Origin of the sequence: Micromonospora sp. CPCC 206171, from assembly GCF_036906755.1 — a bacterium.
In the GTDB taxonomy this organism is placed as follows: Bacteria; Actinomycetota; Actinomycetes; order Mycobacteriales; family Micromonosporaceae; genus Micromonospora; species Micromonospora purpureochromogenes.
In genome coordinates, this window is the sequence record NZ_JBAKHT010000017.1 from 111,708 (window position 1) to 152,574 (window position 40,867).

A 40,867-nucleotide genomic window follows, 5' to 3' on the forward strand; every position below is an offset into this window, starting at 1 on the left:
GGCGTCGAGCCGCACCGCTGGCGGGTGCCGGTGGCCGCGGTCGCCTCGGCCCGGGCCCGGTTCGCCGGGGACGGCCCGCTGGTCACCTTCGCCGGCCGGCTGGTCTACGAGAAGGGCGTGCAGCACCTGCTCGCCGGGCTGCCCCGGCTGCGCGAGCGGCACCCCGGGCTGCGCGCGGTGATCGTCGGCGACGGCCCGTACAAGGCCGCACTGGAGGCCGAGGTGCACCGGCTCGGGCTGGCCGGCGCGGTGAGCATGCCGGGCTTCCTCGGCGGCACCGACCTGCCGGCCGTGATGGCCGCCTCGGACTGCTTCGCGGTGCCGAGCATCTACGAGCCGTTCGGCATGGTGGCCCTGGAGGGCGCCGCGGCCGGCGCGCCCCTCGCGGTCGCCCGTACCGGCGGGCTCGCCGAGATCGTGGAGCCGGGCGTCACCGGGATGACCTTCGCCCCGCAGGACCCGGACGGGCTGACCGAGGCCGTCGACGCCCTGCTCTCCGACCGCGAGCGGGCCCAGCTGCTGGCCCGCCGGGCTCGCGCCATGGTCCACGAGCAGTACGGCTGGTCGGCGATCGCGCAGCGGACCGCGACCGCGTACGCCACCGCGATCGGCGGGGACGCGGCGTTCACCACCGAGCGCGCCCAGCTGCGGATGACGCTGGGTCGGGTGTCCGCGCCGACCCCGGAAGGGAACCTGCTGGTCGCCGCCGGCCTGCGCTGAGCCGTACCCGGACCGGGCCGTCGCCCCCGCGCGGGGCCGGCGGCCCTCGTCGTGCCCCCGGCCGCGCTCCCCGAGCACGGCGAAGGCCGCCGACCCGCAGGGGGTCGGCGGCCTTCGTGGTACGGGTGGTTCAGCGCTCGGCGATCGCGGTGTAGTCCCGCTCCGGGGAACCGGTGTAGATCTGCCGCGGCCGGCCGATCTTGGTCTCCGGGTCGTTGATCATCTCGCGCCACTGGGCGATCCAGCCGGGCAGCCGGCCCAGCGCGAAGAGCACCGTGAACATCTTGGTCGGGAAGCCCATGGCCTTGTAGATCAGGCCGGTGTAGAAGTCCACGTTCGGGTAGAGCTTGCGGGTGACGAAGAAGTCATCGGCGAGGGCGATCTCCTCCAGCTCCACCGCGATGTCGAGCATCGGGTCCGGCTTGGCCATCCGGCCGAGCACGTCCTGGGCGGCCTTCTTCACGATGGCGGCGCGCGGGTCGTAGTTCTTGTAGACCCGGTGGCCGAAGCCCATCAGCTTCACGCCGTCCTGCTTGTCCTTGACCTTGCGGACGAAGGAGCGGACGTCACCGCCGTCGGCCTTGATCTTCTCCAGCATCTCCAGCACGGCCTGGTTGGCGCCGCCGTGCAGCGGGCCGAACAGGGCGTTGACGCCGGCCGAGACCGAGGCGAAGAGGTTGGCGTTGCTGGAGCCGACCAGCCGCACCGTGGAGGTCGAGCAGTTCTGCTCGTGGTCGGCGTGCAGCACGAAGAGCATGTCCAGCACGCGGGCCACCACCGGGTCGACCTCGTACGGCTCCGCCGGCACGCCGAAGGTCATCCGCAGGAAGTTCTCCACGTAGCCCAGCGAGTTGTCCGGGTACAGCAGCGGCTGACCGATGGACTTCTTGTACGCGTACGAGGCGATGGTGGGGACCTTCGCCATCAGCCGGATCGTGGACATCTCCACGTGCTCGGCGTCGAACGGGTCCAGGCTGTCCTGGTAGAAGGTCGAAATCGCGCTGACGGCCGAGGAGAGCACGGCCATCGGGTGCGCGTCGCGCGGGAAGCCGTCGAAGAACCGACGCATCTCCTCGTGCAGCAGCGAGTGCCGCCGGATCCGGTCGCTGAACTCGGTGAGCTGCTGCTGGGTGGGCAGCTCGCCGTAGATCAGCAGGTAGGAGACCTCCAGGAAGGAGGACTTCTCGGCCAGCTGCTCGATCGGGTACCCGCGGTAGCGCAGGATGCCGGCGTCGCCGTCGATGTAGGTGATCGCGGACGAACAGGACGCGGTGTTGACGAAACCAGGATCGTAGGTGGTCATCCCGGTTTCCTTCAGCAGCTTGGCCACCCCGATGCCCGCGGGGCCTTCGACCGCGGCCTGCACCGGCATCGAAAGCTGCCCACCGGGGTGATCGAGCTTGACTTCCGTCATTGGTTCCTCGCTTCGCCGGCGAATCTTCGTTGAATTGCCTTCGCTTTTACCGTAATCACGGTCCCCGAGGTACCGCCCGCCGTGGTTCGGTGGTGAGGTATGCGTCACCCGATTCCCGGCCCGACGGCTGGGAAACCCTGGTGAGCGCGGGTGACCCCGACGATGACGGACGCCGGGGGACGAAGGTTCTACGACAGGGTGAGCCGGCGCAGGTCGCCGTCGGCCCCGACCCGGTAGAGGTCGAGCCGGTTGGTCCCGGCGCGGTACAGGTGGTCGTCGGAGAGCAGGGCGGCGAAGCGACGTCCCCCCTTGTCCCGGGGCACCACCGGCACGACCGCGCCGACGCGGCCGTTGACCGCCACCGCGAGCAGCGTGCCGTCGGGCACCTCCCGGGGCACGGTCCCCCAGACCAGCGCCGGCAGCTCGCCGGCAGCCGGGTCGACGTGGTCGAACGCCGCCCGGTTCGCCACGGTGGCCGTCCCGCCGGTCGGCCGGTCGCCGACCAGGGTGCCGAGCAGCGGGTGCGGCGCCGGGTCCGAGGGCCGGGCGGGCACCCCGCCGCGCAGGGTCAGCGGCTGGCCCGGCCGGTCGTAGAAGTGCTTCTCGGCGCTCTGCCGCGGCCCCTGGCGGACGGAGCGCCCGTCGACCCGCCAGGGGATCCGGACGTGCGCCGCGTCGGCGATGGTGGGCAGCAGGTCGACGTGCTCCCAGTTGCGGTCGTCGACCCGGCCGGCGCGCTGCCCGGGGGTCCGGACGAACATCGGCACCCAGGCCACCTCGCCGGCCGCGTGGTCGATCGCGTCCAGCCCCCGCCCCTGCCAGTCCCGGGTGAAGCTCACCCCGTGGTCGGCGGTGAGCAGGATCAGCGCCTTGTCCCACAGGCCGGAGGCGCGCAGCGTACGCAGGGTCTCGCCGACCAGCCGGTCGGTGTAGCGCAGCTGGGCCAGGTGCCGGGCCCGGGCCAGCTCGACCCAGCCGGCGCCGTCGTTGGGCAGGTCCTCGGGGGCGGCGTAGCGCGCCCCGGAGGGCAGGAACGTCCAGGGCGCGTGGGGCATCAGCAGGTGCAGGAAGTGCAGCGTGGGCCGGGACGACGGGCGCAGGCCGGCCAGGAAGCTGGTGAACCGGGCCGGCTGGTTGTCGTCCAGGTTGTCGAAGCGGAACCTCGGGTCGGCCGGAACCGGCTCGGCGGCGTCCACGCCGGCCTCGGCGCGGGTCCGCTCCCGGTACGACTCCTCCGGGTCGATCCGGCTGTCCACCGGCGCGGCGATCTGCCGCAGCAGCTTGCCGCTCTCCCGGACCAGCACGCCGAGCCCCTGCTCCGGGGTGGCCGGCTGGTCGCAGCGGCTGGGCGGGCAGAGCCGGGTGATGCTCTCCTGGGCGCGGACGTCGTACAGGCCGCCGAGGGCGGTGAACAGGTTGTCCGGGTACTGCGAGTAGTGCGGGGCGAGCGGCTGCGCCGGGTAACGGCCGGTCAGCATCGCCGGCAACGCGTACGGTGTCCAGCCGCTGACCCCGGTGGCGTTGCGGTACCACGTCGACCCGGCGGCCAGCTCGGCGAAGTGCGGGTAGCTGGCGGCGTCGATTGTGCCGTCCGGTCCGAGCAGGGAGACCAGCGGCAGCTCGTCGAGGACGATCATGACCACCGGCGGGTGCTCCCCCGGCCCGACCACCCCCGCCGCGCCGCCGTGCGCCCGGGGCAGCACGACCGCCGAGGCGGGCGAGGCGAAGAGGAAGAGCGCGACGAAGACCGGCGGCCCGATCGCGGCGACCCGCAGCACCCGCCCCAACCCGCCCCACCGGGCGTACGCCGCCGCGGTGGCGGCGCCGAGCAGCACGGCGGCGAGCAGCAGCGGTACGCCCCGCAGCGGCGTGCCCAGCCGGCCCACCTGCACCCCGAGCGCGGCCAGCAGCAGCCCGACGATCGCGAGGTGCGCGCCCCGCCGGACCCGCCCGCCGGCCAGCCCGGTGGCCAGCCCGAGCAGGGCGACGGGGAGCGTGGGCAGCACCGCGATCAGCGCCACCAGCAGCAGCACGTCGCGCGGGGCGGCGCGGTGGAACAGGAAGAAGTCGGGGCTGCGCCCGAGCACGTCGAGCAGGGGCTGGGTGACCACCAGGCCGAGCAGGGCCACCACCTCCAGCAGCCGGCCCAGCTCGGCACGCCACCGGCCAACGGTCGCCGGGGTGGACGCGGGTGGCGGACCCGGGTCACGCCGGTCGGCCGGCGGCGCGAGGACCGGGTCAGCCACCCACCACCGCCTGGTAGAGCGTGCGGGTGCCGCAGGGCAGTTCCCGCTGCCGCTCGACCCGACAGCGCGCCGCCAGCAGCCGCTCGAACTCGTCACGCCGGTAGTCGGGGAAGATCCCGTCCGGCTTGTTGGCCAGCAGCCGGCGGGCCATCGGGTCTTCGGGATGGACGAACTCGACCACCAGCCGGCCGCCGGGCCGGGCGTATGCGACGAGCTGGTCGAGCACCTCGGGCAGCGGCACGTTGCAGCCGATGGCCAGGTGGTGCGCGACGGCCAGGGCGAGCACCACGTCGGCCCGGGCCCGGTCGCCGAAGGCGGCCCGCTCCACGCCCCGCCAGCCGCCTCCGGGCGAGGGGTCGGCCAGGTCCATCACCAGCGGCAGGATCCGGTGTTCACCCTCGGCGCGCAGGGCCCGGTAGAGGGAGTCCACCACGGCTGGGTCCTGCTCGACGGCGACCACGTACGCGGCGTGCCGGGCGGCGATCCGGGCGTACCGGCCGTCGTTGGCGCCGAGGTCGAGCACCAGCCCGGCCGGAGCGGCGGCCACCGCCGCCTCGACGAAGCGCTCCTTCTCCTCCCGGTCCCGCACCGTGTAGCCGCAGGTGCGCTGGTAGTCGACCCAGTGGCTGCCCTCGCGGCGCCGGTCCAGGCGGCGGATCAGCCGGTCGATGCCGCGTACGGTGGCCAGGGCCAGGTCGCGGGAGTAGCCGGCGGCCTTGAGCTGGGCCCGGACATCGGTGGTGCTGGCCCGGGCGTTGCGGCCCTGCATGGCGCCGTGCAGGTGCACGTGGGTCGGCACGCCGGGCAGCAGCCGGCGGGCGCCCCGGAACAGCCGGCGCATCTGGTCCGGCTCGATGCCGTCGACGCGGGCCCGCAACCAGGGCTGGAAGTCCAGGCCGAGGTGAGCCTGGAGCAGCAGCGGATAGAGCATGGTCTGGCAGAACTGCCGGTAGCCGGCCCACGGCTCGCCCTCGGCCAACGGCGCGAAGGAGCCCACGTCGATGAAGACGGGGCTGGCGCCGCGCCACTGGAGGTTGTAGGCCGACCCGTCCTTGGTGGTGAACCCGGCGGACAGCGCCCGGCGCAGGATCTCCAGGTGCAGCAGCGCCGCGTCGCGCAGCATCGCGAACGACCATTCGTACGGGTGGGAGATGAACGGGATCCGCTCGTGCCGCAGCACCGCGGTCCAGCCCGGTAACCGCGTCGCGTCGACCGGCTCGGTGCCGCAGATCTTGCCCTCGGCGAGCAGTTCGGTGAAGAAGGCGCTGCCGGAGAGCGCCCGCCAGTCGCGGGCGCCGTCGGGGCCGATCCCACGCAGCACCTCGTCGCCGGCGTGGAAGACCCGGTTGGCCGGGTCGCGGAAGGAGCCGGGCTCGACCCGGATCCCGGTGTCGGGGACCGCCATCGGGGGTGGACCCTGCTCAGCCGCGGTCGCTGGGCTGCCGGCGGAACCGGTCGACCAGCCGGCGCCAGTAGAGCTTGGCGGCGACGGCCGCCCCCGCGACCCCGCCGACCACCGCCTGCACGATCAGGCTGCCGGACCCCGCGTCCAGGTAGGCCAGGTGAATCACCGACCGCTCCCTTCCCTCGCCCTCGTGTGGGCCGGCGCTGCGGGCACGCCGAGGTGCGGCTTTTCCACCCATAAGGCCGGACTTGTTCCTTGGTCACGGTACGCCGCCAAGGGCGGTCATGCGGCCCACACCGACCACTGCGACCCGTCCGTTCCGTTCAAGACCCCGACCCCGCTGCGGGCCTAGCGTGTCGCCATGGCACTTCACCTGGATCTGGTCGGCATGGCCGTCGCCGACATGGCCCGCAGTCTCGACTTCTACCGGCGGCTGGGACTGGCCATCCCGCCCGAGGCCGACGCGGAGGACCACGTGGAGGTCACCCTCCCCGGGGGCCTGCGGCTGGCCTGGGACGCGGTGACGATGGTCCGCACCTTCCACCCGGGGTGGACGCCGCCGACCGGCAGCCCCCGGGTCAGCCTGGCCTTCCGCTGCGCCGACCCGCCCGAGGTGGACCGCAACTGGACGGAGCTGACCGGCGCCGGCTTCCACGGCGAACTGCCGCCCTGGGACGCCTTCTGGGGCCAGCGGTACGCGGTGCTGCACGACCCGGACGGCAACGGCGTCGACCTGTACGCCCCGCTGCCCGGCTGACCGTCCCCGCCTGGGGGACCGGTCCCGGCACCGCGCGACGCGCGGTTCCTGCCGGGGACCGGTCCCGGCGCAGAGTCACCCGCCATCGCCGCCGGGTCAGCCGGCGCGCGCACCGCACCAGACGACCGCACGCGGGTCAGCTGCGCAGCAGGGTCGTCGGGGGGACGCCGGCCAGCTCGCGCACGTCGCGGGTGAGGTGCGCCTGGTCGGCGTACCCGCTGCGCGCGGCCACCTCGGCCAGCCCGACGCCGGTGCGGGCCAGCGCGAGGGCGCGACGCATCCGCAGGATGCGGGCGAGGGTCTTCGGGCCGTACCCGAAGAGGGCCTGGCTGCGCCGGTGCAGAACGCGCGGGCCGAGGCCGACCTCGGCGGCGGCCGCGGTGACGGTGGCGCCGGTGGCGAGCAGGGCGGCGACCCGGGCGCCGAGCGGGTCGGGACCGCCGGCGGCGGCCAGCCGGGCGGCGGCGACCGCCTCCAGCGCGGCCCCGGTCGGCCGGTCCCCCAGCCGCTCGGCGACCTCGGTCGCCGCGCGGCCCCAGAGCGCGTCGAGCGGCACCCGACGGTCCCGCAGCTCGTCGGCCGGGACGCCGAAGACCGCGGGGCCGGTGCCCGGCGGCAGCCGCAGCCCCAGCCACCGCTCCCCCGGCGCCGCGACGCTCAGGTGGGCGGTGCGGTCCGGCCCGGCCACCAGCAGCCCGGACCGGCTGGACCAGAGCAGGTCGAGACAGCCGTCCGGCAGCACCCGGGTGGCCGCGCCCTCGCTGACGGCGGCCCACAGCACGGCGCCCCGCAGAGCCGCCCGACGTTCCCGGTACATCCCGCCCAGCCTGCCACGTCGGGGCTAACCTGCGCCTGTGCGATGGACGGTGCTGGACGCGGCGCTGGACTCCTCCGGCCTGAGCCGGGGTGAGGAGCGCGGCCCCGGCGCGCTGCGGGCCGCCGGCCTGCTGGCCGCGCTGGACGCCGACGACGGCGGAGCGGTCGACGCCCGGATCGACGACGCCACGCGGGACCCGGCGACCGGGCTGATCGGGGCGGAGCAGGTCCGCCGGGCCAGTCGGGCGATCGCCGCGCAGGTGGCGGCGGTCCGCGCCGCCGGGCGGCGCCCGCTGGTCCTGGGCGGGGACTGCACCATCCTGCTCGGCGTCTTCCTCGCCCTGCCGCCCGGCAGCGGGCTGTGGTTCCTGGACGGTCACCCGGACTTCCAGGACGGGTTCGGCTCGACCACCGGGGAGGGCGCGGACATGGAGCTGTCCGTCCTCACCGGCCACGGCCCGGACCTCTTCGACCGGGCGACGCCGCTGGTGGAGCCGGCACAGGTCCGGCTGATCGGCCACCGCCCGGCCCGCGACGAGGAGGCCCGCCGGGAGGCCGACCGGGTGGACCCGCGGATCCCGCAGCTCCCGGCACGCGAGCTACGGCAGCGGGGAGCTGCGGCGGTCGGCCGCGCACTGGCCGCCGAGGCCACCGGGCCGACCTGGTTGCACCTCGACCTCGACGTGCTCGACCCGGCGGTCCTGCCCGCCGTCACCTACCCCGAGCCCGACGGCCTCGACTGGGACGACCTGCTCGCGCTGCTCACGCCGCTGGTGCGCTCCAGACGCCTGCTCGGGATGAGCGTCGCCGACCTCGACGCCGACGGGGACCCCGCCGGGCGGCACGCGCGCCGCCTCGTCGAGGTCCTCGCCGCCGCCCTCAGCCCCTGACCCGCGGGGGTTCCGCCGCCCAGGGTACGGATTCCGGCGCTCAGCAGGGTCTCGGTTCTGTCCATGCCGGCAAGCCTGGCGAGGCCGGTTGGCCCGCCCCCGTGGCCGTGCTCATGCGTCGGCTGTGGTAGCCGGCAGCAGCACCCGGAAGACGGTGTGACCCGGCCGGCTCTCGACCTCGACGGACCCGTGGTGCGCCTCCACCACCGCCGCCACGATCGCCAGGCCGAGGCCGGTGCTGCCGTGCTCCCGGGACCGGGAGCTGTCGCCGCGGGCGAACCGTTCGAAGGCCTCGCCCTGCAACTCGGGCGGGATGCCGGGCCCGTCGTCGGCGACGCTGATCTGCACGCCGCCGGGGGTGCGGGCCAGACGGGTGGTCACCGTGGTGCCCGGCGGGGTGTGCACCCGGGCGTTGGCCAGCAGGTTCGCCACCACCTGGTGCAGCCGGGCGGCGTCACCCGGCACGTCGAGCACCTCCTCGGGCAGGTCGAGCTGCCAGCGGTGCTCCGGTCCGGCGGCGTGCGCGTCGCTGACCGCGTCGACGATCAGCGCGGTCAGGTCGACCGGCTCCGCCGCCAGCGGCCGGCCGGAGTCCAGCCGGGCCAGCAGCAGCAGGTCGTCGACGAGGCTGGTCATCCGGGTGCTGGCCGACTCCACCCGACGCAGCGCGTGCGCCACGTCCGGCGGCACCCGGTCCCGCCCGCGCCGGGCCACCTCGGCGTAGCCGCGGATCGCGGCCAGCGGCGTCCGCAGCTCGTGGCTGGCGTCGGCGACGAACTGGCGGACCCGGGTCTCACTGGCCTGCCGCGCGGCGAGCGCGGCGGCGACGTGCCCCAGCATCCGGTTCAGCGCCGCCCCCACCTGCCCGACCTCGGTACGCGGGTCGGTGTCGCTCTCGGGCACCCGCACGGACAGGGCCACCTCGCCGCGGTCCAGCGGCAGCTCGGTGACCCGGGCGGCGGTGGCGGCGACCCGGGTCAGCGGGCGCAGCGTGGCCCGCACGATCAGCGCGCCCAGGGCACCCGCGACCAGCAGGCCGGCGGCGGCGACGCCCGCCTGGGCGGCGATCATCCACCAGACGGTCTCCTGCACCCCGGCGAGCGGAATGGCGAAGACCAGCACGCCGTCGGGCGCCCGCCGGGCCACCGCCCGGTAGTCGCCCAGCCCGCCCAGGTCGACGCTGCGCGGCCGCCCGTCGGTCGGGATCCGGGTCAGTGCCGACACGTCGGCGGCCGGCAGGGCCTCCGTCGGCCCGGAGCTGCTGCGAATCCGCGCGGTCGCGACAGCACCGTCGACGACCCTCGCCGCGATCGAGTCGGGTGGGAAGCCGGGCGGCGGCTCGGGCGCCCGCTGGTCGTTCGCCCGCTGCCGCTCGGCGAACTGCCGGTACCAGGGCGGGAGTTCCTGCTGCCGGCGGTCGTCGGCGGTGAGCTGGTTGTCGAGCTGGACGATCAGGAAGTGCCGCAGCGCCACCGTGGTGAGGCCGCCGATGGCGATGCTGACCAGGGCGAGCAGCGCCACCACCGCGGCGACCAGGCGGGTCCGCAGGGATCGCCCGGCCAGCCAGGAGCGCAGCCGGCCGCCGGGGTCACTCCGCGGGCTTGAGGACATACCCCGCGCCGCGCAGCGTGTGGATCATCGGTGCCCGACCGGCGTCGATCTTCTTCCGCAGGTACGAGATGTACAGCTCCACGACGTTGGCCTGCCCGCCGAAGTCGTAATTCCAGACCCGGTCCAGGATCTGCGCCTTGCTCAGCACCCGCCGCGGGTTGCGCATCAGGTAGCGCAGCAGCTCGAACTCGGTGGCGGTCAGGGTGATCAGCTCGCCGCCCCGGCGCACCTCGTGGCTGTCCTCGTCGAGGCTGAGGTCGCCGACGGTGAGCACGGCGTCCTCGCGGGCGGCCACGGCGAAGCCGGAGCGGCGCAGCAGCGCGCGCAGCCGGGCGATGACCTCCTCCAGGCTGAACGGCTTGGTGACGTAGTCGTCGCCGCCGACGGTCAGCCCGGCGATCCGCTCCTCGACGGCGTCGCGGGCGGTCAGGAAGAGCACCGGCACGGTCGGGGTCTGCTCGCGCAGCCGGCGCAGCACCTGGAAGCCGTCCAGGTCGGGCAGCATCACGTCGAGGACCACGGCGTCCGGCTGGAACTGCCGGGCGGTGCTCAGCGCGGCCATCCCGTTGCCGGCGCTGCGCACCTGCCAGCCCTCGTAGCGCAGCGCCATCGACAGCAGGTCGGTCAGGGTCGGCTCGTCGTCGACCACCAGGACCCGGACCGGCTCGCCGTCGGGCCGACGGAGTTCGATCCGCTGCTGCGCTGCCTGCCCGTCCATCACCATGCCCCCATCGTGGGCGCCGTGCCTGGCGCGGTCCTGTGCGCATCCTGTGCGCGGGCTGTGCGCGCCGACCCGGGTCGGCTCGACGGTACCGGGCGACGTCGCGGCGGGGGAAGCGGACCGCCGGTCGGTCCGCACAGCACGGGCACAGGTCCGACCCACGTCGGGTCCAGGCTCCGACCGCAGGCTCGGGCCATGGCTGTCGAGGAGGTCCGCTGGGCGTACCGGGGGCGGGTGGCGCGGGTGGCGATGCTCGCGATCGCCGCGCTGGTGCGGGGAGCCGCCGGGACGGCCTGGTTGGCGGGTCAGGGCGTCGCGGTCTGGCCCACGCCCCGCGCACCGGTGGACCGCTCGGCGGGCCGGTGACCGGTCACTCGCTCGCCCCCACCGGATAGGTGCGCACGAACCGCATCGTCCAGACGCCGCTGCCGTCGGGCCGGTCCCGCGCGTAGAGGTGGTCCGGACCGCCGCCACCCGGCGGCGGGTCGGCGTCGGGGTGCCGCATGATCCAGCGCTCCGGCGGCTCGCCGCCCGGATCGGCGGGCACCGCCCGGACCACGTCGTGGGCCGGCCCGCCGACGAAGCGCACGGTCACCTCGGCCATCCCCGTCCCCTCCGTCCACCAGCGCACCCGGTCGGTGCCGAGGAAGCGTGCCGGCCGGTCCGCCGGACCCCCTGGCTGGCAAGCTACCGCACCGGCGGTGGCCCCGAGCCCGCTCCGGGCCGACCCGCCCACGGGTTTGCCCTGCTCAGAGCGCGGGTACCGGCTCCGAAGGAGCGCAGCCACACCGGGCAGGCGGCAGGAAAAGGCAGGAGCTGGTCGATGAGGACGCTGGCCGGGCGGTACCAGCTCGCACAGCGCATCGGCCTGGGCGGGATGTCCGAGGTGTGGCGCGCGCACGACCTGGTGCTGGACCGACCGGTCGCGGTGAAGCTGATGTCCCCCGAGCAGCAGGGCGAAGAGACCTGCGTCGAGCGGATCCGCGCCGAGGCGCGCAACGCCGCCCGGCTGGTGCACCCCAACGTGGCGAGCGTGCACGACTTCGGCACCTCGACCACGCTGCCCGGCCGCGAGGCGCCGTACATCGTGATGGAGCTGGCCGAGGGCGAGACGCTCGCCGCGCACCTGCGCGCCGGGCCGCTGGACTGGCGGATCGCGGTCCGGGTCTGCGCGGAGGTGGCGGCCGCGCTGGCCGCCGCGCACGCGCACGGGATCGTGCACCGCGACGTGAAGCCGGCCAACGTCATGCTCACCCCGTCCGGGGTGAAGGTTCTCGACTTCGGCATCGCCACCCCGGCCGGCGCGCCCGACCACAGCCCGGACGGCATGGTGGTGGGCACCCCGGCGTACCTGGCTCCGGAACAGTTCGACCGGCAGCCGGCGACCCCGGCGGCCGACATGTACGCCCTCGGCGTGCTCCTCTACTACTGCCTCACCGGCCGCCTGCCGTACGCGGCCGGGACGACCGCCACCCAGCTGGTCGGTGCCCGCCGGCGGGTGGCGGCCGAGCCGCTGCCCCCGATCGAGGGGCTGCCGCCGGAGGTGGCCGAGCTGTGCCGCCAGTGCCTCGCCGACGACCCGTCCCGCCGGCCGACCAGCCTGATGGCCGCGCTGCTGCTGGCCGAGGTGGTGGACGCCCGGGTGTACGTGCCGATGCTGGCGTCGGTGCCCCGGCCCCGCCCCGCCCCGGTCTCCGAGTGGACCGAGCGCGCCGCGACGGAGGCGACCGAGGCGGTCGCCCTCGACGACTGGTCCCGCGCCGGACCGGCCTGACCGGCGTTTCACCCGATCGAGTCCGGGAACCCGGGCCGGTGACTGACGGGAGGAACGCGATGCCGGATCCCAGTTCCTGGCTGAACGAGGCCACCGCGACCGCCTCGGGCGGCCACGTACGCACCGACGACGGCGGCTGGTCCACGGCGCTGGCGTCGCCGCTCGCGCCGCACTGCACGGGCCTGACGCCCGAGCAGCTGCTGGCCGCCGCGTTCGCGTCCTGCCTGCACCACGCGGCGGTGGAGGCGGCCGGCGAGATCACCGACGAGGCGCACACCGTGCAGGTGACCGCCGAGGCGAAGCTGGGCCGCGACGACGACGGCCGCTACCGGGCCGACGTGCACGCCTCCATCTCGTCGGTGGGCCTGACCCGCGAGCAGCTGGCCGACCTGGTCGAGTACGCCGACCGGATCTGGCCCTTCTCCAGCGGCGACGCCAGCCGCCACCGGTTGACCGTGACGCCCGCCGACGGGCGGCGCTGAGTCACCAGCGGAAGCCGGCGGTCACCGCCCGGTGGTCGGAGTCCGGTGTCCGCAGCACGTCGGCCGCGGTGGGCGTGAGGCCGCGGTAGAGAACGTGGTCGGGCCGGGTGATCGGCAGCGACGAGGGCCAGGTGAAGCCGAAGCCCTGGCCGGCGTCGGCCTGGGCGTCGCCCAGCAGGCGGGTCAGCGGGTCGAAGACCCGGTCGGTGGTGGCGGTGTTCAGGTCCCCGAGCACCAGCAGCCGGTCGGCGTGGTCGGCGCGCACCGCCCCGGCCAGGGTGCGGACGGTCTCGTCCCGGGTGGCGGTGTCGCCGGCCCGGGCCGACCCGAGGTGCACCACGTAGACCGTGAGGTCGCCCCGCGGGGTGGCGACGACCGCCCGTAGCGCGCGGGTCCAGCCCAGCCCGGTGTCCACTCCGGCGGAGTCCCGGATGGGGTAGCGGCTCCACAGGGCGACGGTGGAGACCGACGCGCGGTGCGGGTAGCGCTGCCGCAGGTCGGCGGTGAGCCGGCCGGCGTCGTCGACCTCCTGGAGCGCGAGGAGGTCGACGCCGGCCTCGGCGAGCGGGGCGACCGTGCCGGCGGGGTCGGGATTGCCGGCGCGCAGGTTCTGGCTGGCGACCCGGATGATGTCCGGACCGCTGCCGGCGGCCGGGGGCAGCCAGACGCCGGCGTACATCAGCGCCCAGACGGCCGCGGGGAGCGCGACGGCCACCAGCGCCCGCCGGGAGCGGCGCAGCAGCGCGGCCAGGGCCAGCACCGGTACGCCGAGGCCGAGCAGCGGCGTCGCGCTGTCGAGCAGGCTGCCCAGGCCGCGCACGTTCGGGACCGCGCGGTGGCCGGCCAGCACCGCCGCCAGCAGCACGGCGAGCAGCACCAGGACGAGTCCGCGCCGGTCATCCGGGCGGTGCCCGGCACCGGGGACGGGCTCGTCGATCATGCTCTCGGTCACCGTCCGAATCGTACCGAGCCGCCGCCGGGGCGGCGGCGACAACACCCCGCCCGCCGGTGACCTGGGCTTCCGCCGCGCGGTGGGCCGGCGGGTCGGCGGTACGGCCGGCGGCCGTCGCCCGAACGGAGGAGGGCCGCCGCCTGAACCCACGCGGCCGCGTCGCGCCCGATTCCGCCGGTTGTTTCCGACATCAAGGATAAGTAGGACTGGCGAGATCGGTGCCGTTCCTTGCCGACCGCCGGTAATGCCCGGTCGGATCATCGCAAATTGTGGCGCATGCCACCAATGACCCCGATGGCAAGCGGTCCTCGGCTCTCTAGCCTCGGCGGGTGCTTGCCGACGACTCCCCTCAGCAGCAGCCGCCCGCGACCCGACCGCATATCCGTACGGTCGATGCCGCATCGGGCGAACGGCGGATCGGCCGACACCGCGCTCCGGAGCCACCCCGACGCGGAGCGCGGGCCGTACTGGCCTCCACCCCGGCCCGGGTGGCCCTGGCCGGAGGCGTGACCTGCTGCCTCGGGCTGGTGGCGTTCGCCGGCGCGCACGACCCGGGCCCGCGCGGGACCCCGGTCAGCGAGGTGCTGGCGGACCGGGCCGAGGCCGCCGACCGCGCCTCCCGATCGCTGGACCGCGGCGCCGCACCGATCGCCGTCCCGGTCACCCCGATCCCCACCGCCAGCCCCAGCCCGTCGGCCACCCGGCAGCCCACGCCGAAGCCGAAGAAGCCGGTCAAGCCCCGGCGGCCCCGGCCGGTCGCCGGCCTCACCCAGGCGCAGATGGACAACGCCAAGGTGATCGTGGACGTCGGCGTGCAGCTGAAGGTGCCCCGGCGCGGCCTGGTCGTCGCCATCGCCACCGCGATGCAGGAGAGCAACCTCTACAACCTGGCCAGCGACGTGCTGCCCGAGTCGTACGACTATCCGCACCAGGGCAGCGGCTCCGACCACGACTCGGTCGGGCTGTTCCAGCAGCGCCCCAGCAGCGGGTGGGGCACGGTGGCCCAGCTGATGCGTCCCGCGTACGCGGCCCGGGCGTTCTACACGGCGCTGGCCGAGGTGCCCGGCTGGCAGGAGATGAGCGTGACCGCCGCCGCCCAGGCCGTGCAGGTCTCGGCGTTCCCCGACGCGTACGCCCCGCACGAGCAGCGGGCGACCACGGTGGTGGCGGCGCTGACCTGAGCTGGGTCGGCGCTCAGGCCACCCGGGTGCCCGGCTCGGGCCGGTGCGCCGCCACCTCGGGCGCGCCGGCGGCGGCCCGGGTCGCCGGGACACCGCCGGTGGAGGCGGCGGCGGTAGGCGTGTCGGCCGGGACCACGTCGCCCGCCATCCCGGCGAGGAGCTGGTCCACCCGGGCCTCCCGACGCCGCCGCTCGTGCAGCGCCGCCTCGAACTCGCGGCGGGCCTGCACCGCCTCGGCGTACACCCGCTCGCGGAGCTGCCGGGCCTCCTCGCGCGCGGCGTCGAGCTCGCCGCGGGCCTGCGCCAGGATGTCGGCGGCCTCCCGCTCGACCGCCGAGGCGGCGCGGCGAGCCGACGCTGCGGCGTCGTCCGTCGGCGCACCCTGGCGGTCGACCAGGCCGCGCAGCAGGGTCGCCTCCTGCCGGATCTGGTCCCACTCCCGACCCGCGCCGGCGGCGACCTCCGCCCGCGCGGCGAGTCGGGTCAACCGGACTCCCAGCTCATCAAGGCAGGAATCGACCTGCCGCTGGTCGTAGCCGGTCTCAACGACGGAGAACCTCATACTGTCGCCCCCCAGGCAGCTGGTACGTCTTTCCCCAGGTTCGATCCTCGCGGCTGCCGCTCGGCGCCGAGGAGGTTCGGGAAAAATGTTCAGCAACTGAGCGCCAGCCCCGGTGGCGGGGGCCACCGGAGCGGGTCAGGACCGCTTGGGGAGCACGACCACCCGACCGAAGAACTCGTCGATGCGGCGGACCACGTCGTTGAAGTCGTCCAGGTCGATCGGCTTGGTCACGTACGCGTTGGCCTGCAGCGTGTAGCTGCCGACGATGTCGGTGTCCGCGTTCGAGGTGGTGAGCACCACGATCGGGATGGTCCGCAGGTCCTCGTCCTGCTTGACCTCGCCGAGCACCTGCCGGCCGTCCATCCGCGGCATGTTCAGGTCGAGCAGGATCACGTCCGGGCGGCGGGCCTCGGTGTGCCGGCCCTCGCGGCGGAGGAACTCCATCGCCTCCTGGCCGTCGCTGACCACGTCGATGACCTTCTCGATCTCGGAGTCCTCCAGGGCTTCCTCGATCATCAGCACGTCACCCGGGTCGTCGTCCACGACGAGGATGCGGACGGGGTTGGCGGCGCCTTGGCCCATGGGGTACCTGTCTCATCTCGGGCGATGGGGACCGCACGGTCACCCGCTGGCGGGGAAATCTAGCCGATCAGGGGGCGTCCTGCGACGCCGGGTCCGCCATGTCCGGTTGGTACGCCAACACGTCGGCGAGCCCGGTGACCTGGAGCACCCGGTCCACCCGGCCGGTGGCCCCGGTCAGCCGCAGCCACCCGCCCTCGGCGGTGGCCCGATTGTCCCCCCGGACGAACGCGGCGATGCCGGTGGAGTCGCAGAAGGTCAGCTCCGCGAGGTCGAGCAGCAGTTGCCGGGCGCCGTCGGCGGCCAGCCGGTCGATGGTCTCGTTGAGCTGGCCGACGGTGCTCATGTCCAGCTCGCCGACCAGCCGCAGGCACACACCACCACCAACCCGCGGGCTGTGCGTGACGGTGAACGTCAACCTCGTCCCTCTCGCTCGCACCGCAGGGCCGATCCTTGCAGTGGAGCAAGTATAAGCAGGGTGCCCGGCACCGCCGCGATCAGCGCCGGGTGGGGTCGCCGGGCTCGGGGAGGACCGTCTCCCCCAGCGCCAGGAACCGTGCCGCCCGGGGAAAGTCACGCAGCTGCCGGTGATAGTGGGCCAGGGTCAGCCCGACTGCGGCGGCCGGCACCCCCCGGCTGGTCAGGATCTCCACCAGCCAGCCGACGAAGTCGGTGAAGAGCGAGCTGTCGTCGACGTACAGCGCCGCGGCCAGGAAGTCCACGATGTATCCGAGGTCGCTGATCGTGGAGTCGAGCTGGGCGGGCGTGTAGTGGTGGACCGACGGCACCCGCTCGCGCAGATCGGCCAGCGCGGAGTCGATCAGCTCGCCGCGCCGCTTCACCAGGCTGGCGTACTCGTCGTCGGCGAGGTGCGGCAGCTCGGCCGGGCCGACCCGGCGCAGCGCCCGCTCGTCGGCGACCAGGTCGGCCGCGCTCGGCGCGTCCGGCGCCCAGGCGACGCCGAGGGTGCGGGCCCAGCGGCCGTCGTCGCCGAAGCCGCGCCCGCCCACCACCACCGGTACGTCCGACCGGCGGCAGGCCTCGATCATCCGGTGCGCGTACGGCAGCCGCATCGGCAGCGCACAGGCCAGGGCGACCGCGTGCGCGTCGTGCCGGTGCAGGTACGACACCAGGTGCGCGGCGGGCACGCTCGCCCCGAGGAAGGTCACCTGCCAGCCGCGCAGCCGCAGCACCTCCGCCACCAGCCGGGGCGGCAGGGCGTGCCACTCGCCGTCCATGCAGGCCACCACCACCCGACCCCGGGTCGGGCGCGGGTTGGCTTGTGCCGCCACGGCGGCCACCACCCGCTCGCTGATGTGGGTGGCCGCGTGCTCCTGGGCGACGCTCCACTCGTTGCGCGCCCACCGCTCCCCCACCTCGGACTGCGCGGGCCCGACCAGGTCGAGCAGGACCCGCTCGGCCGGCACCCCGGCGTCGAGCAGCCGGACAGCCACGTCGATGGCGCCGTACTCGTCCGCCTCCTCCAGCGCCGCCAGGAACTCGTGGTACGCCTGCGCCGGATCGGCCTGGGTGGTGGGAGCGGTCACGATCGGGTCTCCCTCTCCTCGCCGGGCCGGCCCACCTCGGGTACGGCGTGCAGGTGCCGCCCCGGGCGCCCGCCGGGGCCGATGGCGCGCAGCGCCAGCACGGCGATGTCGTCGTGGTCGCCCTGGGCCAGCCAGTCACAGGTGACCTGCTCGACCCGCTCGGCCAGCGCGGGCGCCGGCACCCGGTGGCAGCCGGTCACCGCGGTCACCAGCCGATCCTGGCCGAACTGCTCGTCGCCGCGCCGGCCGCCGCGCGCCTCGGTCACCCCGTCGCTGTAGAGCAGGCAGGTCTCGCCCGGGGCGAGCCGGACGGTCACCTCGCCGATGCGCGGGTCCGGCACCACGCCGATGAGCATGCCGCTCAGCGGTACCGTCTCGACCTCACCGCAGGCGCGCAGCACCAGCGGCGGCAGGTGGCCGCCACCGGCCATGGTCAGGGTGAGGCCGCCGTCGCGGTGCGGGCGGACGACGCCGAGCACCATGGTGGCGAACCGCCCCTGGCCGTGCGCCAGGGTGGTCTCCAGCAGGGCGTCGTTGAGCAACTTCAGCAACCGGCCGGGGTGCGACTCGACCCGGTGCAGCGCCTGCAGGCACTGGCGGAGCTGACCGGTGAAGACGGCCGCCTCCACGCCCTTGCCGGAGACGTCGCCGAGGAAGAACACGGAGCCGCCGTCGGGGAGCCGGTGCGAGCCGTAGAAGTCACCGCCGATGCGCAGGCTGGCCTGCGCCGGCCGGTACGCCGTGCCCCACTGCACCCCGGCGACGGGCACCGGCTCGACCGGCAACAGGCTGGCCTGGAGCGTGTCGGCCACCTCGGCCTGGTCGCGGTAGAGCACCGCCGTGGTCAGCGCGGCACCGGCCCGGGCGGCGAAGGCGCGGACCAGCTCGAGGTCGTCCTCGTCGTACCAGCGGGTGGCCCGGCGGGCCACCAGCAGCACGCCGGCCGGCGCGTCCGGGCCCGGCAGCGGGATCACCCGGGCGGCGACCCCGCGGGCCTCCAGCCCTGGCAGCCAGCCGGCCTCCACCGCCTGCTCGACCAGCCAGTCGACCGCGTGCGGCTCGGCGCCGCAGAGCCCCTCGGCGATCGCCGTCGGCAGGGCGGTGGCGGACAACATGCCGCTGTCCACGGCCGCCGACTCGTCCTCGCCGCGCGTCGCCCGCCACCAGCGGGCCCGACCGGCCCGCGGCGCGAGCACCAGGACGGCCACCTCGGCCAGGGTGGGCACGGTCAGCCGCACCACGGCGGCGGCGGCCCGGTCCGGATGCAGCGGATTGCCGAGCTTCTCGCCCACGACCGCCAGGAACGCGGAGCGGGCCCGCTCGGCGAGCAGCGCGTCGGCCCGGCCGACGCTGTCGGTCACGTCCTCGACGTAGTGACAGCTGCGCGCCCCGGAGAGCGGCAGCTGGCGGACCCGCAGCCGGCGGCCGCGGTGGCCGAACTCGCCGGCGTCGCCGCTGGCGAGCGCGGCCACGCCGGCGGCGGCCAGCGCCAGGCCGGGGACCACCTCGGGCAGCAGCCGCTCGGCGACCGGACTGAGATGCCGCACCACGCCGTCGGCGTCGCAGACGATCAGACCCTCACGGAAGTGCTCGATCACCTCCGACCAGTCCGGCTCGGGGTGGCCACGGTCGGGCGCGAGCGGCGGAAGCGCCGACCCGGGTCGGCCGACGACGTCGGACGACCGCGCCGGAGCCCGGGCGGCGCTCGGCGTGGAGATCTGTCCGTCGCCCGGGTCCGAGCCCCTGACGTCGGCAGCAGTCACCAGCTGAGCCCCACTCCTCGTGTCGACACCCACGGTTCAGCGGAAACGGCGGGTATGTTCCAATCTCTGCGCCCCACCCTACGCCGGTGCGCCGGTACCGCCACTGCACGGCCGGGGCGCGACCCCGATCCGCAGTGGCGGGCGGGGCCGGACGGGTGTTGTTACGATCCGGCAGAAGCACCTGCCCGACCTGCAGCCCTTGCGGAAAGGCGTGATCGCGTGCCCCACGGGAGGAAACCCGAGGCCACCCCGCTGAGCATGGCCGTGGACCACTCCGACCCGGCAGCCCCCGTCATCTCCGTCGGCGGCGACCTCGCCTTCACCACGTCGGGGCCGTTGCGCGCCGAGGTCGACCGGGCCCTCGCCGAGCGTCCCCCGGTCCTCGTGCTGGACTTCGCCGACCTGCTCTTCATCGACAGCACCGGGCTGTCCGTGATCGTCCACGCGTGGCGCGAGGGGCAGCAGATCGGCACCGCCATCCGGCTGCGCGCCACGCCGCGTTTCCTGGACACCATCCTCGACATGACCGGCGTCACCGGTCTGCTGGCCCGGCCGCTGCCCACCGCCCGGACCGAGGCCGCCGCGACCGATCTGCCCGGCCGGGCCGCCTCCGCCTGAGCCCGGGCGTTTCCCGATCGGGCGAAGCTGGGAACATGGGTACATGCCCACTCAGCTGTTGTCCATCGAGGTGACCCGGCTCGACGCCGGGGGCGCCCGGCTACGGCTGACCGGTGACCTCGACTTCGACAGCGCGCCGGAGCTGATCGCCGCGGCCGCCCAGGCCCGCGCCGACGGCCACCGGGACCTGCTGATCGACGTCGTCGGCGTCGCCCTCTGCGACTCCTCCGGGCTCAGCGCCCTCGTGGTGATCGGCCGCGGCGGGGCCGGGCCGGTCCGGTTGACCGGCGTCAACCCGCAGCTTCAACACCTGCTGGACCGCACCGGGCTCACCGAACTCCTGGCCGTGGAGCACCCGCCCGCCGTCGGCGACGAGGTGCGCGAGGCGGGCTGAGGGAACCGTCCCGGGTCGGGGTGGCCCCCGACCCTGGGACCAGGGGTCGGGGGCCGGGAGGATGGTCTAGGTGGCCACGGCCGGTTGCAGGCGCGGCCCGTCTGCGCGCAGGTCGGTCGGCGACGGTGGTTCGGCGTCCTCCGGTGGACCGGAATCGGGCGTGTGGAACAGGTACCGGACAAAGTCCCCACCGACCTCGTTGACGTCCGATCCGGGCCACTGGCCGGCGCAGTCCATGCCCACCACCTCGCGGCCGGAACCGTCGGTCTCCTCGACCAGTGCCCACAGGCTCACCGGGTAGCAGCGGGTGGCCTCCGGGCCGACCTGCCACCGGGAGTACCAGCCGGGTCGGGCGGGGACGATCTCGACGATCCTCTTCATGACGACCTTCCCTTCCGCGTTCCTCGGAAGACCTCCGGTCCGCCCCGATCGTGCGGCCCGGGCGGGTGAGCGTCCCTCACCCCCGGCGAGTGAACCCGCCGACCGGGTTCGGCCCGTTACCTTCCGCCGGGCGGTGGGAACCCGACGGCGGACGAGGCGAACCCCGACAGGAGCGAGGTGCCACCATGCGCAAGCAGATGGAGGGCGACAACCAGCGCCGCCGGGCCCTGGCCCGCGACGCGCGCCGGCAGGGCCTACAGCCGAGCGAGACCGGCACCAGCCTGAGCGCGTCGAAGCAGATCACCAGCCTGGACCGGGGTCGCCGGTCCGGTCCCCCGCCGGCCGGCCGGCACAAGCCGGACAGCACCCGGGGCGGGCCGGCGCCCCCGCCGATGGCGGTGGCCACCGCGACCCGGCCCCTGCCCGACTCTGGGCAGGACAGCCGCGTGCAGCCGATGGGCTACCGCGAACTGGTCGATGAAGTCAGCCGGCGCGCGGGGGTGGACTTCCGTACCGCCAAGGTGGGTGCCGAGGCCACCGTGCTGGCGCTGGCCTGGGCGCTGGACCAGGCCGAGCGGGAACGGCTGCTCGAGGCGGTGCCGGTGAAGTTGCACGACGTGGTGCCGGTGGACGGCATCGAACGGCACCAGGACCTGCCGGGCTTCCTGGCCGAGGTGGGCCGGATCAGCGGGCGCACGCCGGAACAGGCCCGCTATCAGGCGGAGGCGACCCTGAGCGCGCTGGCCGACCACGACGGCGACCTGATCGAGTCGCTGGACGTGCCGGACGGGCTGCGTGACCTGCTCACGCCGCCGGAACCCGGCGGCGGCCTGGTGGGCGCGCGCAGCGCCGCCGCACCGCTGACCGAGGCGGAGCTGCGGGACGCCCTGGCGGACCTGCCCTACTGGTCCAGTGACCGCCAGTCGCTGGTGCGGACCATCGAGCTGCCCCCGGGCAACCTGGACCGGGTGCTCGACCGGCTCGACCAGCTCCGGGTGGACACCGGCCGCGGACCGCAGATCGGTCGCCCCGATTCCGACAGCGCGGTGCTGACCGTCCGCAGCCGTAACGCCGACGCGGTGACCGCCGCGGACGTGGACCTGGCCCACCAGGTCGACGACGCGATCGAGGAGGTCGGCGCGGGCATCTGGTGAGCCGACCGGAGGCCGGGCCGGTGGGCGGTGCGCCCGCCGGCCCAGCACGGGGACGCCCGGTCGGCCATGATCGGGTAGCGACAACCGACACGACACGCCGTCGCGAGTGACGGAGAACCTGACCCGATCATGGACCACCCCCGCACCACAGCTAGCGTGCCGGCATGGACAGCGAGGCGGACGACCGGCTGGAGCTGGTCGTCGACCCGGCGCGCCGGACCGGGCGCACGCTGCTCGCCGGGGGCGTCGCCCAGTCGTACGTGGACGTCGCGGACCCCCGCCACCTGCATTTCGAGTACGTCCGGCGGATGGCGACCCTGGTCGACCTGGCCGCGCCGCCGGGGCTGCCCCGCGCCGTCCTGCACCTGGGCGGCGGCGCGCTGACCCTACCCCGGTACGTGGCGGCCACCCGCCCCGGGTCGGCGCAGCGGGTCGTCGAACGCGACGCAGCGGTGGTACGGCTGGTCGCCGAGGAGCTGCCGCCGGTCCCCGAGGTGGTGGTCGAGGTCGCCGACGCGCGGCAAGCCGTCACCGCGTCCGCGGCGGACGGGTACGACCTGGTGCTGGCCGACATCTACCGGGCGGCGCGGATGCCGGGACACGTGGCCGGCGTCGAGTTCGTCGCCGAGGTCGGCCGGACGCTGCGTCCCGACGGCGTTTACCTGGTCAACGTCACCGACCTGCCGCCACTGGTCTTCACCCGGGTGCAGGTGGCCACCCTGCGCGCGGTCTTCGCCGACGTCTGCCTGGTCGCCGACCGGCGGATGCTGCGCGGCCGCCGGTACGGCAACGTGGTGCTGGCCGCCGCGCACCGCCCCGGCCGACTCCCGGCGCGCCGGCTCGCCACCCGGGTGGCCGCCGACCCGGTGCCCGGCGGGGTGCTGCACGGCCCGGACCTCGACGCGTTCGTCGGCGGTGCCCGCCCGGCCACCGACGCCACCCTCGGGTTTCCCGGCCGCCCGCCCGGGTAGCCGCGCCGGATGAGCACCGCCGACGACCGGTCCACCGCCCGCAGCGCACTGATCGTCATCGGCCTGGTGCTCGCCACCGCGCTCGGCCTGGCGCTGCTGTGGACCACCCGGCGGATCATCGTCTGGATCCTGATCGCCGCGTTCTTCGCGGTGGCCCTGGCGCCGCTGGTCGACCTGGTGCAACGCCGGCTGGTCCGGCGCCGGGCGTTGGCCACGCTGCTGGTCTTCCTCGCCGCCTTCGTCCTGCTGGCCGGGGTGGCCGCGCTGATCCTGGTGCCGCTGCTGGACGAGCTGGGCCGCTTCGTCGACCGGGCCCCGGAGCTGCTGCGCGACGCCCGCGCCGGGCGCGGCGCCCTCGGCCGGTTCCTGGAACGCGTCGGGCTGCTCGGGTACGCCCGGCAGCACTCCGACCAGATCCAGGAGTACGGCGGGCAACTGCGCCAGCCGGCGGTCGGGCTGGTCCGGGGCGTGGCGGAGACCGTCGCCGGCCTGCTGACGATCATCGTGCTGGCGTACCTGATGGTCCTGGAGGCGCCGCGGATCAGCCGCAGCGTGCTCGGCCTGGTCGGAGACGGGCGGGCGCGGCGGTTGCGTCGGATCGGGCGGGAAAGTTCCCGCACGATCACCGGATACCTCAGCGGGAACCTGCTGATCAGCCTGGTCTGCGGCGTCCTGACGTACGTCGTGCTGCTCCTCACCGGGGTGCCGTTCGCCGCGGTGATCGCGCTGCTGGTGGCGGTCGCGGATCTGATCCCGCTGGTCGGCGCGACCCTGGGCGCGATCGTCGCGGCGGGGGCCGGGTTCCTGCACTCCCCCACCGCGGGAGTGGTGGTGCTGGTCTTCTTCGTCGTCTACCAGCAGGTGGAGAACCACCTGCTGCAACCGGTCATCCTGGCCCGGGCGGTCCACCTGAACCCGCTGACCGTGCTGGTCAGCGTGCTGCTCGCCGCCGAGCTGGCCGGGCTGGTGGGCGCGCTGCTGGCCATCCCGGCGGCCGGGATCGGGCAGATCCTGCTGCGGGAGTTCGTCCCCACCGGCGGCCGCGAGCTGCCGGCTCCCACCGATCCGCAGGGCGGCCCGGCCGACCGCTGAGGCCAGCCGGGCGGGCGGGTCACCGGCGGACCGGCACCTCGGGCGACGAGCTCTCCAGCGGTACGGCGTGCGCCGGCACCAGCCCGAGCTGGGTGGCCGAACGGGGCAGCGCGGCGTCGAGCACCCAGTCCGCCCCGACCCGCGTCCGGTTGCCGGGCATCGCCAGCAGGTGGTAGCCGCGGGTGACCGCCTTGGCCGGCAGCCCGGACAGCGACACCTTCAACGGGTTCGCCGCGGCGTCCTTGCCACCCAGGTCGACCACCCAGCCCAGGTCGTAGTGCTTGTACGGCTTGCGCCTGCCGTGACCGTACGAGGCGGCGATGTTCAGCGCGGCGAGCTTGCCCTGCCGCTGCGCGTGCTGCGCGGTCATCGCGCAGATCTGCCCCGGCCGGGTCAGGTCCGGCACGGCGGCGGCGTCGCCGCAGGCGTACACCTCGGGGAACCCGGGGACGCTGAGGTACTCGTCGACCACGAGCCGGCCCCGCTCGGTGCGCAGCCCCAGCTCGGCGACGAACGGGTCGGGGCGTACCCCGACGCACCAGACCAGCGTGCAGGTCGGCACGTACTCGCCGTCGGTGAGCTTCACCCCGTCGGCGGTGGCCTCGGCGACCGAGGTGCCCATCCGCACGTCGACACCGCGCCGGCGCAGCACCCGGTCGGCGGTGTCGGACATCCGCTTGTCCAGCTCGGGCAGCACCCGGGGCGCCACGTCGAGCAGCATCCAGCGGGGCCGGACGTTGAGCCGGGGCCGCTGGCGGCGCAGCGCGTCGGTGAAGAGCTGCCCGTGGGCGGCCACCTCCGTGCCGGTGTAGCCGGCGCCGACCACCACGAACGTCGACCGGGCCCGCTGCTCGGCCGGATCCTCGGCCTGCTCGGCCAGCTCGAGCTGCCGGATCACGTGGTCGTGCAGGTAGACGGCCTCGGGCAGGCCGCGGAAGCCGTGCGCGTACTCGGTCACCCCGGGGATCGGCAGCAGCTTGTTGACGCTGCCCACGGCGAGCACCAGCCGGTCGTACGCGATCCTGCCCTGGTCGCCCTCGGGCTGGGTGAAGCCGACCCAGCGGTTCTGCAGGTCGACCCGGTCGGCCTCGCCGACGACGACCCGCACGCCGCGGAGGGTGCCGGTGAGCGGCACCGAGATCCGCCTCGGCTCCACGACCCCGGCCGCCACCTCGGGCAGCAGCGGCAGGTAGAGGAAGTAGTCGGTGGAGTTGAGCAGCACGATCTCGGCCCGGTCGCGCGCGACCCGGCTCAGCGTCTTCGCCGCGTGGTAACCGGCGAACCCGGCCCCCACGATCACCACACGAGGTTTCGTCATGCCCGCTCCCGTTCCCGTCGACCCGCCCGACAAACGTGCCGGTCGGGCCGCGACCTGCGCGGTCGCAGGGCGGCCGGGTCGCGACGACACGGCGGCCGGGGCCGCGACCCGCGCGGCGGCAGCGCGGGTCGTCAGCCGTCGCTGAGCCGCACGTGCCCGCTGCGCCCCACCGCCTCGATCTCCCAGCGGTGGCCGAAGGCGCGGATCCGCTCGCTGGCGATTCGTCCGATCTCCGGGGGGATGTCCGGGTCCACCGACAGCCGCCCGTTTACGGGCTGGAGATCCAACATCGCCCGGACCAGCGCCAGCGGGGTGCCGGACGCCCACGCCTGCGGGCTGCACGCGGTCGGGTACGGCACGGCGAAGAGCAGTCGCTCACGTTCGAACCCGCTCAGCGCCTCGGGCAGCCGGTAGCCGAACTGCTCGGCGGCCTCGAGGAGGGCCAGGCAGATCCGGTTGGCCTCCTGGCGATAGCCGTAACGCACCAGGCCGAGGGCGGCCAGCGAGTTGTCGTGCGGCCAGACCGTGCCGAGGTGGTACCCGAGCGCGTTGTAGAGCCGCTCCTGCCGGGACAGGGTGCGGATGCCCCAGCCGGAGAACATGTCGTCGGACATCAGCTGGCGGACCACCGCCTCCGCGCGGTCGGGCGGGACGATGCCACTCCACAGCAGGTGACCCATGTTCGAGGTCTTGGAGTCGATCCGGTTCTTGTCGCCGTCCAGGCCCACCGCGTAGTAGCCGCCCCGCTCCGGGATCCAGAAGTCCCGGTTGAACCGCTCGTACAGAGCGGCGGCCTCGACCCGCAGCCGACGGGCCAGGCCCGGGTCGGCCAACGGGCCGTCGGCCAGCTCCGCGAGCCGCACCTTGGCGTCGTAGGTGTAGCCCTGCACGTCGCAGGTGGCCAGCGGCAGCACCGGGATGCGCCCGTCGGCGAAGCAGACCCCGTCCGGCGAGTCCCGCCAGCACTGGTTGCCCAGCCCTTCCGGCGAGCGGGTGGCGTACTCGACGTAGCCGTCGCCGTCCCGGTCGCCGTACACGTCGATCCAGCGCAGCGCGGCCAGCGCGTTGTCGCGCAGCTGCCGGACAATCTCGTCGTCGCGCGACCACCGCCAGTACTCGGAGAGCAGGATCAACCAGAGCTGGGTGGCGTCGGCCGTGCCGTAGTAGGGCCCGTACGGCTTCGTGCCGGTGCGGGTCAGCTCGCCGCTGCGCACCTCGTGCAGGATCTTGCCGGGTTCCTCGTCGGTGAAGTCGTCGCACTCCGTTCCCTGCAGCCGGGCCAGCCCGAGCAGCGCCCCCTTGGCCAGGGTCGGGCCGGCGACCAGAGTCTGGTACGCGGTGATCAGGGTGTCCCGACCGAAGACGGTGAGGAACCACGGCAGCCCGGCGCCGGGCAGCATGATCCGCTGTCCCTTGACCTCCAGGTCGAGGCGGAGCGCCAGCACGTCGTCGCGGGAGCGCCGGACGGTCCGTTCCAACGCCGGATTGTCGCTGGTCAGCACCGCCCGCTCCACCGTCCATCGGCGCAGCGGGTCATCCGCCCGTCGGTGGATGACGTCGGCGATGTCGCCCCGGACCGGCTCCACCACGCCGAGCCCCGGCGGCAGGGGCACGTGCAGGTCGACCTTCCAGCTCCCGCGCGACTCCAGCGTGAAGTCCCACACCAGTTCGTCGCCCTCGAGCTGGTCGGCGGGCACCGAGCACTGGACGCGGGTCTGCGCGGCGAACCCGTCTCCGGTGTAGGAGAAGCACAGCTCGCCGGGCTGGTGGTCGCGGGTGATGCGCGCGGAGCGGTCCCGCACCACGGACTTCACCTCGAACAGGTCGGCGAAGTCCGCGTCGACCGCCAGCCGCAGCTGCACCCGGACCGGTTCCGGTCGGAAGGAGAACATCTCCACCCGCTCGTGGAAGCCGTCGCCGACGTAGCGCAGCCGCCGGATGCCCAGGCTGTCCGGGGGCAGGCCGGGCAGGTCGGGGTTGGTCAGCACGTACTGCGCCGAGTAGTGGTCGATGGTCTCGGCGCGCAGCACCAGCAGCCGGGCGCCGTTGACGGTGAGCACCCATCCGCTGAGCAGTCGGGTGTCCAGGTGCACCAGGCCGCCGATGCTGCCGGGCGGCACGTCGCCGCTCTGGTCGGAGTACATGAAGGTGGGCCCGCTGAGCACCGCGAGCGAGTCGGGGCCGAGCTCGGGCGGCATGGCCCGCTGGTTGCCGGCCTCCCGCGCCGTGCGCACACCGGGGGTGGGGTCGGCCGGGGTGGGTCGCACGGCAGCCATGTCACCCACCGTAGGAACGCCGTGGTGGGCCGGCATCACCCGCACCGGGTGAATCCGAACGATCCACGACGATGGATATGGACAGATCCCCCAGCCGGTGGCGAGGATGCCGTCATGGGAGCAAACGAGAGCACCGGCGACCGGCCCACGAGGTCCACCCGCCGCACCTTCCTGTCCGCCTCCGCCGTCGCGACCGCCGCCACCGTCGCCGTACCGCTGACCACCGGGCCGACCGCGGCGCAGGCCGCCCGGCCCGCCGGGCCCGGCCACCCGGCCCGACCCCAGGCCCCGGACCGCGAGCTGCGCGCCCTGCTGCGGGAGGTGGACCGCGACCGGATCGAGGCCACCGTCCGCCGGCTCGCCGCCTTCGGCACCCGGCACACCCTCTCCCGCCAGGACGACCCGGTCCGGGGCATCGGGGCCGCCCGGGACTGGATCTTCGAGCAGCTCTCCGGGTACGCCGCCGCCTCGGGCGGCCGGATGACCGTGGAACTGCAGTCCTACGTGCAGGAGCCGGCGTCACGTATCCCGGTCGCCACCCGGATCACCAACGTGGTCGCCACCCTGCGCGGCGACGTCACCCCCAACCGGGTCTACGTCGTCACCGGTCACTACGACTCGCGCGCCACCGACGTCATGGACGCGGTCAGCGACGCCCCGGGCGCGGACGACGACGCCTCCGGCGTGGCGGTGCTGATGGAGCTGGCCCGGGTGCTGGCCACCCGACGCAGCGAGGCGACCATCGTCCTGGCCGCCGTCGCCGGCGAGGAGCAGGGCCTGTACGGCTCGGCGTACCTGGCGAAGCAGCTCAAGGCCACCGGCGTCGACGTGCAGGGCATGTTCAGCAACGACATCATCGGCTCCAGCACGGCCGACGACGGCACCCGCGACCCGCGCGCCGTGCGGCTCTTCGCCGAAGGGGTGCCGACCGCGGAGACTCCGGCGGAGGCGAGCACCCGGCAGTCGGTCGGCGGGGAGAACGACTCCCCGTCGCGCCAGCTCGCCCGGTTCGTCAGCGACGTCGCCGAGAACGGCGCCACCGGGATGCGGGTGCGGGTGATCTACCGGCGGGACCGCTACCTGCGCGGCAGCGATCACATCTCGTTCCTGCGCGAGGGCTGGCCGGCCGGCCGGTTCACCGAACCCAACGAGGACTTCGCCCACCAGCACCAGGATGTCCGGCTGGTCGACGGGGTGCAGTACGGGGACCTGCCGGAGTTCTGCGACTTCGACTACATCACCCGGGTCGCCCTGGTCAACGGGGCGGTGCTCTGGTCGCTCGCCCAGGCGCCGGGCACCCCGAAGGGTGCCACGATCGTGACGACCAACCTCACCAACGACACCACACTGCGCTGGCAGCGCGGCGACGAGCCGGACCTGGCCGGGTACGAGGTGGTGTGGCGGGAGACCACCGCCGCCGGGTGGCAGCGGGTGATCCCGGTCGGCGACGTCACCGAGGTGACCGTGGACCTGTCCAAGGACAACGTCTTCTTCGGCGTGCGGGCCGTCGACCGGGACGGCCACCGCAGCCCGGTGGCGTTCCCCCGCCCGGGGAGCTGACCGCTCCCGTCGCGCTTCGCGGGGCCGGCGTTGGGCGCGCCGGTCCCGCGGGCGTCGCGTCGCCACGGTGGCAACCTCCCGACACCGGTGACGCTCCCTCACCTTCGCGGACCCTGAACGCGGCTCACCGGTGCCCGCCGCCCACGGCGGGTACCGGTCAGGCCGGGGCGGTGACCGCCCAGCGCTCGTGGTCGCGCCACGCCCCGTCGATGAAGAGGTAGTCCGGCGAGAAGCCCTCCAGCCGGAAGCCCAGCTTGCGGGCCACCCGCCGGGACGGCTCGTTGCCCGGCTGGATGTTCGCCTCGACCCGGTGCAGGCCCAACGTGTCGAAGGCGTGCGCCAGCACCAGCCCGATGCCGGCCGAGGCGTGCCCGGTCCCGCTGTAGGGCAGGAACGCCGCGTATCCCAGGAAGCCGCCGCGCAGCGGGCCCATGATGATGCCGCTGATGTTGACGTAGCCGGCGATCCCGCCGCCGGGCCGGTCGCAGATGAGGAAGCTCTGCTGGTCGCGGCGGCGCGCCTTGGCCAGGTACGCGGCGAACTTCTCGGCGGTGTCGGGGGCGGTCAGCCAGGGGTGGTGCAGGTCCCGGCTGCGGCGGGCGGCGGCGACGAACTCGGCCTCGTCGGTGGGCCGCGGGCGTCGGATGCCGACCGGGCCGGCGCTGCGCAGGTATCTCACGGGCGACCACTCTGGTCCCGGCGGCGGGCCGTGTCCAACCGGAATCCGGGGTCGCGAGCGGGATGTACCGGACCGTAGGGTGGGCCGGACCACCGACGATCGGAGGCTGATCATGGGTACGGCTGCTCTCGGCACGATGCTGGCCTCCGCTTCGTCGCGGGCGACCCGGCTCGCCTGACCCCCGGTCCGTCCCGGGGTCCCGCACCCCGCCTCGCCCGTCGCGAAGCGATGAGGTGACCCGCCGTCCGCGCGGGTCCTTCGTCCTGGCGTGACCACGCCACCACATCGCTTCCGAGGGAGTCCTCGTGTTTCCGCAGTTCCCGTGCGGGCGCCTCCGCGTACCCGCACGTCGTCACCTGCCCGGGTGGTCCTGATGACCGCCGTCAGCTCACACCGGCTCGGCCCGGACTTCGCCCGACTCTGGACCGCCAACGCCGTCTCCAACCTCGGCGACGGGATGACCATGATCGCCGGCCCGCTCCTGGTCGCCTCGATCAGCGACGACCCGGCGGCGGTCGCCGCGGCGGCGCTCGCCCCGCAGCTGCCCTGGCTGCTCCTCGCCCTGGTCAGCGGGGTGCTGGTGGACCGCCTCGACCGGCGCCGGCTGGTCGTCACGGTCAACCTGGTCCGGGCCGCGGTGCTCGCCGCGCTGGCCGTCGCGGTCCTCGCCGGGGCGGCCACCGTCCCGCTGATCTGCCTGGCCTTCTTCCTGACCGGGGTCGGTGAGACCTTGGCCGACACCGCCTCCGGGGCGCTGCTGCCGGCGCTGGTGCCGGCGGACCAACTGGAACGCGCCAACGGCCGACTCTTCGCCACCTTCGTGCTGGGCAACCAGTTCGCCGCGAAGCCGCTCGGGGCGTACCTGTTCGGTCTCGGTGCGGCGCTGCCGTTCGCGGTCGACGCCGCGAGCTTCGGCCTGGCCGCGCTGCTGGTGGCGCTGCTGCGCTGGCGACCGACGCCACCGGCCGGGCCGACGCCCGACGGCGGGGCGCGGCACTCGCTGCGCGCCGACGTCGCCGCCGGGCTGCGCGCGCTCTGGTCGGTGCCGGTGCTGCGGTCCCTCGCGCTCTGCATCGCCGTGATGAACGTGGCCTTCTGCGCCGCGTTCGCCGCCTTCGTGCTCTACGCCCGGCAGCGGCTCGGGCTGGGCGACGTCGGCTACGGCGTCCTGCTGACCGCCTCCGCCGTCGGTGGGCTGGCCGGCACCGCCCTGGCCGGGCGACTGAAGACCCGGTTCGGCGCCCCCGCTCTGCTGCGGGTGGGGCTGCTGGTGGAGGTCGGGCTCCAGCTCGTGCTCGCCACCACCCGGCAACCCTGGATCGCCGGCGCGGCGCTCGCGGTCTGGGGCGTACACGCGATGGTCTGGGGCGTGCTGGTGGTGTCGCTGCGGCAGCGGCTGGTCCCAGACCGGCTGCGCGGCCGGGTGAACAGCGTCTACGCGCTGGCCGACCTGGGCGGGGCGGCCGTCGGCACGGCGCTCGGTGGGCTGCTCGCCCAGGCCACCGGGGCGATCACCGCACCCTTCTGGACGGCGGCCGGGGCGCTGACCGGGCTCACCGTCGCCGTCTGGCGACGGCTGGCCGCCGCCGGCTGACCGCTCGGGTCCCGGCCGCCGCCGCACGGCGGCCGGGACCCGGTGTCAACCGACCGGGACGTCCTGGAACTCAGCCCGGGCGGTGGTAGGTGGGTTCCGCCGGCATCGGCACCTCGAGGAAGGTGGCGCCGCGCAGGTCCAGCCAGGCCCGGTCGGGCGCCCGGACCAGCCGCAGGATCACCTCGGAGCAGACCGGGCAGCGGCCGACCAGCCCGGGCGCGTGGGAGAAGACGTGCAGCCCGGCCAGCGGGCCGAGCGACCCGCACGACTGGCAGCGTGAGGTCGCGGGGCTCAGGTCGACGGCGAACAACTCGCGCAGCGGACCGTCGAGCATGTTGCCGTCCACGTAGGACATGTCGGTCATCGGGCCTCCTCGGGCGTTCACGCGGTGGGGCCGAACCGTTCGGTGCGGACCCGCCGGCTCTGGTGACCCAGCCCGACCAGCAGGTCCGCCACGGTCTCCACGAAGCCGGTGGGCCCGCAGACGTAGCAGAGCGGTTCGAGGTCGGGCGGCCAGCCGTGGGTGTTCACGTCGGCCAGGCCGATCCGGTGCGGCGCGCCCCGCCACCCGTCGGGCGCCTCCCGGGTGTAGACGTACGCCACGTCCAGCCCGTGGTCGTCGCGGGCGCGGGTGCGCAGCTCGTCGGCGTAGATGACGTCGGCCGGGGTGCGGACGGAGTAGATCAGCCGGAACGGCGTCCGGCTGCCGGCGGCGCGCCGGGCCCGGACCATGGCCATCAGCGGCACCACCCCGGAGCCCCCGCCGACCAGCAGCACCGGCGCGGTCTCCTCGGGGCGCCAGACGAAGTACCCGCCGAGCGGGCCGCGCACCTCGATCGGGTCGCCCTCGGCGTACGTGTCGAGCAGGTACGGGGACACCTCGCCGTCGTCCACCCGCTGCACGGTCAGCGCGATCCGGTCGCCGTCGGCCGGCGCCGCCAGCGAGTACGACCGGGCGGCCTGGTAGCCGTCCTCGGCGGTCAGCCGGATGTCGACGTGCTGCCCGGCCACGTGCGCGGGCCAGCCCGGCGCCTCCAGGACCAGGGTGTGCGCGGACGGCGTCTCGACCCGGCGCTCCACCAGCCGGGCCACCCGCCAGGTCAGCGGGGCGCTCAATCGCCGGCGTAGCGCTGCTCGCGCCACGGGTCGCCGTAGTCGTGGTACCCGGCGGTCTCCCAGAAGCCGGGTTGGTCATCGACCAGCAGGCGGATGCCGCGCACCCACTTCGCCGACTTCCAGAGATACAGGTGCGGCACGAGCAGCCGGGCCGGGCCGCCGTGCTCGGCCGGCAGCGGCCCGTCCTCGTACGTGTGCACCACCCAGGCCCGCCCGCCGCGCAGATCGTCCAGCGGCAGGTTGGTGGTGTAGCCGCCGTAGGAGTGGGCCAGCGCGTACCGGGCGGTGGTGTCGACGCCCTCGAGCAGCGTGTCCAGCGAGACGCCCTGCCAGCTGGTGCCGAGCTTGGACCAGTGGGTGACGCAGTGGAGGTCGACGGTCGGCGTCTCCTGCGGCAGCCCGGCCATCTCGTCCCAGGTCCAGCGGAACTCCGTGCCGGTCTCGGTGCTGAGCACGAACTCCCAGGTGTCCAACGGCACCCGCGGCGTCGGACCCGCCGACAGCACCGGGAAGTCCTCCGTCAGGTACTGCCCGGGCGGCAGGGCCGGCCCGCTCGAGCGGCGCCGACCCTGAAAGCCCGGTGACACGATTCCCACCCGTCAGTCGTACCACCAGCGGCTCCCCCGGCGGGGGCGTTCGGCCGTACCCCCGCCCCGGCAGCGGGGGTCAGTGCCGCTCGGTGACGACCTCCGGCTCGCCGGGGACCTGGTCGCGGGTGGCGCGCAGACTGGTGACGGTGACGACGATCAGCACGCCGATGATCACGCCGAGGGAGGCCAGCGTCGGGATCTCCGGTACGCCGGACCAGATGCCGTGCGCCCAGTGCAGGCCGAGCTTCACGCCGATGAAGGCGAGGATGATCGCCAGGCCGTAGCTGAGGTGCACCAGCCGGCTCAGCGCGGCGTGCAGGACGAAGTAGAGCGCGCGCAGGCCGAGCAGGGCGAAGGCGTTGGTGGCGAAGACCAGGTACGGGTCCTCGGTGATGCCGTAGACGGCCGGCACCGAGTCGACGGCGAAGACGATGTCGGTGGCCAGCACCGCGACCACGACCAGGGCGAACGGGGTGAGCGCCCGGCGACCCTGCTGCCGGATGGTCATCCGGGTGCCGTGGTAGTCGTCGACCACCGGCATCACCTTGCGCAGCAGCCGGACCGACCGCATCTTGTTGATGTCGACCTCCTGCTCGTGGCCGGAGAGGGCGTCGCGCAGCAGCTTGATCGCGGTGACGACCAGGATGAGGCCGAAGAGCAGGAAGGCGAAGTCGAGGGTCTGCAGGGCGGCGGCGCCGAGGGCGATGAAGATCGCGCGCAGCACCAGCGCGCCGGCGATGCCGTAGAGCAGCACCCGCTGGGCCAGCGCCGCGGGCACCGCGAAGGCGGCCAGCAGCAGCATGAAGACGAAGAGGTTGTCGACCGAGAGGGACTTCTCGACCAGGTAACCGGTGAGGTACTCCACGCCCTGCTGGGAGCCGAACCGCGACCAGAGCCAGGCGCCGAAGGCCAGCGGCAGCGCGATGTAGAAGGCCGACCAGCCCAGCGCCTCCCGCATGGACACCTCGTGCGGGCGGCGGGTGACCAGGAAGTCCAGCACCAGCAGGACCAGCACGCCGACGATGGTGACCGCCCAGAGGGTGGGCGAGCCCACCGACGACAACTCGGCGGCGGACAGGTACGACGATCCGGTCATGGGGCCTCCTCGAACACGGTGCCATGTTCGAGGTCTCCTTCACCCGCGCTTTTGCGGGCAACCACCCGAGGCGAGCCCGGGGCCGCCGTACTGACCGGAATGGTTCGTGGGAAGTACTCCCCTCGTGCGTCAAGGTTAGGCCCGGCTCACTGGTACGCCAAGTCCGGCCGGCCCTGGTTGCCCTGGTCAACCGCTGGATGCCGGGGGTCGGCGGGGTCGGGGGTGGGACGTGGGAAGCCCGGTGGGCCTATGGTGACGCGATGACCGACGACGCCCACACCGCCTTGGTCGGCCCCCTCACCGGCGTACGCGTGGTCGAGCTGGCCGGCATCGGCCCCGGCCCGTTCACCGCGATGATGCTCGCCGACCTCGGCGCCGACGTGGTCCGGGTCGACCGCACCACCCCGGCCGACCTGCTCAGCCCCCCGGAGGACCTGCTCAACCGCAACCGCCGCTCGGTCGCGGTGGACCTGAAGTCCGACGCCGGGCGCGAGGTGGTGCTGGCCCTGGTGCGCGACGCGGACGCCCTGATCGAGGGGTACCGGCCCGGGGTGACCGAGCGCCTGGGCCTGGGCCCGCGGGAGTGCCTGGCGGTCAACCCCCGGCTGGTGTACGGGCGGATGACCGGCTGGGGCCAGGACGGCCCGTACGCGCACACCGCCGGCCACGACATCGACTACCTGGCGCTGACCGGGGCGCTGCACGGCATCGGCCGGGCCGGGGAGCGGCCGGTGCCGCCGCTGAACCTGCTCGGCGACTTCGGCGGCGGCGGGATGATGCTGGCCCTCGGCATCGTCGCCGCCCTCTACGCCGTCCGGGCCGGCGCCCCCGGCCAGGTGGTCGACGCCGCCATCGTGGACGGCGTGTCGGTGCTGAGCACCCAGGTCCACGCGCTGCGCCGGCTCGGCATGTGGCAGGACCCGCGCGGGGTCAACCTGCTCGACGGCGGCGCGCCGTTCTACGACACGTACGAGTGCGCCGACGGGCGGCACCTCGCCGTCGGGGCCCTGGAGCCGCGCTTCTACGACGAGCTGGTCCGGCTCACCGGCTTTCCGCTCGCCGGCGACGAGGCCCTCGACCGGCACGACCCGGCCAACTGGCCGGCGCTGCGCGAGGCGTGGGCGCGGCTGTTCCGCACCCGTACCCGCGACGAGTGGGCCGAGCTGCTGGCCGGCTCGGACGCCTGCGCGGCGCCGGTGCTGGACTGGCGCGAGGCGCCGGAGCACCCGCACCTGCGGGCGCGGGGCACGTTCGTGGAACACGGCGGGGTCACCCAACCGGCACCGGCGCCCCGCTTCTCCGCGACCCCGACCGCCGTCCGCCGGCCGCCGCCCCGACCCGGTGAGCACACCGACGAGCTGCTGGCCGAGGCCGGCTTCGACGCCGAGCGGATCGCCGCCCTGCGGGCCGCCGGCGCGGTGGCCTGAGCCGTCCCGTTCCCCGGGTCAGGCGCGGCGCAGCACGCTCCCGCCGGGGGTGAGCGCCGGCTCCACCATCTGCCGGTAGTCGCGCGGCAGCTGGGTCACCACGTCGTCGAACTCGCCGCCGCTGAGCGCCTCCCGCAGGGTGGTGAAGACCGCCCGGACGGCCTCCCGGGCGGCGGGCTCGTCGATCTCGGCCCGTTGCGCGACCCGGGCGACGAACTCGGCGGCGCCGAACCGCTGGGCCGCCTCGATGCTCGGGCCGGGCTTGAGGACCAGCTGCAACGGCGCGGGCAACTGGCTGGCGAGGTCGAGCACCTCTCCGCCGGTGAGCCGCTCGGCGAGGGTCTCCAGGGTCGCGTGGGTCAGCCGTACGGCCCGCTCGGAGCCGGTCCGGGTCCGCCGGGCGACCTGGTCGACGAAGGTGTCGTAGTTCACGGGCGCGCTCCCTTCGGCGTCGGACGGGTCGCGTACCCGGCCCGGGGCGTCGGAAACGGCGCCGATTTTCTGGCGGGTCGGCGCGTGACCCGGGGCCGGACGGGTAACCGCCGCCGGTCGTGACCGGATCGAGGCGGCGAGGGAGCTCACGCCATGGCGAGTTACACCGACGTCCTGCAGTACCTGTCCAGCCTGGACTACCCGGCGGAGAAGGACGACGTGGTGCGCGAGGCGGAACGGGAGGGCGCCCCGCCGGAGGTGCTCCAGGCGTTGCGCGCGCTGCCGCCGGTGGACTACGCCAACGGCAACGAGGTGGCCCGTTCCGCCGCCATCGACGCCGCCCCGGAGCTGAGCCCGTCGCAGCGGGCCGCGCAGGCCCGGGAGCCGCACACGCGGGTCTCGCAGCACCTGCGCCGTATCTGAACCGCCGGCGCGCGGTGCGGGCAGCCACCGGGTCGCCGAGGTCCCGCCCGTGATGCGTGGGAGGCCGCACGGGCACACCCCGGCCGCCCTCCAGCTCACCGTGATGGGCGTGGTCGGGTTGTGCGCCGGCGGGCTGTTCGCCGCGCTGGTCGCCCCCGGCCTGGCTCCGCTGGTCGGCTGGGACGCCGCAGCGTTGTGCTGGCTGCTGCTGGTCTGGCGGACGCTTTGGCCGCTGGACGCCGGGCGCACCGCGGCGCTGGCCGTGTACGAGGACCCGAACCGGGCCGTGCGGGACGTGCTGCTGCTGATCGCCTGCCTGGCCAGTCTGCTGGCGGTCGCGCTGGTGCTGACCAGCGCGCGCACCGCGCAGCCGGGCGTGCACCGGGACGCCTCGGGCGCGCTGGCCATGGTCAGCGTGCTGTTGTCCTGGTGCGTGGTGCACACCGTCTACACCGCCCGGTACGCGCGGATCTACTACACCGGCCCGGACGGCGGGGTGGACTTCCACCAGCCCGGCAAGCCCTGCTATCTGGACTTCGCGTACGTGGCGTTCACCATCGGGGCCACGTTCCAGGTCTCCGACACCAACCTGACCAGCCACGAGATGCGCCGGACGGTGCTGGGGCACGCGCTGCTGTCGTACCTGTTCGGGGCGATCATCATTGCGGCGACGGTGAACCTGCTGGCCGCGTTCGCTCGGTGACGTCCGCGAGGCAGGGCGAGGGAAACAGGCGGGCGCCCCGGGTCACGAACCGCGACCTGGGGCGCCACGCGTACCTGTCCCTGGCGGGTCCACGCCCGAACCGGGTCGCGTACCGCCAAGCGGTGGATGTTCGCCCGAACCGGGCGGGCATCGCTGCCACGATCATCATACGATATGACATCACCCGTACGGCTGATTTTGCCAGGACTGTGGGCCACGGCACCCGTGGCTCAGCGGGTCACCTCGGCGTACCGCTGCTCCAGGTCCACCCGGGCCAGCGCGCCGACCAGCCACGCCAACCGCTCCGACTCACCGCTGCCGGCCAGTTCGGCCAGGTCGTCGGCGGAGCGCCCGAGCCCCAGCCGGCGGGCCGCGGTCAGCGCCCGCTTGTCCGCCACCGGAGCGACCTCCCGCCACAGCGCCTGCGTCTCGCGCAGGAACAGGTCGACGACCGTCTCGTCCACTCCGGGCAGTTCGGTGAGCAGCGCCCGCTCCCGCCCCGGGTCGTGCCCGGCCGACGCGCGCAACCGGCGCAGGTCGCCCCGGTACCGCTCGACGACGGTACGGGCCAGGTCGCCCAGGAGATTGGCCAACTCGTCGACGTCGCCGCGCTGGCCGGCCTCGCGCAGCACCCGGGTCCGGTCGGCGTGCAGCGAGCGGGCCAGCCGGGCGGCGCTGTCCCAGCCGTTGTCGGGCAGGGCGTGGGCGCTGTCCAGGGCACGCCGGAAGTCACCCCGGCGGGCCAGCAGCACGGCCAGGCAGAGCAGTTGAAACAGGCTCGACGGGTTGTTGGTCACCCGGAAGCCGTACTGCTCGGCGAAGCCCCGGCCGGCGCCGGCGAGCCGACGTACCAGGCGCTTCCTGTCCTCGATCTTCCTGTCCTCGGTCATCACACTGCGGGTCATGCCCCGCGACTACCCGCCCCGACGCAGGACACGCCTGCCGGTCAACCCCGTACGCCGCCGCGCCGGTCGCGCGCCTTGAGTCGGGTGGTCGGCATCTCCGGGGCGGGCAGTGGCGGGGCGGCGTCGTCGGCGACCACCCCGAACCGCCGGCCGGCCATCCAGTCCTCCCGGGCGGCGGCCACCTCCTCGTGCGACCGGCCGACGAAGTTCCACCACATCACGAGGGGCTCGTCGAACGGCTCACCGCCGAGCAGCATCAGCCGACTGCCGGCGTCGGCCCGCAGGTCCAGCCGGTCCCGGCCGGCACCCAGGTAGAGCAGCGCGCCGGGGGCGAGGTCCAGGCCGTCGACCTGCGCCGCGCCGGACATCGCCAACAGGCCGTACTCGAAATCGGGTCGCAGTGGCAGCGTCGCCGTCGCCGCATCACGGGCCTCGACCTCGACGCCGAGCAGCGGGGTGTGCACCACGGCCGGCGATCGTTCGCCGCGCAGCTCGCCGACGAGCAGCGTGAGGTCGAGTTCGCCGTCGCGCCAGCGGGGCAGCTCGGCGTGGTGGGCGAAGTCGGCGGCGCCGGCTCGCGCCGGGTCCGGCAGCGCCACCCACAGCTGCACGCCGTGCATCACCGGCGGGTGCGTGGCGGGCGACCGCTCGGAGTGGGCGATGCCGCGCCCCGAGGTCATCACGTTGAGCTGGCCGGGGCGGATCGGCTGGACGCTGCCGAGGCTGTCCCGGTGCACGATCTCGCCCTCCAGCAGCCAGGTGACCGTCTGCAGACCGGTGTGCGGGTGCGGCGGCACCTCCATCCCGGGCCGCTCGGCGACGTCGTCCGGGCCGAAGTGGTCGACGAAGCACCACGCGCCGACCATCCGGCGCTGGCGCTGCGGCAGCAGCCGCCGCACCGTCGTGTAGCGCCCCAACGGCACGTCGTGGCCGGGCAGCAGCACGCTGCCCGGATCGACCGGGGCCACGCCGGGCGGTCGGGTCTGTGCCGGCAACGATTCGGTACGGTCCACCGCCCGACTCTATGCCGACGATGGGCGCGCGCACCGGGGGTGGCCCGGTTCCCGTGGTCCACTCCACCGCCGCCGGCTGCCGCCCCGTCGTGGTCCCGGGCTCGTCCGGCCGTGCGGTGGCTCGGTCCCGCGCGCGTCATCGCCGGCTTCGACGCTCCCGGCCGCACTGCCGCTTCCCGGTGTGCCCGCGTCCTACTCGGCGCCGATCGTCACCCGGCTGGCGCCACCGACCAGGTCGACGTAGATCCGGTCGACCGAGCGGTCCCAGTTCGGCGAGCCGACCACCTCCCCGACGGCGAGGCCGTCGTGCCGATCGTCGTACACGGTGACGCCGCCGGCGCCGGAGGCGGCGCGGACCCGTACCGGCGGGGTGCCCGGCGCCCGGATCGTGAACTGGCTGACGCCGCCGGTCATCCGCACCGTCAGGGTGCCGACGGTGGGCGGCAAACTCAGGTCGACGCGCGCCGCCCCGCCGACCAGGTCCACCCCGGCCAGCCGGGCCTCCCCCAGGTCGAGCTGATGCGCGCTGACCCCGCCCACCAGGCGGAGCCGCCACACCAGCCGCGAGTTGAGCACCACGTCGACCGAGCCCGCCCCCGACCGGCCGCTGGCGGCCAGGCGCAACCGCACCCGGTCCCCGAGCACCTCTGGCCGCGGCACCACCCCGGAGTCACCGGGGCTGCTGATCCGGTAGAGCTCGTCGCCCAGTTCCGCGGTACGCAACCGGAACGCGCTCACCCCGTCGGCCAGCTCGAACGTCGCCCGGCGGCGGCCGGCCACCGGCGCGGTAAGGCTCTCCTCGGCGGCCGACTGCGCCGCCTGTGCGGCCTCGGCCGCCCCCGCGCCGCCAGGCTCGGCGCCGACGCTGACCGACGGCGCACCCCGTCCACCGGAGAAGGCCACACCGAGCCGGTCCGGATTGGCCAGGGTGACGGTCACCGCGAGCGCGCCAAGCGCCAGCACCACGATGGCGGCGGCCGTCAGCAGGCGGGTGCCGCGCGGCCAGGACGGATCGTCCGGCGGGGAATCACCGGTCACCACGACGGACGGCTCCCGGCCCTCCCCCGTGACCTCTGTCGTCGGATGGTCGTGCCGGTCCGGCTCCGCCATGCTGCGCCCCTTTCACGGTCCCCGCCGGGCAGTACGTAACCCCGGTCGGAACGGATCAGTGCTTGGGGGTGGGAGGTTGCCCTTTCTGCTGGCCGGGTGCATGGTGCTCGTTCTTCGGGCGGGCTCGTCGGGATGGGGGTTGGCCGTTTGAAGGCGACCGTTCGCTCGCTGCCCCGTGCGTTGCGGTGGTCGGTGGTGGGTGTGTGGCCCGCCGTGGGCACCCTCCGCGCGGGCCTCGCCGCCCCCAACCCCCACACCCCTTTCGACCGCCCGCCGTCGCCGACCCGCGCCGCGATCCGCCGACCACGATGCGTCCATCATGCAGTTAGCAGCGGAGTGGATCTCCCCCACCGCTGCTAACTTCATGATCAACGGCGTGGCCTGGTCCGGTCCGGGGCGATCTTGGACAGTTGCCGTTCCGAGGAGACGGCAAGTGTCCAAGATTCGGTCGGGCAGGGTTTGGTTCCCGGGCGGATATGCCGCTGGCCGGCACCCCTGTTCGGGGTGCCGGCCAGCGTGTCGTTCAGGGTGGGTCAGTTGTTCCAGTGCTTGGCGACGAGGTCGGCGGCCTGCTGCTCCCACTGGGCGTAGTGGT

At 74.6% G+C, this 40,867-nt stretch carries 43 protein-coding genes (1 of these 43 running past the window's edge); 17 read left to right on the top strand and 26 right to left on the bottom strand.

Features of this window, described 5'->3' with window-relative positions; genetic code table 11:
- Positions 1–720: the 3' portion of a glycosyltransferase family 4 protein gene (locus V6U89_RS19940; protein WP_334572842.1), read on the top strand. Its footprint begins 687 nt before the window's first position; the window shows 720 of its 1,407 coding nt (coding positions 688–1,407); its start codon lies beyond the left edge, outside the window; its stop codon occupies positions 718–720.
- A 130-nt stretch (positions 721–850) separates the two neighbouring features.
- Here V6U89_RS19940 and V6U89_RS19945 read toward each other — a convergent pair whose 3' ends face one another.
- From V6U89_RS19945 to V6U89_RS19960, 4 genes are all read right to left on the bottom strand, one after another.
- Entirely contained in the window at positions 851–2,134 is a 1,284-nt protein-coding gene (locus V6U89_RS19945) for a citrate synthase (RefSeq protein WP_334572843.1), read from the bottom strand.
- Between the two features lie 188 nt (positions 2,135–2,322).
- The gene (locus tag V6U89_RS19950; protein ID WP_334572844.1) at positions 2,323–4,380 is read right to left on the bottom strand and encodes a sulfatase-like hydrolase/transferase; all 2,058 of its coding nucleotides are present in this window, start codon (positions 4,378–4,380) and stop codon (positions 2,323–2,325) included.
- Positions 4,373–5,785, bottom strand: coding sequence for a class I SAM-dependent methyltransferase (locus tag V6U89_RS19955; RefSeq protein ID WP_334572845.1), 1,413 nt, complete (start codon positions 5,783–5,785; stop codon positions 4,373–4,375). The genes V6U89_RS19950 and V6U89_RS19955 overlap by 8 nt, the downstream gene beginning before the upstream one ends.
- A gap of 16 nt (positions 5,786–5,801) precedes the next feature.
- Complete coding sequence (locus V6U89_RS19960) at positions 5,802–5,951, bottom strand: hypothetical protein (RefSeq protein WP_334572846.1); 150 nt, start codon at positions 5,949–5,951, stop codon at positions 5,802–5,804.
- 195 nt (positions 5,952–6,146) lie between these two features.
- Between V6U89_RS19960 and V6U89_RS19965 the strand changes: the two genes are divergently transcribed.
- Positions 6,147–6,542 carry a VOC family protein gene (locus tag V6U89_RS19965; protein ID WP_334572848.1) on the top strand — a complete coding sequence of 132 codons (396 nt, stop codon included), beginning with the start codon at positions 6,147–6,149 and terminating at the stop codon, positions 6,540–6,542.
- A gap of 136 nt (positions 6,543–6,678) precedes the next feature.
- Here the strand turns inward: V6U89_RS19965 and V6U89_RS19970 are convergent, their stop codons facing one another.
- Positions 6,679–7,359 (bottom strand): helix-turn-helix transcriptional regulator, encoded by a 681-nt coding sequence (locus tag V6U89_RS19970; RefSeq protein WP_334572849.1) that lies wholly within the window; start codon positions 7,357–7,359, stop codon positions 6,679–6,681.
- Positions 7,360–7,396: 37 nt separating this feature from the next.
- Here V6U89_RS19970 and V6U89_RS19975 point away from each other — a divergent pair, with 37 nt between their 5' ends.
- Positions 7,397–8,248: an arginase family protein gene (locus tag V6U89_RS19975; protein WP_334572850.1), complete on the top strand. Its 852-nt coding sequence runs from the start codon at positions 7,397–7,399 to the stop codon at positions 8,246–8,248.
- A 111-nt stretch (positions 8,249–8,359) separates the two neighbouring features.
- Here V6U89_RS19975 and V6U89_RS19980 read toward each other — a convergent pair whose 3' ends face one another.
- On the bottom strand, positions 8,360–9,859 hold the full coding sequence (locus V6U89_RS19980) for a sensor histidine kinase (RefSeq protein ID WP_334572851.1): 1,500 nt from the start codon (positions 9,857–9,859) through the stop codon (positions 8,360–8,362).
- The gene (locus tag V6U89_RS19985) at positions 9,837–10,577 is read right to left on the bottom strand and encodes a response regulator transcription factor (protein WP_088964681.1); all 741 of its coding nucleotides are present in this window, start codon (positions 10,575–10,577) and stop codon (positions 9,837–9,839) included. Before V6U89_RS19985 ends, V6U89_RS19980 begins: the two co-directional genes overlap by 23 nt.
- A gap of 198 nt (positions 10,578–10,775) precedes the next feature.
- Between V6U89_RS19985 and V6U89_RS19990 the strand changes: the two genes are divergently transcribed.
- On the top strand, positions 10,776–10,946 hold the full coding sequence (locus tag V6U89_RS19990; protein ID WP_334572852.1) for a hypothetical protein: 171 nt from the start codon (positions 10,776–10,778) through the stop codon (positions 10,944–10,946).
- Positions 10,947–10,950: 4 nt separating this feature from the next.
- On the opposite strand, the gene V6U89_RS19995 is transcribed toward V6U89_RS19990, so the two are convergent.
- A complete protein-coding gene (locus V6U89_RS19995; protein ID WP_334572853.1) occupies positions 10,951–11,184 on the bottom strand; it encodes a hypothetical protein in 234 nt (77 codons plus the stop codon).
- Positions 11,185–11,403: 219 nt separating this feature from the next.
- On the opposite strand from V6U89_RS19995, the gene V6U89_RS20000 reads away from it, so the two are divergent.
- Entirely contained in the window at positions 11,404–12,354 is a 951-nt protein-coding gene (locus V6U89_RS20000; RefSeq protein WP_334572854.1) for a serine/threonine-protein kinase, read from the top strand.
- 59 nt (positions 12,355–12,413) lie between these two features.
- On the top strand, positions 12,414–12,836 hold the full coding sequence (locus tag V6U89_RS20005; protein WP_088962435.1) for an OsmC family protein: 423 nt from the start codon (positions 12,414–12,416) through the stop codon (positions 12,834–12,836).
- Position 12,837: 1 nt separating this feature from the next.
- On the opposite strand, the gene V6U89_RS20010 is transcribed toward V6U89_RS20005, so the two are convergent.
- Positions 12,838–13,788, bottom strand: a complete 951-nt coding sequence (locus V6U89_RS20010) for an endonuclease/exonuclease/phosphatase family protein (RefSeq protein WP_334572855.1) — start codon at positions 13,786–13,788, stop codon at positions 12,838–12,840.
- Between the two features lie 329 nt (positions 13,789–14,117).
- Between V6U89_RS20010 and V6U89_RS20015 the strand changes: the two genes are divergently transcribed.
- The gene (locus tag V6U89_RS20015) at positions 14,118–14,969 is read left to right on the top strand and encodes a hypothetical protein (RefSeq protein ID WP_442933955.1); all 852 of its coding nucleotides are present in this window, start codon (positions 14,118–14,120) and stop codon (positions 14,967–14,969) included.
- A 13-nt stretch (positions 14,970–14,982) separates the two neighbouring features.
- Here V6U89_RS20015 and V6U89_RS20020 read toward each other — a convergent pair whose 3' ends face one another.
- From V6U89_RS20020 to V6U89_RS20040, 5 genes are all read right to left on the bottom strand, one after another.
- Positions 14,983–15,531 carry an ATPase gene (locus V6U89_RS20020; protein WP_334572856.1) on the bottom strand — a complete coding sequence of 183 codons (549 nt, stop codon included), beginning with the start codon at positions 15,529–15,531 and terminating at the stop codon, positions 14,983–14,985.
- Positions 15,532–15,666: 135 nt separating this feature from the next.
- A complete protein-coding gene (locus tag V6U89_RS20025; RefSeq protein WP_154937697.1) occupies positions 15,667–16,113 on the bottom strand; it encodes a response regulator in 447 nt (148 codons plus the stop codon).
- A gap of 67 nt (positions 16,114–16,180) precedes the next feature.
- Entirely contained in the window at positions 16,181–16,528 is a 348-nt protein-coding gene (locus V6U89_RS20030; RefSeq protein ID WP_334572857.1) for an STAS domain-containing protein, read from the bottom strand.
- Positions 16,529–16,607: 79 nt separating this feature from the next.
- The gene (locus V6U89_RS20035) at positions 16,608–17,657 is read right to left on the bottom strand and encodes a cobalamin B12-binding domain-containing protein (RefSeq protein WP_334572859.1); all 1,050 of its coding nucleotides are present in this window, start codon (positions 17,655–17,657) and stop codon (positions 16,608–16,610) included.
- Entirely contained in the window at positions 17,654–19,420 is a 1,767-nt protein-coding gene (locus tag V6U89_RS20040) for a PP2C family protein-serine/threonine phosphatase (protein WP_334572860.1), read from the bottom strand. Before V6U89_RS20040 ends, V6U89_RS20035 begins: the two co-directional genes overlap by 4 nt.
- Positions 19,421–19,639: 219 nt before the next feature.
- Between V6U89_RS20040 and V6U89_RS20045 the strand changes: the two genes are divergently transcribed.
- The gene (locus V6U89_RS20045) at positions 19,640–20,038 is read left to right on the top strand and encodes an STAS domain-containing protein (RefSeq protein ID WP_334572862.1); all 399 of its coding nucleotides are present in this window, start codon (positions 19,640–19,642) and stop codon (positions 20,036–20,038) included.
- 43 nt (positions 20,039–20,081) lie between these two features.
- Complete coding sequence (locus V6U89_RS20050) at positions 20,082–20,432, top strand: STAS domain-containing protein (protein ID WP_334572863.1); 351 nt, start codon at positions 20,082–20,084, stop codon at positions 20,430–20,432.
- Positions 20,433–20,498: 66 nt separating this feature from the next.
- Here the strand turns inward: V6U89_RS20050 and V6U89_RS20055 are convergent, their stop codons facing one another.
- Positions 20,499–20,813 (bottom strand): hypothetical protein, encoded by a 315-nt coding sequence (locus V6U89_RS20055; RefSeq protein WP_334572864.1) that lies wholly within the window; start codon positions 20,811–20,813, stop codon positions 20,499–20,501.
- A 185-nt stretch (positions 20,814–20,998) separates the two neighbouring features.
- Here V6U89_RS20055 and V6U89_RS20060 point away from each other — a divergent pair, with 185 nt between their 5' ends.
- The 3 genes from V6U89_RS20060 (at position 20,999) to V6U89_RS20070 (ending at position 24,030) form a co-directional block, all read left to right on the top strand.
- The gene (locus V6U89_RS20060) at positions 20,999–21,967 is read left to right on the top strand and encodes a DUF2267 domain-containing protein (RefSeq protein WP_334572866.1); all 969 of its coding nucleotides are present in this window, start codon (positions 20,999–21,001) and stop codon (positions 21,965–21,967) included.
- A 164-nt stretch (positions 21,968–22,131) separates the two neighbouring features.
- The gene (locus V6U89_RS20065) at positions 22,132–22,938 is read left to right on the top strand and encodes a spermidine synthase (protein ID WP_334572867.1); all 807 of its coding nucleotides are present in this window, start codon (positions 22,132–22,134) and stop codon (positions 22,936–22,938) included.
- 9 nt (positions 22,939–22,947) lie between these two features.
- The gene (locus tag V6U89_RS20070; RefSeq protein WP_334572868.1) at positions 22,948–24,030 is read left to right on the top strand and encodes an AI-2E family transporter; all 1,083 of its coding nucleotides are present in this window, start codon (positions 22,948–22,950) and stop codon (positions 24,028–24,030) included.
- Positions 24,031–24,049: 19 nt separating this feature from the next.
- Here the strand turns inward: V6U89_RS20070 and V6U89_RS20075 are convergent, their stop codons facing one another.
- The gene (locus V6U89_RS20075; RefSeq protein WP_334572870.1) at positions 24,050–25,348 is read right to left on the bottom strand and encodes an NAD(P)/FAD-dependent oxidoreductase; all 1,299 of its coding nucleotides are present in this window, start codon (positions 25,346–25,348) and stop codon (positions 24,050–24,052) included.
- 131 nt (positions 25,349–25,479) lie between these two features.
- The gene (locus V6U89_RS20080; RefSeq protein ID WP_334572871.1) at positions 25,480–27,624 is read right to left on the bottom strand and encodes an amylo-alpha-1,6-glucosidase; all 2,145 of its coding nucleotides are present in this window, start codon (positions 27,622–27,624) and stop codon (positions 25,480–25,482) included.
- Between the two features lie 114 nt (positions 27,625–27,738).
- On the opposite strand from V6U89_RS20080, the gene V6U89_RS20085 reads away from it, so the two are divergent.
- A complete protein-coding gene (locus V6U89_RS20085; RefSeq protein ID WP_334572872.1) occupies positions 27,739–29,184 on the top strand; it encodes a M20/M25/M40 family metallo-hydrolase in 1,446 nt (481 codons plus the stop codon).
- A 157-nt stretch (positions 29,185–29,341) separates the two neighbouring features.
- Here V6U89_RS20085 and V6U89_RS20090 read toward each other — a convergent pair whose 3' ends face one another.
- On the bottom strand, positions 29,342–29,863 hold the full coding sequence (locus V6U89_RS20090) for a GNAT family N-acetyltransferase (protein WP_334572873.1): 522 nt from the start codon (positions 29,861–29,863) through the stop codon (positions 29,342–29,344).
- A 373-nt stretch (positions 29,864–30,236) separates the two neighbouring features.
- Between V6U89_RS20090 and V6U89_RS20095 the strand changes: the two genes are divergently transcribed.
- Positions 30,237–31,457: an MFS transporter gene (locus tag V6U89_RS20095; protein ID WP_334572874.1), complete on the top strand. Its 1,221-nt coding sequence runs from the start codon at positions 30,237–30,239 to the stop codon at positions 31,455–31,457.
- A 70-nt stretch (positions 31,458–31,527) separates the two neighbouring features.
- Here V6U89_RS20095 and V6U89_RS20100 read toward each other — a convergent pair whose 3' ends face one another.
- The 4 genes from V6U89_RS20100 to V6U89_RS20115 all read right to left on the bottom strand — a co-directional run bounded on the left by V6U89_RS20100 (position 31,528) and on the right by V6U89_RS20115 (position 34,259).
- Positions 31,528–31,821 (bottom strand): DUF6510 family protein, encoded by a 294-nt coding sequence (locus tag V6U89_RS20100; RefSeq protein ID WP_179804513.1) that lies wholly within the window; start codon positions 31,819–31,821, stop codon positions 31,528–31,530.
- A gap of 17 nt (positions 31,822–31,838) precedes the next feature.
- Entirely contained in the window at positions 31,839–32,573 is a 735-nt protein-coding gene (locus tag V6U89_RS20105) for a ferredoxin reductase (RefSeq protein WP_334572875.1), read from the bottom strand.
- Positions 32,570–33,160, bottom strand: a complete 591-nt coding sequence (locus V6U89_RS20110; RefSeq protein WP_334572876.1) for a sulfite oxidase-like oxidoreductase — start codon at positions 33,158–33,160, stop codon at positions 32,570–32,572. Before V6U89_RS20110 ends, V6U89_RS20105 begins: the two co-directional genes overlap by 4 nt.
- Before the next feature lie 79 nt (positions 33,161–33,239).
- Positions 33,240–34,259, bottom strand: coding sequence for a TerC/Alx family metal homeostasis membrane protein (locus V6U89_RS20115; protein ID WP_334572877.1), 1,020 nt, complete (start codon positions 34,257–34,259; stop codon positions 33,240–33,242).
- 260 nt (positions 34,260–34,519) lie between these two features.
- On the opposite strand from V6U89_RS20115, the gene V6U89_RS20120 reads away from it, so the two are divergent.
- Positions 34,520–35,686, top strand: coding sequence for a CaiB/BaiF CoA transferase family protein (locus V6U89_RS20120; protein WP_334572878.1), 1,167 nt, complete (start codon positions 34,520–34,522; stop codon positions 35,684–35,686).
- Between the two features lie 18 nt (positions 35,687–35,704).
- Here V6U89_RS20120 and V6U89_RS20125 read toward each other — a convergent pair whose 3' ends face one another.
- Positions 35,705–36,118 carry a DUF2267 domain-containing protein gene (locus V6U89_RS20125; protein WP_334572880.1) on the bottom strand — a complete coding sequence of 138 codons (414 nt, stop codon included), beginning with the start codon at positions 36,116–36,118 and terminating at the stop codon, positions 35,705–35,707.
- 153 nt (positions 36,119–36,271) lie between these two features.
- Here V6U89_RS20125 and V6U89_RS20130 point away from each other — a divergent pair, with 153 nt between their 5' ends.
- Together V6U89_RS20130 and V6U89_RS20135 are read left to right on the top strand one after the other, a co-directional pair.
- Positions 36,272–36,541 carry a DUF2795 domain-containing protein gene (locus tag V6U89_RS20130; RefSeq protein WP_334572881.1) on the top strand — a complete coding sequence of 90 codons (270 nt, stop codon included), beginning with the start codon at positions 36,272–36,274 and terminating at the stop codon, positions 36,539–36,541.
- Between the two features lie 52 nt (positions 36,542–36,593).
- Positions 36,594–37,244, top strand: a complete 651-nt coding sequence (locus V6U89_RS20135) for a DUF1345 domain-containing protein (RefSeq protein ID WP_334572893.1) — start codon at positions 36,594–36,596, stop codon at positions 37,242–37,244.
- A 230-nt stretch (positions 37,245–37,474) separates the two neighbouring features.
- Here the strand turns inward: V6U89_RS20135 and V6U89_RS20140 are convergent, their stop codons facing one another.
- The 3 genes from V6U89_RS20140 to V6U89_RS20150 all read right to left on the bottom strand — a co-directional run bounded on the left by V6U89_RS20140 (position 37,475) and on the right by V6U89_RS20150 (position 40,272).
- Positions 37,475–38,149: a hypothetical protein gene (locus V6U89_RS20140; RefSeq protein WP_334572882.1), complete on the bottom strand. Its 675-nt coding sequence runs from the start codon at positions 38,147–38,149 to the stop codon at positions 37,475–37,477.
- A 41-nt stretch (positions 38,150–38,190) separates the two neighbouring features.
- Positions 38,191–39,162, bottom strand: coding sequence for a pirin family protein (locus V6U89_RS20145; protein WP_334572883.1), 972 nt, complete (start codon positions 39,160–39,162; stop codon positions 38,191–38,193).
- A gap of 192 nt (positions 39,163–39,354) precedes the next feature.
- A complete protein-coding gene (locus tag V6U89_RS20150) occupies positions 39,355–40,272 on the bottom strand; it encodes a hypothetical protein (RefSeq protein WP_334572884.1) in 918 nt (305 codons plus the stop codon).
- Positions 40,273–40,867: the final 595 nt, after the last annotated feature.

Excerpts from the sequence above, each read along its gene's own strand:
- V6U89_RS20070 (WP_334572868.1), top strand. The coding sequence starts at position 22,948 with ATGAGCACCGCCGACGACCGGTCCACCGCCCGCAGCGCACTGATCGTC.
- V6U89_RS19945 (WP_334572843.1), bottom strand. The coding sequence starts at position 2,134 with ATGACGGAAGTCAAGCTCGATCACCCCGGTGGGCAGCTTTCGATGCCG.
- V6U89_RS20150 (WP_334572884.1), bottom strand. The coding sequence starts at position 40,272 with ATGGCGGAGCCGGACCGGCACGACCATCCGACGACAGAGGTCACGGGG.
- V6U89_RS19985 (WP_088964681.1), bottom strand. The coding sequence starts at position 10,577 with ATGGACGGGCAGGCAGCGCAGCAGCGGATCGAACTCCGTCGGCCCGAC.
- V6U89_RS20135 (WP_334572893.1), top strand. The coding sequence starts at position 36,594 with ATGCGTGGGAGGCCGCACGGGCACACCCCGGCCGCCCTCCAGCTCACC.
- V6U89_RS20050 (WP_334572863.1), top strand. The coding sequence starts at position 20,082 with ATGCCCACTCAGCTGTTGTCCATCGAGGTGACCCGGCTCGACGCCGGG.
- V6U89_RS19980 (WP_334572851.1), bottom strand. The coding sequence starts at position 9,859 with ATGTCCTCAAGCCCGCGGAGTGACCCCGGCGGCCGGCTGCGCTCCTGG.
- V6U89_RS20005 (WP_088962435.1), top strand. The coding sequence starts at position 12,414 with ATGCCGGATCCCAGTTCCTGGCTGAACGAGGCCACCGCGACCGCCTCG.
- V6U89_RS19970 (WP_334572849.1), bottom strand. The coding sequence starts at position 7,359 with ATGTACCGGGAACGTCGGGCGGCTCTGCGGGGCGCCGTGCTGTGGGCC.
- V6U89_RS20115 (WP_334572877.1), bottom strand. The coding sequence starts at position 34,259 with ATGACCGGATCGTCGTACCTGTCCGCCGCCGAGTTGTCGTCGGTGGGC.
- V6U89_RS20025 (WP_154937697.1), bottom strand. The coding sequence starts at position 16,113 with ATGGGCCAAGGCGCCGCCAACCCCGTCCGCATCCTCGTCGTGGACGAC.
- V6U89_RS20075 (WP_334572870.1), bottom strand. The coding sequence starts at position 25,348 with ATGACGAAACCTCGTGTGGTGATCGTGGGGGCCGGGTTCGCCGGTTAC.
- V6U89_RS20095 (WP_334572874.1), top strand. The coding sequence starts at position 30,237 with ATGACCGCCGTCAGCTCACACCGGCTCGGCCCGGACTTCGCCCGACTC.
- V6U89_RS20140 (WP_334572882.1), bottom strand. The coding sequence starts at position 38,149 with ATGACCCGCAGTGTGATGACCGAGGACAGGAAGATCGAGGACAGGAAG.
- V6U89_RS19965 (WP_334572848.1), top strand. The coding sequence starts at position 6,147 with ATGGCACTTCACCTGGATCTGGTCGGCATGGCCGTCGCCGACATGGCC.
- V6U89_RS20130 (WP_334572881.1), top strand. The coding sequence starts at position 36,272 with ATGGCGAGTTACACCGACGTCCTGCAGTACCTGTCCAGCCTGGACTAC.
- V6U89_RS20100 (WP_179804513.1), bottom strand. The coding sequence starts at position 31,821 with ATGACCGACATGTCCTACGTGGACGGCAACATGCTCGACGGTCCGCTG.
- V6U89_RS20065 (WP_334572867.1), top strand. The coding sequence starts at position 22,132 with ATGGACAGCGAGGCGGACGACCGGCTGGAGCTGGTCGTCGACCCGGCG.
- V6U89_RS20055 (WP_334572864.1), bottom strand. The coding sequence starts at position 20,813 with ATGAAGAGGATCGTCGAGATCGTCCCCGCCCGACCCGGCTGGTACTCC.
- V6U89_RS20020 (WP_334572856.1), bottom strand. The coding sequence starts at position 15,531 with ATGAGGTTCTCCGTCGTTGAGACCGGCTACGACCAGCGGCAGGTCGAT.
- V6U89_RS20085 (WP_334572872.1), top strand. The coding sequence starts at position 27,739 with ATGGGAGCAAACGAGAGCACCGGCGACCGGCCCACGAGGTCCACCCGC.
- V6U89_RS19990 (WP_334572852.1), top strand. The coding sequence starts at position 10,776 with ATGGCTGTCGAGGAGGTCCGCTGGGCGTACCGGGGGCGGGTGGCGCGG.
- V6U89_RS20080 (WP_334572871.1), bottom strand. The coding sequence starts at position 27,624 with ATGGCTGCCGTGCGACCCACCCCGGCCGACCCCACCCCCGGTGTGCGC.
- V6U89_RS20060 (WP_334572866.1), top strand. The coding sequence starts at position 20,999 with ATGCGCAAGCAGATGGAGGGCGACAACCAGCGCCGCCGGGCCCTGGCC.
- V6U89_RS19995 (WP_334572853.1), bottom strand. The coding sequence starts at position 11,184 with ATGGCCGAGGTGACCGTGCGCTTCGTCGGCGGGCCGGCCCACGACGTG.
- V6U89_RS20120 (WP_334572878.1), top strand. The coding sequence starts at position 34,520 with ATGACCGACGACGCCCACACCGCCTTGGTCGGCCCCCTCACCGGCGTA.
- V6U89_RS20000 (WP_334572854.1), top strand. The coding sequence starts at position 11,404 with ATGAGGACGCTGGCCGGGCGGTACCAGCTCGCACAGCGCATCGGCCTG.
- V6U89_RS19955 (WP_334572845.1), bottom strand. The coding sequence starts at position 5,785 with ATGGCGGTCCCCGACACCGGGATCCGGGTCGAGCCCGGCTCCTTCCGC.